We start from the raw sequence: 40,952 nt of genomic DNA on the forward strand, positions 1-40,952 counted from the left end.
TTGGTTAACTTGATAGCTGGTTTAACCGCCTACACCTATTTACCCAAAAAACCTGGTATTGACATTTCCCCGAAAGATTTACCTGCTCTACCTCCTGCGATTTTTTAGTTCCATCGAACTCACGTTAGGGATTAGGGATTGGGTGCCAAATCGAAAAATTATGGTGGGGGCTGTCTTGGAAAGTTCTGAGCTAAGGAAACCTTAGCTCAGAACTTTCCGCTTTTACCCACCACCAAATTTTAAAAAACTTTTTCCCAGTCCCCAGTACCCAGTACCCAGTACCGGAGCGGCTACCTGAACTCAAGAACAAAATCCATCCTGGTGAACCCTTAGATAAGAATATCTATGAACTCTCTCCAGAAGAACTGGCAAAGGTTCCTTCAACTCCAGGTTCTTTAGAACTGGCGTTGCAAGCACTAGAAAAAGATCACGCCTTCTTGACAGAATCAGGCGTATTCACGGAAGACTTTATCGAAAATTGGATTGATTACAAGCTAGGTAACGAAGTCAAGCAGTTGCAGCTGCGTCCTCATCCCTACGAGTTTTACCTCTATTACGATGCTTAATTAAGTACCGTATCTATCTAAATATATAAGTTTTGCCACCCTTTACTCTAGGGTGGCTTTTTTTTTCCAGAGTTGTCAGTTGAGACTTTCACTCAAAAAATCAACCTTAAAACTCTTGAAACTTAGCTCATGGAAGCATGGCTAGGCCCATAAATCATCCGAGTGTTGGCATCTACCTTCCCTTGAATCGGGTTCCAGTAGTGGGATGCTTCTTCAGGAAGACCAAGTTCTTGTGCAGCCCGCATCAGCATTGATTGTTGGCGATTCTTGACTTGCTGATGTTCACGCACCATTAATGCACGAGATTTATCTGCGATAGACATAACCATAGTCCTCTCTATTTTGTGAATATATAATTTATTTGTTCCTCACAAGACTAATATAGCAAAAATTCTGTAACATAAGCTACTTTTTACATAAATTTATATTTGCTTTTGCTGACAATATTAGGTATTTTTTCCCAAAGCTGGAAAAATCTTCCCTAATCCACCTTTGATGACTAAAATCATCTGGCTTCAGATTTGTCTGACCTGAAAAAACACACCTTTCCCAAGACAGAACATTTATTCGTTACTTTTATTTACAATTAAAAAGTCTGACACTTAAGTTCAACTTAAGTGATTAATTTTTGAAACTTTTACTCTTTTTTCGGTGACTTGGCACAAATACAGCAGTTGCAAAAAATTAAGTTACCATCAAATAAAGATTTACAAAAATTTACATAATCTATGACAGTTACCTACCCACGAAAATTTCAGAATGTTTTGGGTGCTAGAGAAATATTGAAACGGGTGGTATGCGATCGCGAAATCCATCTAATTACCCTCAACCGCTACCGTTACAGTGAACAACGCAGTTGCAAAGACCTGACTGACATAATTGAACAACTAAATGGACAGCCACGGGAACTGGTGCGGGATTTGTCTCATCACATCTCGGATGAAGCTCGTCATGCCATGTGGCTAACTGATTTGCTGATTGATCTGGGAAGCGATGTAGGAACTCCCCCTGGAACTTCCTATATCGATGAATTTGATCGGCTGCTCGACAAAGACACCTATGACCCAAAACGCAACCTAGAGGACGGTATAATAGCTGCCTTAGCAGCAATTAACATTACTGAAAAGCGAGGTTGTGAATATTTCTCTGCCCACATTCACGCCCTCAAACAAGCGCCGCAAACAGAAGAAAACATCAAAATTCGAGAAACCATTGAAAAAATTCTGCCAGAAGAAGCAGGGCATGTCCGTTGGGGTAACCGTTGGCTGGCACAAATAGCAGATAAGAGTCCAGAACATCGCCAAAAGGTAGAGCAAGCTAAACTCAAGTATGCTGCAATTGAACAGGCAGCATTTGAATCTGGGATGGATATCACCTTGGGTGCAGAACTGCGAGGAGTTGCCAACCTGGTGGAAGTGGCAAATACCATGCCGCTTTGGCAACGTCCCCAGTACCTGATGGAACGCTTACCCCAGACTTTGCTAGCGCCTGAGTTGCAATTTACTAGGATTCAGGCTGCACAAAAGGCTTGGCAGCGCGATCCACAGATGTTTATTGAGAAGTTTGTGCCGATGTTTCTCAACGGTATCCAGGGAAGAGAAAATAACGGCAAGAAAACAAAAGTGTAAAAGGTATTGGGTATTGGGCATTGGGCACTGGGCATTGGGGAAAAACTTACTGCAACTTCCCCTCTACTCCCCTGTTTCCTGATCTCCCTTGTTTCCCTTGTCCTTTTATTCCTCATGCCCCATTCCCTTTTCTTTAAGTAAACTTTATATAAAAAGGGCAAATGCAAAATTTTGCATCTGCCCTTGGGTGTAGAATAATTAAAATGACTAAGATGATCTAGCAGATCCTTCTTAATATTTATTTCATCGGGAGCCATCTGCGAGGAGAACAAACCAGGGTGCAAGAGTAGGTCAGGAATAGTAAGATTTTTGCCAAGTGCAATAAATCTATACTACTTGTGCGAATTTATGCCTTAGATAAGCTCAGATGAAATGAAAGGAATTTTATGCTTCGGCAAAGGACGCTAAACAGGCGTCGGAGCGAAGATCAATTACTTGCTAATGTAGATAACCAGCTACTCAATGTATGAGAAGAAAACCTATTTGGGAATAAAGCGAAGTTGCCTTAAGACTGTTTCCTCAACAAGCAAAATGTCTGAATTAGATGTGCTTTAGATTAACTGATAGGCTAAGTAACATCTATTTCTAGAGCAGTTGAGGATTGAGACGCAGAGCTTACCACCGAATATGAGCAACAGTTGTTTAGCTTTTGAGGAGTTGGTAATGCTGTTGATCAAGGCACTGAATTTGATTTGCGTTTTGATCGGCAGGATTGACACCAACTATATATACAAAGCTTGCAGTTGAAATACTAAGTGATCGCTGAAGATTTTCGTGTGTCAACTGTACATATATCTGCCAGAAAAGCTGTGTAAACGATGTTAGCACAACACTGTGTTTTCTGGTACTTTGTTTCCTTTGAAAAAAAGGTATTAACCTACGGTAGTTAAACCACAACATAGGTATTTCCGGATTTTTGCGTCACTTCTCTACGCCCACTACCGCGATGACGTGGCGCATCATCTGAAGCTTGTTCAGATGCCGCCGAGAGCCACTGTTCCGAAGCAGGCGTGGAAGGCAGCCCATAGGATAAGTGATTGACCATTGCTTGGCAGTTAGAAGCTAAGGGGCCGAACATCAGACTCGAGACTAAAAGAGAAATGGCAGCACGCATAGCAGATGTCTATTTTGGAACTCTCCACTTCACTGATACTTAGCTTTTTGATTAATATCCGGACAATTCATCAAAAAGTATTCTGTTTTACTGAAAATAAACTCTTCTTATCCTCCGTTTAAATGTTCAACTAGTAACCAATTACCAAAGTGGTTTTGATGACCCCACAATGTAATTAATTGTTCGTTAGGATAAGCGCGTAATAGTTCGTCGATATGCGATCGCAAAGTCACAAGCTGCCAATTTTGCCCTTGAGATGCAGCTGGTGCTGTGACAGTGAATCTGTACTCCTGCTGATCCAAGCGGTAAAAAATGCCTTGGAAACAGTTACTTTCCCGAATTAATCCCTTACCAAAAGTAGAGTCAGGGTACTGATTCCACGATGGGCAAGGGCAATCACCACTAGCTGGATAGGCTTGTGGGTTATTTAAGTAATACAGTTGCCAGTCCAGCCAATCCGAATGATTGGGTGGAAGATTAAATAAAGGAATAATTGCTGCTTTTGAGCGATTATCTTCCAATAAAGCCATTTGCAGCGCCCTAACAGGTAAATCCCTTGGCTGGCAGTTTAACTCAACACACATCGCTGCTGCCATCCCTGCTGCTTGACCAATGCCCATAACCACAGGTTGTAATCTGGTGGCCCCATTGGCAATGTGGGAGACAGAAATATTCTTTTCACAAACCAAGAAACCATCTGTTGTGGCTGGAATTAGGGAACTGTAGGGGATTGTAAAGGGCGTTCCAGTCCAGCGTCCTCCCCAACGGATAGATTTTGGTTGCAATGGGAATTGAACACCAGGATAATGATGGTCATTGGCGTAGTTACCAATTGCGATTGCTTCTCCTATCAGAGACGCTTCGCGAACGCAAACGCCAAAGGCGAACGCTTCTCCTATCGGAGACGCTTTGCAAAATCTCGCATCATTAGCATCATTATATATAGATGCAACTTTACCTCCAGCGATCGGCAAAATATCCTGTTCTCGGACAGTAGTTAGCCCCACTAGGCGACGGCTTTCCCGGTAATAGGGATGCAGTGCAAAAGCTGTAGGGGCGTGAGGAAATACTTTTTCTGCTAAACCATAGCGACGACCAAGCTGATTTTGGATAAAATGGGCAAAATTTTGGCTGTGCCAGCGAGATTCTTGGATGAATTCACCTCTGGATACATCTGACTCTATCAACCGCTCTACTCCTTCGCCGTAGTCATTGCCACAGATTGGCCAATTCATCATAAACAGGCCATTAGGCAAACGTCCATAATTCAAAAATGTCTCTGCGCCATAACCATCCCAAGCGCCTGTAAACTGGGATGGATTATAGTTAGGCGCAGCCGGAATTTCTGGTGCGGCAGCTACGCCCGTCGTAAACATCGCTTCACCAAAGTCTTGCATAATCACTACATAAGTGGGCGCTTGCACTGGATATCTCTTGGTGAAAGAGTTAAAAGCTACTGGAGCGCTGGGTTCTCCCCACTCCGATTGCAATTCCCAGCCCCAGCGATAGGGTATCTCAGCTAAAGCCAATAAATCTCCTAATTCTGTGCCGTCGAGAATAATTTTGGCTGTGACAGCAAAATCAGCAAAGCGCACACCAGTAATAGAATCACCTTGGCGAAACACTTCTATTGGCACTTGTCCAAAAATCCAGTGCAGATTTGGTAATTCTTGCACCCAATCTGCAAAAATCTCTGCCCCAATCCGAGGATCGTAGTTAAAAAAGCTTACCCAACTGTTATCTAATCCTCCGGGCTGTCGTTGTCGCAATTCCTGCAAAAACGCACCCCATAATCCTGTTTGAAAGGCTTCTAATTCGTTGCCATCGGGTGCGGATACTCCAGCCGAAGTCAGCATTCCCCCCAACCAAGGAAATTCACTCACTAGAATCGTTTTGGCTCCCCGTCGCGCCGCTTGGATAGCAGCAGCAGTGCCTCCGGTTCCTCCACCGACAACTAAGACATCAGCTGTATATATCAGATGAACCATCTCCTAACCTCTCTGAGTTTCCGACATATTTTCCTAAAAAAAGCGATCGCATTTCAGTTTTTATCTCAAACTGAGTGCGATCGCTCTTAGTTTCCTTAAATCACAAGGAATTATTCGGATTATTTCTTAATTGATACTTACTCAACTAAAAGTTAAGGGAGTGTTGCATTGTATTAACAGCCTACTTTTCTACTTTGTTAGACCATCAAATACACCTCTCAAAGCTGCAACAGCATCTTGAGTCCGCGCCCAAACACCTTGATCTGGGTCTTGACCTGTAAGTTCTCTTGTACCCAACACTTCTAGCACACCTTTCAATTGTTCTTGATGGGCACGATTCTCAAAGTTGACTTGATTGAGTGGCCCAATAGCTTCTTTCACGTCATCACCAACCACTTGGGCAGCCTTATGGATAATTAAACCAGTCATTACGGCTTGGTGCTTAATCCTTTCGTGAATAGAAGCCTTTTGGTACAGTGTCAGCTCATTCCCATCTATTATACGGTTTACTTGCTCAACGTACTGCCGTATGGTGTCTCTAGGCTGGGCTGAACCACCACCAAATTTAGAAATAACTTCCTCGATCACTGTGAGATTTTCTTGGTCATCTTTGAGAAAGTCGTTTAGGCGCTTGCTAATTTCTTGGTCGTTGCTTACCGCAGGTAGTACTTTTTGTTCATTAGCAATTAGCAACTCTTGTATAGCTTTCAAATCTGCTAGCTCTGTAGCGATCGCGCTACGCTTGGTATCATCTAAAGCTACAACCATTTGTTAGACTTTCCTGAAATAATTTAGGACACGATTAACCTCTCACAATTGTTTGACTCAACGCATCCTTCTTGAGATATATTATCATCTAATACTTAAAGTCGCAAACAGGCATACAGCGAATCTGACACATATATAAACTTCCAAAAGTCGAGTAGCTGTTCTCCTACAAGCTGATACTGGGAAAAGTGAAAAAAATGCCCTCCTTCTAAACAATACCAGAGGCGATCGCCCTCCTTCAAATGCGATCGCCATCCTTGCAGTGCCTCTGGTTGCACAACAATGTCGTTTAAGCTACTACAAACCATCAAAGGTACTGAAACTCTGTTTGCCTTTATACTCACTCTCTCAAACAGAGAATGAGGAGAGAGCGAACAATCTAAGTCTTGCTCCAGAAGATGTGTCAGACTCTTAAGAGTGCATTTATCTTGATAACCAAACAAGTTGTAAACCATATCAGTTAAAAGTTTTTGGCGACTTAAAAACTGACGGTGAATATAATAATGAGCTTGCCAATCAACCGCCGCATCAACACCCACGGCTAATAGCGTCAAAGACTTAACTGTTTCAGGATAGCGACGGCTATAGAGTAGCCCTAGTAATCCTCCTGTACTATGACCAATCAGGTGAACAGGCCGATTGTAAGATTTGAGATAGTCATGAAGCAGAACAACAGCAGCATCTAGTGAACTTACTTCATCTTGACTTTGGCAATATTTCCACTCTTGAATTGTCACTTGAGATGATAAATAACAAAGCAGCGGTTGAGCAAAGTATTGCAAACAAGGGCTTGTATTTAACCAAAGAACATCCGGCAGTTTAGACATCCTGATTTTCCTGTAAATAGAATAAACTCTCAATTCACTAATTAATAATTTTTGTAACTAATAATCACAAGTTGCTATATCTGAATTCCAGCTGATTTTTCCAGCCAGGCTTATCAGTGTGTCAAACCTCCTGTAAAAACTTATTGATAAAAATATTCAATATATTTGAGAAAAGCTTACAATATTAGAGAAATTATTGCAAATAATTATTGTTAGTGTTTCAGACCGTTTCTCTATGAAGTTATAGCAGGGGACTCTTAACAGGCTTAAAAGTCTCTTGGTATCCGGGTTTTATGTTCAGTTTATGTCCTAAACTACCAGGCGACAGCTATACACAAAATTTCCTTGTCTATCGGCATCTCCCTTTTGGTAAGGCTACGGTGTACACACAAGTCGAATTACCCCCCTTAATCCCACGCCAGATGCTTCAACCGCCCAAAGCACTGGCTCCCCGATGTATTGGGGGAAACAGGAAATCTAGTTCCCTCCCCAATACATCTCTTAGGGTTAGGGTGGGGTAAAACTGACACTCAAACCCAGATTCGTAAGCTATTTAAGACTTGTGTGTACACCGTAGCTTGGCAAGGGGGAGGGCGTAGTCGGGGGGTAAATATATGCAGCTTTACAAAGAAACGGTATTAGATTAGGACTTACGCAAAATATCTCTCAAACTCTCATTTCTCCGTGTCGCGCAGCGTCTCCCCTTGGGAGACGCTGCGCGTAACTTGCTTAAGAGGAGGGGTACAAGTCTCTTAACCGCAAGGGCGCACTGGCTTCTCTGCGCCTCTGCGGTTGGTTATTCCGTAACTCGTGCGTAAGTCCTATAGATAAATTTATCATGTCAGGAAAAATCAACTTTTTTATCTAAATATCTATATATCGCTTTTGTAAAATTGAGATAATTTCAATTTTTGTACTCAGCTAGCAGAAATATTTTAGCAAAGTTGTTACTTTTAATTTACGCATCATAAAATACAATATTGAATCCTTTAATACCAAGGCTTCAAAAAAATTTATTCTAGCTGGATATGCATGTAACAATGACTTGTATTATTTAGCCTGGCTGATGAGAACTTCTTTTAAGTGGATATAAATAAATCCAATTTGGATATACAGCTAAAGATAGAGGTTGTGAGTATATATTTTTATTTAAACTTAAGATAAATCTAAATTCTAGGAATTACTACTCTTAAATAAAATTCAAAATATTATGTTTATTAAGTGCTTTAAGAATAATGGGAATTTAACTATAAATAAGGATAAAAATGTCTCAAATGTTGAAATAGCACTTTTTATAGATCAAATCAAAAGTAATATCTGGCTATTTGGTATTCCATCTTGGCTTTTTGGAATAACCGATAGAAGCATAGCTGTATTTGCTGATGGTTATTTATCTCCTATAGAAATATTTCAGCTATTTACAACCTTTTTCTTTTTTGTAAGTTGGCTATACCTCAAGCCTGATGAAAGCTTTAACAGTAATGATTTAGGCCCCAGTCAATATCAAGAATATCTCGCTCGTACTCAAGCTAACAAGCTTCAAGTAAAAAAGCTCCACATGATTAGCCAGGAGTATATTTTACCGTTTCCTTATATTTGCCAAATTTATCATTTATTGAACTTAAAACATTTGGAAACAGTTCATAGCTTTAGCCTTAATAACCTGAAAATTTTTCAAATTAGCCACTTTCAGCCCACAAATACTGGTGGAATAATCAAATTCCAAACAATATTAGACTCGCCAGCGAATGCTTTGAGGATTTGGCGTCAACCGATTGTAGAGGTGGATTTAATATTACATACTCCCTATACTGTTGAACTGAGTATTCCAGTCTACAATAACAAAAGGATAATTGTTATATTTCATGCTTTCCCGTTAAATGACTTTGAGCATCAGTTCTTTATAGATATTTATAGTGATTTAGAATGGCCAAAGCCATTATTACAAATAATATTGCATTTTGCTTCTTGTTTGACGCTATTTGAAGATTTGCCGTATCTAAGAGCTTTAGCTGATAAAAATATAGGGCGTTTATTCAACTTAAGCAGGGCTTCAAATCACGAGACTGCATTGCTGTTTAAAAGATATGTTGAGTTATATGGTTCGACTGGAGAACCAACTAAATTACTTGAGGGGAAGGAAGAGAGTTAGAGACGCGATTAATCGCGTCTGTACAGGAGTGGGGAATTAGAGACGCGATTATCGCGGTGGGGAGTTAGAGACGCGATTAATCGCGGTGGGGAGTTAGAGACGCGATTAATCGCGTCTGTACAAGAGTTAGGAGTTTGTTTGGTTAAGCGCGTGCTAGTAAGGGGGCAGCAGCTAGTAAGGTTTTGGTATAAGGATGCTGAGGATTAGCAAAAATAGTTTTTGTCAGACCGAGTTCGACAATTTTACCGCCATTCATCACGGCAATACGATCGCACAAAAATCGAGCTAACCAAAGATCATGAGTGATGAACAGATAAGTTAACTCAAATTCTTCTTTCAATTGCAACATCAAATCCAGCACTTGCGACTGCACGCTAGCGTCTAACATACTTACGGGTTCATCGCAGATCAAAAGTTTAGGGTGAGTAATCAAAGCACGAGCGATCGCAACTCTTTGCTGTTGTCCCCCAGACAAATCTGATGGATAACGCTCATAATACACTTTTGGCGGTGTTAACCCAACTTTTTCTAGCATCCACAAAACCTGTTCTTTTGCCTTAACAGGATCGGCTAGATTGTGGATAAATAAAGGATCAGCGATACTTTGTCCCACTGTCATGGCTGGATTGAGACAAGCATGGGGATCTTGAAAAACCATTTGTATTTGTCGCCGTGAGGAGCGAATTTCTTGACGCGACAGTGTAGTTAAATCCTGTCCTAAAAACTCAACTTTGCCACTAGTGGGACGAATTAGTTGCAAAATTGTTCGTGATAGCGTACTTTTACCACAACCTGATTCCCCAACTAAACCAAGAATTTCTCCGGGATAAATATCCAGGTTGATACCATCTACTGCTTTAATTGTCTGCGCTTGTGTCTTAAACAGTCTTTCGATAAAGTTAGGTTCTATGGTGTAGTGTTGCTTGAGTTCACTGACACTCAAAATTGGGGATTTATCATTAATAATCGGTAATTGCTTTTCTGAGTCATTGGCAATTATCAATTCTCCGTTATCATTTACTGCTTGAATGTGTAAAGCTGCTTTTAATAGCGATCGCGTATATTCATGTTGAGGGTGTCTAAATACGGTTTCTGTAGAACCCATTTCGACCATCTTGCCGTTGTACATGACACCAATGCGATCGCAATACTCAGCCACCATTGCTAAATCGTGAGAAATCAGCAACAATCCCATGTTTTCTTCACCGCACAGGCGAGTTAATTCTTTCAATATCTGCGCGGAAACGGTAACATCTAAACTGGTGGTGGGTTCATCAGCAACAATTAACTTGGGGTTGAGGAGTAAAGCTAAAGCGATCGCTACCCGTTGGCGCATTCCACCGCTAAACTCGTGGGGATACTGATTCCAACGACTAGCTGGAATATTCACCTTTGCCAAGGTAGCAAGTGCTTTTTCTTTGGCTTCTGGCGTTGATAATTCTGGTGAGTGCGCCTGAAGGGTTTCAATACAATGCTTACCAATCGTCATTAACGGATCGAGGCGTGTCATGGGATCTTGAAAAATTAAGGCGATCGTTTCTCCCCGAAATTTCCGCAACTGGTTAGGCATCAAGTCAAACACCGATTGTCCTTGAAATGTCACCCGTCCCTCAATCCGACTAGAGGCTGGTAGTAAACGCATTACTGCTCGTCCTATAGTTGACTTACCACAACCCGACTCTCCCACCAATCCCATTCTTCCACCTGGTTGCAAGGTGAAAGATACATCATCAACCGCCCAGGTTGCTTCTTCTCCACTCCGCGCAGGATAGGCTACTCGCAAATTTTCGATACAGAATAAGGCTTCACTCATAGTTAGTTATCAGCCCTGAGCTACCAGCTTTTATAATTTCAAATTTAAGATAGTCTATCAGATTAGTATTAAACCTCCGTTGTACAAACATATTTATTGTATTAGCCTAAGCGTAGCCTCTCCAAGAGTTGGCAAGACTGAAGTATCTACTACAGCATTATCACTGAGCCGTATCGACACCATTCCTAAACTAATAATTTAGGTGATGCATTGCCAAGGGTGCGATCGCGTATCCGCCCAATCTAACAAAGCTATTTCATTCTCATCTAGCCCGCTTCAGAATGAATTCTGAGTCTAATAGCGAAAGTCGTCTAAGAGGATGTTTGAAAAGTCCTATTGTCGGTATCAAAAGTTTTAGATCCCCCTAAATCCCCCTTTTTAAGGGGGACTTTGATTCCGGTTCCCCCCTTTTTAAGGGGGGTTAGGGGGGATCTAAAAGTGCCTAAAGTCACAGCGAAACACTTTTCAAACAACCTCTAAAGACGACTGAGGAAAGGTATAGTCTGCGCTATCCGCAATTTCTGCTCAGTTTACCCAACTGAATTCTGACAACTGATGCCAATATTGCTGTTCGATAAAGCTTTAGCTGATTAATTCACCCATTTGTAGGAGGTAATTAGTAAGCTAATAAGTATACTTTACTTATAATCAGACCAACACAAGATGGTTTGAAACAGCATTCACGCAACGGATGTATCAATCATGTTAAACCTGATATTCACCGGATGTATAAAAATAAAACCCTTGGTGCTTTCAACAGCTTTTTTACTAGTTATACAAACTTCTGCCAATGCTGAACAACCCCTTCCTAGTTTGACTCCAGCACAAGCTCAACATTTATCCCGCGACTTAGTACCATATAACTCTCAAGACTTTTTTAGGCAAGGACAAAATTCGATTGAGAGAGAAATTCAAATTTTTAGGCAAAGGCAACTGCGCTCTATTAAACCAGTTCTTAAGATTAATTCACTACCGCAGATTAAAACACCACATACTCAGCAAAACCCTAATATCTTAACTAAGTAAGAATCATCATGCTTTTATGAAACCTTAGAAGCCCCAGGCATCACAATCACTATGCTCTGCTTCCTCTTTAGAGAGTTTTCGTGTTTCAATAAACTGTGCAACACAAATTTACAATATTAATCGTCTAACAAACCCATCAACGCTTGAACTTCAACGTCTTGCAGCTCTGATAATTGACCTTGTAACTTTAACAATTCATCTTGTAATGCTTCTGCTACATGGAGCATATTAGATTCTTGTGCAATTTTTAACTGATTTTCTTTAACCTTGATTTGTTTAAGCAAGTTATTTTCAACATGAATTGAATTGTAATGTTGAGCAATCATAGCTTTATATTTTTTATGAATCTACGGAATCTAATTAAACTTACCACCTATGTATTATTCCACATTTTTACCATTTTTTAAATATCTGGTGATTTAACAGTTATCAGTTATCAGTTGGCAGTCAGAGTCCCCCACGAATACAAGTGGTGTGTTTCAGTCGAGGTTCAATCCCCGACTGAAGCCGTGATAACTGATAACTGTTGACTGTTGACTGTTTTAATCTTCATTACTCGTAGTACAGCACGGCGTAAATAAACATACCATTTCAAATGGCGCAAGAAGCTCGGAATACAATTATGCGTGAATGCGTGACTTCCGCCTTGCGGTGGTGGTGTTTACGGGTATGGCAGGCTTAATACACCATACCCGTATTTTTAGAGGCTTTTACAAAAATGGAAATCATAATATAAGATTGGTTGACTTAGGGACTTCAAAGAAATAAATTATCCAAATAAACGTAGACGCAAAGCGGTGAGGGGGTCGCAGTCTTGGCGGTTCCCGTCGATTGCGTTAGCGCAGCGTTAGCGACGTTAGGAGCGTCACCCCCGAACCCGGAGGGCTTGCCGCAGGCTACCACTCCAGACACAGAGAACACAGAGGAATAAGGAGGAGAGAGTTTTTTCGCCAGTTTTTTGAGTATTTTTTTATTTGGAAGTCCCTTAAGAGGAATTGTAGATAACACATATAGGACTACACATGAGTACCGGAAAAACCTAGACTAAAGCAGTTTGCCACAGGCTACTACAGAGGCACAGAGAACACGGCGAATAGTTTGAGAGAGTTTTTTTGCGTAAGTACTCACACATTAACTTGTGTGTTGCTTCACCGAGTATTGCTGGATATTTTAAACAATTTTTTGTGAATTTTATGAACTTAAAACTTATAAAAAGAAACGTTTTTACTTTTGTAAAAATTATATCCACAATGCTTATAACAAGCGCAATTGGATTGGAATCATGGAATATTTATGCAGCAATAACTAATACTAATCTACCAAGCAGCCTTAATCCAATTTTTTGGATTGAACGTTTTGCTATGACTAGCCATTTTCTCGAGAGTATTATAGCAGCTTTTTATGCACCTTCAAGAAAAAAGATGCCAATAAAATATGCTACTTATACTTTTTTCGTAGGCACAATTGGGTTGTTAGAACTATTCTCTTCAGAGAATGACTCTTGACGGCTCTACCCCTTTTGGATTAGGTCGGTTGGTAGGGTGCATTAACGCACCCTATGTAAGAAAATTGTAGATTATTAAATCCACGCTACTAAGCAAAAGTTATGTGTGGGGGTTCACCAATGTAGGTGACTGGTGAATCTGACAGGCAGAAGGGAGTATAGTTTGTATAGTTAGCTTTTTGCTGAAATTTTAGTTTGACACTAAAGGATTAAAAAATGTCTACAGATACTCACATCGTTGCTTACGTTCAAGAAAGTGAATTTGATACTGTTTTAACTGGAAGTGAAGAGAAAGTTGTTGTTGTTGATTTTACTGCTACTTGGTGTGGCCCCTGTCGCCTGATCAGTCCGTTAATGGATCAACTTGCCGAGGAATACAAAGGTCGCGCCAAAGTCGTTAAGGTAGATGTTGACAGCAACAAGCCAATTTTCAAAAGATTCGGTCTTCGCAGTATTCCAGCAGTTTTAATGTTTAAAGATGGTGTTTTAGCAGAAACTATCGTAGGAGTTTCACCCTACGAGGACTTCAGCAACGCTGTTCAGAAGCTTCTTTAGCTAATTCGTAATTCGTAATGACGCTCGAGGACTCGCTAACGCTGCGCTAACGTAATTCGTAATTAAAAGGGGTTTGATATCAACTCTAGCTAATCACATATCATTAAAGTTTCCTCGCGTCAATCATAATGATAAGTGTTAAACTGAACATGATATGATTCCACTGCCTAATGATGGCAGTCACGTAATTATGAATTATGAATTTTTTCAACCTTCTGTTTTCGCCTATAATGTGCTTGAAGTAAGCCGGTAGAATATTGTTTTGAGCTAATCAGTTCCAATTCTTCTTCAGGGCTAGGCGGTGGGAAAAGCTGTATACCGCCACCTAAGATAATTGGAATAGTTGAAATAATATATTCGTCAATCAAGCTGTGCTGAAGAAACGAATTGATTAATGCTCCGCCACCAACTAACCAGATGTTTTCATAACCTTGAGCCTCTATATTTGCTAAGGCGGACTTCACTGTATCAGAAACAAATGTAACGTCCTCACGGTCAGATTGGAGAGGGCGCTGGGTGAAAACGAAGGATTTTTTTTCTGGATAAGGCCATTCATCAAAACCAAGCCCTACTTCATACGTCTTGCTACCTAACACAATCGCATCAATCGATTCGTAGAAATCTGTGTAACCGTAGTCTTCACCTTCTGTATGAAGGATTGATAGCCAATCAATTCCGCCATCACTGCGAGCGATATAGCCATCCAAACTAGCTGCAATGTAGAGTGTAACTTTCGTCATTGTGCTTCTGAATTTGGTAGTTTTCACCCAATTACTTACGTTTTTTGATTATGCGATTTAAACCGACCTGCAACAAATTCTCGCTTATACCAATTTTTTATGAAGCTGCATAGAATTCGATCCCCCCTAACCCCCCTTATTAAGGGGGGGAACCGGAAAAACATCTATCAAAGTCCCCCTTTTTAAGGGGGATTTAGGGGGATCGAGATATGTGCAACTTCACATTAAATTGGTATTAAATAAATGTTTTGTACCACGTTTGGTGACTCGCTCTCGCCACATCTGGAAACTAGATTCTTTCATTTCGCGCCTCATTAGAGCGATTACCTGTTTCTCCAGCAGCCCAAACTGAGCCTCAATAGCATCAAAAGATGTTCTATCTTCCCATGCTATTTCAATGATGCGATCAATGGTTTGTGAATCGAGGTCAGGTAGTTTCATTTCTTTGCTGGCATTGATAAATTAGAGCTATATATATTTTACTTTTCGTTTTGAAGAACCGTTGTGTCTGCTGCACCCAGTTGCAGGGCATAAAGGTTGGCATAGACACCTTGCTGATTGATGAGTTCGGCGTGAGTACCCTGCTCTACAATTTCTCCCTGCTGAATTACTAATACCTGATCTGCCTGAGTAACTGTACTGAGGCGGTGGGCAATTACGAAGCTGGTACGACCTTGCAACAAACGAGCGATCGCACTCTGTACTAGCGCTTCTGTACGCGTGTCAATGCTGCTGGTTGCTTCATCAAGAATCAAAATTCGGGGGTTAACCAACACAGCACGCGCAATACTGATTAGTTGTCGCTGTCCTTGGCTCAAGGGTGCGCCCCGTTCACCCAATTGAGTTGTATAGCCTTGTGGTAGTGAGGTAATGAACTCATGCACATTTGCCAACTGTGCAGCCGCTTCGATATCAGCTTGAGTGGCGTAAGGAGCGCCAAAAGCTATATTTTCGGCGACGGTGCCGCTAAACAAAATATTGTCTTGCAGAACGATGCCAATTTGTCGCCGCAGACTTGCTTGGGTAACGCTACGTACATCAATATCATCAATTTTCACTGCACCGCCAGACACATCATAAAAGCGCAAAATCAAGTTAATAATTGTAGTTTTTCCCGAACCGGTCGGCCCTACTAATGCAATCATCTGCCCTGGATAGGCGTGCAAATTCACCCCTTTGAGAACCAGCTGATCTGGGTTGTAGCCAAACTTGACATTATCAAATGTCACTTCACCCTGAATAGGCGGCATTTCTGTAGCATCGGGTGCGTCTTTGAGTTCTGACGGTTCATCTAGCAATAGAAAGATTCGCTCTAATCCGGCAAAGGCAGATTGAGCTTGGGTGTAAAACTGGCTGAGAATTTGAATCGGGCGGAAGAACTGCTGGACATAAAGTAAAAAGGCTGTCACCACACCCACTGTTGCAGATCCGGTGACCGCGAGATAACCACCATAAGCCAGCACGCCTGCGGTTGCTAGTGTGTTGAGAAAATCAATGGAGGGCAAAAAGGCGGAAGTAATTGCCACAGCTTCGACGTTGGCATCACGATTGGCGGCGTTAAGAATATCGAATTCTTTGATATTCATCTGTACACGATTAAATGCCTGTGCTTCTCGGACGCTAACAATATCTTCTTCCAACTTGGCGGAAAGCTCCCCAATGGTTTGTCGGGTGACGCGAAACCTGGCTCTTGCCCAACGTGCAAACAAGCTTGTGGTAAAAATCATCAGTGGCACAACCAGATTGCTCAACAAACCGAGTTTCAGGTTGATTGAGAGCATAGCAATGATTATGCCAACCAAACTCAAAGTGTTGCCCAGCATTTGAGCGATCGTCAGTCCAAATGCCTGATTCACGGTATTGACATCATTCAGCAAGCGGCTCATTAAATCGCCTGCTTCGCTGCGGTCAAAAAAACTGAGTGGCAGACTTTGGATTTTAATGAAAATGTCTTGTCTCAGTTGAGCCAGCAATCGCTGCATAATCCAGCCGATTCGAATAATTTGACCCCGGATTGCTAAAACACTAAGTCCATAGTTCAGCGCTAGTAGCCCTAGTAACAGCAGTAGTCCCTGCAAATTTCCTTGTTTAATCAGGTGATCAATCGACCAGCCGATGAAAAATGGCCCAATTGTCTGGGTTACGGCACCAATAAATACTAATGTCAGAGCAATGGGAATTTCTTTGCGATAAAGTAGCACGTATTGCAAAAAGCGCCGCAGGGTGGAAAGTTGCTGACTCGCGTTTTCCTCAGATGCAACAACGGGAACTGTGCCTCTCATAAAAATTTTGGATTTTAGATTTGGGATTTGAGATTAAAAGTCTTTATTAGAAAGCTGCGATCAAATTTTCCAGCTAGAGTAATTATGCTATGGCGCTTCTGGGTTGAGTGCAATACAGACCTAACAAGAACAGCCCCTTAAGAGCAAGGAAATGGGAGTGAGGTTTTCCTAGATCCCGTGAAAAGTCAGCATTGTCAGTCGAAACAATGGCATTGTCAGCCGAAACAATGGCATTGTCAGTCGAAACAGTGGCATTGTCAGTCGAAACAATGGCATTGTCAGCCGAAACAATGGCATTGTCAGCCGAAACAATGGCATTGTTAATCGAAACAAGGGACTTCCAAATAAAAAAATACTCAAAAAACTGGCGAAAAAACTCTCTCCTCCTTATTCCTCTGTGTTCTCTGTGTCTGGAGTGGTTCGTTTATTTGGATAATTTATTTCTTGGAAGTCCCCAATGCCATTGCTAACTCTAAAAGACTTGTGTGTACACCCTAGCCTTTTAGCAGAGAAGTCAAAGTGGATTGCGTCCAAACTAGAACCGCTATAATTGGAGATCAATTTTTCTCCTTCGGCTTTACCTGAGATTCCAAAATCACACCGTAGAGTGGACTGGTTTGCATCAATTCCTCGTGAGTGCCTTGTGCTACCAATCGTCCTTTATCCATGAGAAAAATCCGATCGGCATTCTTGACGGTGCTAATACGTTGAGCTACTACAAAAGTTGTACAAGCTTTTTGGCGCATTAAGTTATCTAGTTTGGCTTGAATCTGGGCAGCAGTTTTGGCATCTACAGCCGAGGTACTATCGTCCAAAATCAGAATGCTGTAATCGGTCAGTAAGGTACGAGCGATCGCAATTCGTTGTTTTTGTCCACCAGACAAGCCTACGCCCCGTTCACCCACAATCGTCTCGTAGCCATCGGGTAGACTACTGATAAAATCGTGCATTTGGGCAGTTTTGGCAACCTCAATCACCTCATTTAGGGTTGCATCGGGTTTTGCGTAGGCAATATTTTCGCGGATTGTACCAGAGAAGAGGGTGGTTTCCTGAAATACAATCCCAATACGCGATCTGAGGCTTTTGAGCGTGAAATCTGTTACATCTCGTCCGTCAATGCGAACTGCTCCCCCTGTGACATCGTAAAAGCGGGGAATCAGGTTCATAATTGTGCTTTTTCCAGAACCAGTCATCCCTAGAACGGCGATTAGTTCGTTGGGTTTCGTTTCAAAGGAAACTTCTTTGAGAGTTTCGGTTGTCGCTCCTGGATAGCGAAAGGAAACATTTTCAAAGGTGATTCTACCACCGCAGGTGTCAAATGGGACAGCACCGGGGCGATCGCGAATTTCTACCTCCGCATCGACAACTTCGTAAACTCGTTCGGCCGAAGCAGCTGATTGAGCGATCGTAGGTGCAGCAAATCCAATTAACACAATAGGTTGGAGAATCAACGCTAGGTAGGAGTTAAACGCCACCAGTTCGCCAATGGAGAACCTACGCCCAATCACCAGCGCTCCCCCATAGGCGAAAACTGCCAGTGTTACCAAATTACTCAGCAAAAAGATCAACGGGAAGGTATGACGGATGGCGCTAATGGTCTTCATGTTTGCCTTGACTAGACCATCATTCAGAGTTGTGTAACGCGACCTTTCGGTTGATTCCCGCACAAAGGCTTTCACCACCCGTATTCCTACCAAGTTCTCTTGCAATACAGCATTGAGGTTGCTCAGTTGCTCTTGTACTTGCCGAAAAAGTTTGTTATTTCGGGTGATAAATTGCGCCATCAACCATCCGGTTAGAGGTACTACTGTCAGCGTAATCAGCGCTAGTTTCCAGTTCATTAGCAGCAAAATCACCGAAATACTCACCAATGTCACAACTGAACCGATAACCTGAATCAAGCTAGTGCCAACAAAGGTACGGATCTGCTCAATGTCACTGGTGACACGGGTTAGTAGTTGGGAAGTCTGCGCCTGGTCATGATAGCTGAAACTGAGATTTTGAATTTTGCTGAAAATTTTGTTTCGCAGGTCATAGGCCACACCCTGAGACGCTGCTTCTGCTAGATAGCTTTGTCCAAAGTTAAATACACCACGAGCGATCGCGGCGAGTACCATCCAGGCGGCGCTATATAGCACAATTTGGAGGTTTTTTTCGGAGATGCCCTGATCAATTCCCCACCGAAATAGTTGTGGGGTAAGTGCGTTTGCGATCGTCAACAGCAACAGGCTGACCAATGCTCCTAGCGAAGTCCATCGGTAAGTGCTTAAACTTTTAAGCACGCGCTGGATTGACTGTATAGACGAAGTTTCCTGGAGTTCTGGTTGCTGAACCACTGGAATTCACCCCTGTATCTTTGGAAAATTATCTCGTATTTTGATGGTAAAAAACCAATTGACCAGTACGGAATGTGGGATCTATTTGGGGTGATCAGTCCAAATTTTGGTTCAAATTTTGGGACAACGGTATGAGAAAATACCTCTTTGGCAAGCATTGCGGCTAATCTTAAATATCGAAGAAAACCAAATAACAAGAATAATGGCTCAAAATTTTCATAGCAATTCCCAACTTCCCTCGGATATGTCAACTGCTATCAATCGCACAGCAAAGCCAAGTTCTGAGTTCTACTCTATTTTTTCTGAAGAAGAAGTTTTAGGGATAATTCATGCATTAGAAGTCAGACGAGAAATACCTCTCAAGTATTCTTATAAAGGGAGAGGCGCAAAAATCTGGGACGATTTTTATCTAAAATATGTTATCCCAACATGGTATCGAACATCGAATGTAGAAATTGACCTTTTAAAAGACAATTTTCAATACTTGAATGGCAATATTCAAAGTGGCAAAAAAGTTAACATTGTAGACGTTGGTGCAGGAAATTCCTATCCAGTTAAAAAATTTATTCAAAGACTTAATAAACTCGGAAAAATTAATAAATATATTGCTTTAGATATCAGCGAGGAATTGCTTCATTTATCCAAGAATAATTTTAGAAAATGGTTTCCTCTTGTCGAGTTTCTCAGTTCTCCAATTGACATAGAAAATAGTTGTGTACCCCAAAATTTATTCCAAAATAAAGCTACCCTTGAAATTGACGACACAGCGAAAATATTTTTCCACTTAGGTGTTACCATCGGTAATCATCAAAATAGAGATGAGGTACTAAAAAACTTTAGAGATAGCATGAGAAAAAATGATTTTCTGGTGTTTACTAATGAAACTGGTTCTAACTCTACATGGGATGGAAACGTCAGAGGTGGCTGCAAGTATCATGTAGAAGAAATATATGGATGGGTTAAAAGCAAGATTGGAATTAAATCTGAAGATTCTGAATTGGTGAGAAAGTATGATTTAAAAACAGATAGTATAGTTGCTAATATGAAATTTCACCATAATTACACTCTAAATTTTAGTCGAATAGGGATAGATAAGAAGATTGAAATATCTGAAGGTGAAGAAATTACTATTTGGCGACATCATAAGTATGAAATCCCTAAACTTTTGCAAGAGTTAGAACGTTCTGGGCTGGAACTTATTCACTATAGTATTGACAAATACAAATCACATATCATGGTGATTTGTAAAGTTGCCAGTAGCTAACCTTTTTGGCGCGGTGGGGTTCTCCGGGTTTAATAAATAATCAAGCGGACATAATAGACCTTTTGCATAAATCAAAAATAAAGAACCCCACCCCGCATTTGCTAAAGTTGCTCTGTTCGATCACTGGTAAGAGCGATCGCAAAGAACATTCAACTTCATCGGCGTAGTTTACCGCTGTAGGCATCGCTTCCATGACACTGCATCAAGGACGATCTCCTGATCCATCCCTATACTGTTCAATAGCTTTAAAAGCTGTAGTGCTTATGGAGCATAGCTTATAGCTTTTCAAGCGTGCCATTCGGCTATAAACGTAAAAATACACACTGGTAGTTGCTTTAATGTGTACTTTTGTAAAGATTTTAGAGGAATATCCGTAAAGCTATCAGCTTGATAATGATTAATTTATATATGTTTCCTTAAACATGAAATAACAGGACTAGGGGTATGAGTATCTTCAGAACAGAAAACCGGGTTAAGCTTAAAAGTTTTATTAGGTAAGGATTCTCCCGACAACGAAGGTCATTGACCGAAGATGGCTCAGGGGCACTTAGCTGGGAGCGGGGGGAGCAAGCCCTGCCCCTGAGCCGTGGAATGAATTCTGGAACATGGGTATCAAGCCCCGTCATAAAGGACGCCTGAAGGAAGGCGGAGTACAAGCTCCGTCTCAGTTTTCCCCCAGCAAAGCGCCCCCTGCTCCCTTGCCTCTTTTGACTTTTTAGCGATCATCGAGTCATTACTGAACGAGAAAATAAGGGTTTTAGCTTCTAAAAATGCTTGTTTTACTCATGTAATATCTCTTAACCCGGTTTTCTGCGCGAATGCTACTCATACCCCAAATTAAGTAAGGCTTTATGCACATAATCAAATTTCTGTTAGTGCGTAAATCCTAGACTCAACAACAGTACCAAACAAGGAAAGAAAACCATGTCTAACACAACAATCCATTTACCACCACAAATCTTTAAAACTTGGATTAATTCTCAAGAAGAAGATGAGCCGGATTTAATAGTTTATAGACCGGAAGGATTTCCATTTCCTCCTGCTAGATTTCGGGAAAAATTGAATTTCAAAGAAAATGGGGAATTCATTCTTACTGTTCCTGGTGACAATGATGTACCAAAAGGAATTCAGGGAACTTGGGAATCTAGCGTAAAAGATAAAATTCTCGTCCAATTTCCCAATTCGGAAATTGAAGGTTTTATCCTGCAAATTGTATTAATTGAAGAAGAAATTTTGAAAGTTCGCAGATTTCCTATTGAACCATAGGTCACAAGAGGCAGGGTAGCAGGGGGAAAGGGGGAGAGACTGGAACGGGGCTTGATACCCCGCCCCAGTCCAAGCAAGCGTCCTTTATGACGGGGCGGCTTGTAACCCATGTTCCGCTCTGCTCCACGCTCTTGAGAAGGTCTTGTTGCCGTTGGCATCATAAATATAGGTTTTTGCGTAATAAGGGACTTCCAAGAAATAAATTATCCAAATGAACGTAGACGCAAAGCGGTGAAGCAGCCGGTCTTGGGGGTTTCCCCCATGAGCGACTGCACCAAGCCGGAGGGCTTGCCGAAGGCTACCACTCCAGACGCAGAGAACACAGAGAGGGGAGAAATAGAGAAGATTTTTGCGTCAGTTTTGGGATATTTTTTTATTTGGAAGTCCCTAACCGTCGCTATAGTATGTCAATTCGCAATTTGCAATTACATTTTGTAACGGGGATTCTACCCCGATGGTTCCTGAGCCTGTCGTACCCCTATTTCTGATGATGCTAAAAAATCAGTTTTACTTGGCTTGTGCATCAATTAAATGTACATCAAACGTGGTCTAGGCTGAGGAACTGGACGCCCTAAATCTTTAGCCGTTTCTATCCATTCCTGCATCACTAATTCTACATTATGCAGAGCTTCTTGATAAGTATCACCGTCAGCAGCACAGCCTGGTAATTCTGGTATTTCAGCAATAAAGGCTTGATCTAATTCACTCCAGTAGAGAATAACTTCATAGCGAAACATCATTTTTACTTCCTAGCTTATACTTGACAATTACTGCACGAACTTGTTTAATTTGATAGCTTTTGGCTTTTCCTCTCTTATGTTGCAGGTTCAATATTTCCTCAACATCGGCTTTGATAAAAATACGATGATCGCCACGAATCCGTTCCTCAAAGCCTAGTCGATATAAAAGTTGCCACAGTTGGGCGAAAGGAATGTCTGCATCAGAAGTCCCAGAGAGGATCTTTTCTAAGAGTTTGTCTTGCTGACTCACGTTTTTATGGCTGTCTTAATGCTTCTATAGTCTCATATTTATTTAAAATCAGGGTAGATGTAAGTGTTTACTCAAATTTACAAGTGATATAGGCAACTACAGAGGGCAAACTGTTCAGATTGCTCATATCATAATGCTGAGGTATAAATCCGTCTCAGTTAATGTTAAATATTGAGTAAGAAATATTACACGAATATGAAGAACCAAATTCTAGCCATAGCTGCCTTTTTAACCACGATTAGTTTGGCAACAACCGTACAAGCAGCAAATTCTGAACACGTTAAACAGTTATTGGCAACCAAGCAATGTCAAAACTGCGATTTAACCAATGCAGGTTTAGTGATGGCTGACTTATCAGGTGCTAATTTGAGCGGTGCTAATCTCACAGGTGCTAACTTCAGTCGGGCAAACTTGAGCGGTGCAGATTTGCGGGGTGCAAACTTGAGTGGTGCGAGTTTATTTGGTGTCAACCTGAGCGAAGCTAAATTTAGTGGGGCAAATTTAGCGGGTGCTGATTTGAGAAATACTTATTTAGCAAATGCACAACTAACTGGTGCTTACTTGAATGGTGCTAACTTCCAAGGTGCAGTTGGTATACCATCACAAATTGCTTCACCAGAAGAATTTTATGCTTTGGGTGTAGCAGAAGGGCAAAAAGGCAACCAACAGCAAGCAATCAGTTATTTTAATCAAGCGATCGCTATTAAACCAGAATATGCGGATGCTTATTTAGCTCGTGGTGTCGCCCGTTACCAAATACTAAATAGAGAAGGTGCATTCCAAGATGCCCAAGTTGCTGAAAAATTGTTTACATCCCAAAACAACAGCACTGGAACGCTAACAGCTCAAGCTTTTATAAAAGAACTGCAAACACCGGTAAATGAGAAGGTAAGCGCTGGTAGCCCCAGTTTTGTTGACTTTTTGGGAAGTCTTGGCTCAGTCTTGCTCCAGTTCTTCCCTTTTTAAGAGTGATTGAAGCAACAGAAGGATAATAACAAATGACAAGTGACAAAGCGCAAAGTCTGAGCGGAGGTTTCCTCCGATCAGAACTTTGTAAGAGAGGACAAATGACTTTATCTCAGGAATTATGGGCAGCAAATCAAGACTTAGCCCAAGCTTGCCTAGAGCATCCTTTCGTTCAAGGCATTGGCGATGGTACTCTTGAGCAAGCTAAATTTGCTTACTACGTAGGGCAAGATGCTTTTTTTTTAGAAGCTTTTGCCCGTGCGTACAGTATCGCCGCAGCTAAAGCACCAGACTGGTTAGGTTTCACCACATTTCATAACTTAGCTAGTGGAGTTTTAGAAGAACTGCGGCTGCATAGTGGCTATGCTTCTGGGTGGGGAGTCAATTTGCATTCTGTAGAACCAGGAGCCGCTACCCGCCACTATACTGACTTTTTGTTAGCAACTGCTTGGGGTGGAGATGTGGGCTTAACTGCTGCGGCGATGTCTCCTTGTATGCGTTTGTATGCCTTTTTGGGAGAACAGTTAGCTCGTAATGGCATTCCTAATCATCAATATGCAGACTGGATTCGTACTTACAGCAGTGCAGACTTTCAACCATTAACACAACAATTAGAAAATTTGGTTGACAATTATGCCGCGAGCAATTCTGTTGTGCATTCAACTTATCGTTATGCGATGTTTTGCGAACGCGACTTTTTTCAGGCTGCGTGGATTTTGAAGTAGGGTAGCACAGCTGTGCTACCTTATGAACTTAACGAATAATAGCTGCCCAATTAAGTAAAATAAACTTAGACATTGCTTAAGGGACTTCCAAGAAATAAATTATCCAAATAAACGAACCACTCCAGACACAGAGAACACAGAGGAATAAGGAGGAGAGAGTTTTTTCGCCAGTTTTTTGAGTATTTTTTTATTTGGAAGTCCCTAAGCTGCCTTTGCCGTTAGTTGCAGTTTGGGTGGGTTGAATAGTGGGAACCGCAACAACTGAAGGAATTTGTGAAATAGATTTTTGACTATTAATCCCCTTTCGGCTAGAGCCGCCTGCCTTTGAATACTCCATGCTGTTTCTGCCGTAGACTGTCGCAACTCCAGTAAGCATCCTTTCAGACAGTTCCGAGAGTGTTTGCTCCATCTGAGTTATCGTCTTACGAGATTCCTCAAGATTAGACAAAAGCGTATTATGAGCTTCTAGCGTGGCACGAGTGTTATGGATAAGGCGGGTATAAGCTTCAACGCTTAATCCGTGCCCTAAATCCAGATTTTCATTGATGGATTTAAGCAGGGCGAGACGGCGTTGAGCTTTGTCTACAGCAGCAGAACCGCGAGTTTTTAAAGACATGGGAGATATTTCTGGAATACTTCTATTTCAACATACTGGGATGTGTTACTGCGTGATAAGAGTAATTATGTGGATTTAATTGAAACTCAGAAATTGATACTTACCCTGTGTTTATACTTATTGATTTGTCTCTATCTCTTGTTTCGGGATGAACGTAATTAGCAAATAATGTCGCTCAACAAGCAAATGCTCTCGCTCAACAAGCAAATGCTCTCGCTCAACAAGCAAATGCTCTCGCTTAACAAGCAAATGCTCTCGCTCAACAAGCAAATGCTCTCGCTCAACAAGCAAATGCTCTCGCTCAACAAGCAAATGCTCTCGCTCAACAAGCAAATGCTCTCGCTCAACAAGCAAATGCTCTCGCTCAACAAGCAAATGCTCTCGCTCAACAAGCAAATGCTCTCGCTCAACAAGCAAATGCTCTCGCTCAACAAGCAAATGCTCTCGCTCAACAAGCAAATGCTCTCGCTCAACAAGCAAATGCTCTCGCTTTTTATAAACATTCAATTCTCAATTTTGCAAAGCGTGGATGTGTAGCGGCTTTGCGTCTATGCTCGTTTGTAAAATAAAGAAATGCAGTTTGTCTGTGTATATTTGACTTAGAATCCTCAGAAGTGGAAGTGTAAATTTTATGTCTAATTATCAAGAAGTACTACTGCAAGCTCAAAGCCTAACTCCTGAAGAGCAAATACGCTTAATTGAAGACTTGTCAAGCTTAATTCGTCAACAGGTAACGATGACACCTAAGCCAAAGCGTAGTATCCTCGAATTACGTGGGTTAGGTAAAGCAATCTGGAATGGCGTTGATGCTCAAGAATACGTTAATCAGGAACGTGATATCATGTCCGCCAAGTTACCCATAATAAAAGAACCCCACCCCCAACCCCTCCCCGCAAGCAGGAGGGGAGCGAAAGCGTAGCTTTTGCGGGGTGGGGTTCTTCGGGTTTAATAAGCAATCAAGCGGACATGATATGATTCATGGAATGGCTAGTCCAGCTACAGGGGCAAATTGTGGGTTTGCATACTGCTTTACTGATTTACTTTATTGAAGAAAATCCTAATTATTTGGATGTTACAAATGCTTTTTTTAAAGCGATGTTTCGTGGTGAGTTTAGTGTTATAACATCAGTTTTGACTATCACGGAAGTGTTAGTCTATCCCTTGCGACAAGGAAACACAGCATTAGCTCAACAATATCGTGAAATTCTATTTAATTCCCAAGGTTTAACAGCTATCGAAGTTTTTCCCAACATCGCTAAAAATGCGGCACAATTAAGGGCAGATTATAACTTAAGAACCCCAGATGCTATTCAGATGGCTACTGCTATTCGTGGCGGTGCATCATTTTTCTTGACAAATGATGCGCGGTTGCCGTCTTTACCAGCGTTATCAGTGTTAGTGTTGGATACACTCATAGTTTGAGTCTTTTTGTATGTTGCGTAGGCGTAGCCCGCACTTCTCTATGAGACGCTGCGTGTAGCAAGATCCCCGAAGTGGTACGACAGAGCTATGTGACCATCGTAGACATCGCACTTCGTATTTTAATCAATTCACCAGATATTTTCAAGATTAAAGACAAATCCAGTCAGTACATCTTCTCCTGATAAACTAGCAGGAGATTGCAGCACTTCAACATCTCCAATAGAGCGATAAATTTCTACTTGCCGATTTTCTAAATCAATTAACCAACCTAATTTAGCACCGTTGTCTCGGTACTCTTGCATTTTATTTTGTAGCCTTGTTAAACAATCAGTATCAGAACGCAATTCCACTACAAAATCAGGACATACAGGCGGAAATCTCTCTTTTTGCTCCTGTGTGAGAGAATCCCATCTGTCACGTTTTAACCAAGATGCGTCAGGCGAACGCATTGCCCCATTTGCTAAAATAAACCCAACTGAAGAACCAAAAGCTATACCTAGTGACTCATCACGATTCCACACTCCAAGTTGAGCAGTTAAATCAGCATTGCGGTTGCTGGTTAAACCTCCGACTAGAGGCATTAGTAGCAATGTGCCATCAGCATTACGCTCAAATCTGATTAATTCATTTATCTGACATAACTGGAAGAATTGCTCATCTGTTATTTGAAGAACAGGAGCAAAGTTGATAGTTAACGCATCCATAGAAAATTAAACTTGAATATTACCATAAAATTTCAACTAATTCATTGCTGCCTTTTAATTGATGCTTTAATTTCCTCCCAAGTCAGCACATTATCTGGATTTGAATTATAGTCAGCAATTCGGCGTTCAAGCTCTTGCTTTTGTGCATCGGTTAAATCAGGGTAAACTTGCTTTGCCGCGATGGTATCCCAAATTGCCTGCACAAGACAGATTCTATCTTCAACACTCAGAGTTGCAATTTTGTTCAAAGTAGCTGTGATGTCCATGCTGATTAATGTGGAATGAGGAAGCGACTGGTACACCTTAAATATAGCGGACAAGATTTTGTCCATCAAATTGAACGCTGCATATACTTTGCTGCCCAACAATGCGATAACCTTACAGAAAACCTCAAAAATACAGCGATCACTTGTTGTGGAAGAGTGAGTACGTTAGCGCAGCTTACCGTAGGTATCGCTATTTATAAACATTCAATTCTCAATTTTGCGAGGCTGCCATAGGCTCCTATCACAACCCCAACCAACACCGCAAAGACTGCTCTAAAAGTTCAGTATCAGCATCAGCTAACTTGCCGATCACTTTCACAACTAAGCTTTTATGCACTGTATATAAACCTCTCTTGACTGCTGTAGCCACGTTTAGCCCTGCTGCTGACCATTCAGACAAGACAAACTCACCTTCTAGCAATGCTCCAGTTTTGCTCGTCAAGGGTGTAATTAGGATGTCTTGAGAAACGTGTGGCGCACTTACAACAACACCAGGTCTAACTTTTGAACTGGACAAATCTGAAAAGGGATACTGAACCAAAATGATGTCATTTTTAGAGTAGTTGGGCATAGACATCATCCTCAGCGTTATCCCAAACTGATGAGAGTGATGTTTGACTAGTTTGAAGCCAAAATTCAGTTTCATCATCAGGAAGTAGCGTCACTAGTACTCTTGTCCCTTCCGGTAATTCCTCTAACTCCAGCAATTCGATTTTTCCTTGCCGAACAGTAGCCCAAAGCGTTTTTAGCATATCTGTTTTATGAATAGTCATGCTTTAATTTTATGCTTCGATAGTTTATGAGGAGCCATGTCTACAACGGGCTATTCGGCGTCGCATTATTAGCTACTTAAATTGTCTCACCTGTAAGTCGCAGACGTGATTATTCTAGTTGTAGCTTGGGGTAAACGCAGTGAAACCCAACGAATAAACTATGATCAAGAAGCAGACTTGATTTACTAGAGTGCTTTGCATGGTTTCAGCAGAATTAATCTCCACTTTGCGAGAACTTAGTCGAGCAGATAAGTTTTATATTATGCAGGTTTTAATCTCAGAGTTAGCCCAACAGGAAACCGATCTGATTAAGCGCGATCAGTCTTATCCTGTGTGGTCGCCTTATGATGCAGTTGAAGCAGCAGATACTATGTTAAAAGTGCTAGAAGCTGCTAAAGCTCAAGACCATGCGTAACGCACAACGGTATTCCTTTATCCCGATTGATGTTGCATTGGGCGAAGCCAGTTTCCGCCCCTATCTACCCCTTACTTTGATCTACCAGCAAAGTTCTGTGATAACATCCGGTCTGTTGGATACTGGAGCAAGCGTGAATGTGCTTCCTTATTCAGTAGGAGTTGAGCTTGGTTATGTATGGGAGCAGCAGACAACTGCATTGAGTTTGACAGGTAATTTAGCTCAATACGAGGCGCGTGTCGTGGTTCTTCAAGCAGTAGTTGGGCAATTTGAACCTGTACAACTTGTATTTGCATGGACACAGGCTACAAATGTACCGCTAATTTTGGGGCAAGTTAACTTCTTTATGGAGTTTGATGTTTGTTTCTACCGTTCACATTTACAGTTTGAGATCAGCCCTAAATCGTTAGCCTCAGAGTAGATTTATTGCAGTTGCCAGCTACTTAACGCATCAATGTAGAGGACGGAAGCCATTGGTGAAGATAATTATAAAGAGCGATGTCTACGACGGGCTATTCGGCGTTGCCTTGCAGAAATCCTCAAAAACAAAGCGTAGATGCGTAGCAGCTTGTCGTTAGACATCGCTTGTTGTGGAAGAGTGAGTGCGTTAACGCAGCTTACCGTAGGTATCGCTATTTATAAACATTCAATTCTCAATTTTGCGAGGCTGCCATAGGCTCCTATCACAACCCCAACCAACACCGCAAAGACTGCTCTAAAAGTTCAGTATCAGCATCAGCTAACTTGCCGATCACTTTCACAACTAAGCTTTTATGCACTGTATATAAACCTCTCTTGACTGCTGTAGCCACGTTTAGCCCTGCTGCTGACTATTCAGACAAAACAAACTCACCTTCTAGCAATGCTCCAGTTTTGCTCGTCAAGGGTGTAATTAGGATGTCTTGAGAAACGTGTGGCGCACTTACAACAACACCAGGTCTAACTTTTGAACTGGACAAATCTGAAAAGGGATACTGAACCAAAATGATGTCATTTTTAGAGTAGTTGGGCATAGACATCATCCTCAGCGTTATCCCAAACTGATGAGAGTGATGTTTGACTGGTTTGAAGCCAAAATTCAGTTTCATCATCAGGAAGTAGCGTCACTAGTACTCTTGTCCCTTCCGGTAATTCCTCTAACTCCAGCAATTCGATTTTTCCGTGCCGAACAGTAGCCCAAAGCGTTTTTAGCATATCTGTTTTATGAATAGTCATGCTTTAATTTTATGCTTCGATAGTTTATGAGGAGCGATGTCTACGACGGGCTATTCGGCGTCGCTTTGCAGAAAACCTCGAAAAGATTGACCAAGTTCCTTTCCTGTCTCCTTTTAATTCATGCAAATCATAACTCGGTAATCTAATATCTTCTACAATTAACGCTGGAGCTTAACCCGACCTACTCGCTGTTGGGTGCATTGGGTTTATTAGATGTTTAGTTGTTTTCAAATGTAACATCATTACACTCTTAAAATGAAAATTGTAAGAATAGTACCAGCTACGGCAATTGATATGTGAAGCGCCACCCAAAGATGATTGGGATGAAATTTTGTCATTAACGGGTGACGTTTTTCGTGAAATTCTTTTGCTTTAATTCTGCGTTCTTCAATCTGTGCGTCAGGGTATAATTCATTCAGCCTGTCACGATAGAGTTTTACAATAGAAAGGCTATAGTGAATACGCTCTCGATATTTTCGAGAGCCTATAGCCCCATAGATGCCTAAGAAAATAAGAAGTAGAGATAACGGTAGATTATTTCTGTCAAGTCCTTTTTGAGTGAAAATTCCTACTATAGCTGAGGCAATCAAAAGAATTATATTACTGAGTGCTGACCTCTGATCCTCTGCTTGTTTGACCTCAGCCCATCTTTGCTCACAAAGTTTTAGCAAGACATCTGTTAAGTCTGCCATTTTGTTTTGTCCTATTAACGACAGCTATACTCTTGAAGATTTACATAAATGTGAAAGGCACGGTATTGCCGTGCCTCATATATTATTGGTTATGTATAAACCTACTCAATCCCTTCAATCCGGTCTTCAACTTCTTGGTACAACTCGCGCAGACGATCTAAATTCTCCTCGCTAGTCTCCCAATAACCGCGTCCATTCACTTCCAGCAAAGTTGATACAATCTTGCGGAAAGAATGAGGATTGAGGTTCAGCAAACGTTTCTGCATTTCTTCATCTTTGATGAAGGTTTCGTTAGTATCCTCATAAATCCAGTTATCCACAGCGCCAGCTGTCGCACTCCAACCTGTTGTATTCACTAACCGCTTGGAGAGTTCGCGCACACCTTCGTAACCGTGAGACAGCATTCCCTCGTACCACTTGGGATTTAACAATTTGGTACGCGCATCCAAACGCACGGTTTCTGATAATGTTCGCACTTGGGCGTTAGCTGTGGTTGTATCTGCAATATAAGATGCTGGTTTTTTACCATCACCGCGCAGACTTGCCACCAGCTTAGTAGGATCTGAATCGAAGTAGTGGGAAACGTCCGTTAAGCTAATCTCGGAAGAATCCAAATTTTGAAAAGTTGCATCAGCAGTTTTCAATGTGCTTTCAAAAATCTGCCGGGATTCGTCCATGATTCCGGGGTTATCGGAATTGAAGGAGAAGGATTTCCGGTTGAGATACATTTCCTGCAACTCGGCTTCGCTATCCCAAGTGCTGTTTTCTACCGCCAAGTTGATATTTGACGAGTAGGAACCAGAAGCGTTGGAGAAAACGCGCGTTGCTGCTTGACGCAGATTAATCCCCATTTCTTGGGCTTGCTGCAAAGCGTGTTTGCGAACAAAGTTCATTTCTAAAGGTTCATCTGCCTCAGCTGCCATTTTCACCCCTTGGTCTAGCAGGTTCATTTGGTTGATGAACAAGTCACGGAATACACCAGAACAGTTGATCACCACATCAATTCTGGGGCGTCCCAACTCTTCTAGAGATATCAATTCCAACTTGTTCACCCGTCCCAAGGCATCGGGAACCGGACGTACGCCCACCATCCACATAATTTGCGCTAGGGATTCGCCGTAAGTTTTGATGTTATCGGTTCCCCAAAGGACGCAGGCGATGGTTTCTGGCCATTTTCCTTCGTTTTCTGCCTTGTTACGTGCCAAAAGCCTGTCTACAACGATTTTGGCTGATTGTACTGCTGCTGTTGTTGGGATGGATTGCGGATCGAGTGCATGGATATTCTTACCCGTGGGCAATACATCCGGGTTGCGGATGGGATCGCCACCAGGGCCAGGTAAGATGTACTCACCTTCTAAGCCTCTGAGTAATGCCCCTAGTTCGTTATCGGCACAAACTTGTTGCAGGCAGAATTCCAAATACTCAAACAGGGGTTTTAGGGCGGCGCTATCGACTTTGGGATAACCTGCTTTATGCAATGATTCTACCCAAGGTTCTTTTTTGCCCATGTTAAAGAAATTCAACCGGGAAACTAGAGAAACTCGCCCTTCTGCGTCGGTTTGCTCTTGGACAAGGGCGCTAACTGCTGCACGGGTTGCTAAGGTGATGTCTTGCAATAACTGGACATCTTGTAAAATGCCCCGGTCATTATTTTGGTAAATATCGTCAATGTTACGCCCAATGCTATTGGCGATAATTCCCGGCAAGCCTTGAATTCCTTCTTCCTGACGATCTAGACTAGCAATGTTGACGAGAGTTGCGATCGCTTCTTCTGCACTTGGGGGTTTACCAATGACGTGCAAACCACAAGGCAACAACCGAGACTCGATTTCCATCAACTTGCGGTAGACGTTGCCAACAATATTATCGCGATCGTCGGTACTCATGTCTCTGGCATCGGTTTCTGGCAGGTTAATATCCTTATCCAGATTCACGATCCGGCATTTATCCATAATGCTGTTGACAATGGAAACACCGCGTCCACTATCTTTCAAGGTTTGGTAGGAAGCAATTAATTCGCTGAGTTCCTTCAAACCTTTATACAAACCAGCATTTTCTGCCGGCGGTGTCAAGTAAGAAATTGTTTCGGCATAACTCCGACGTTTGGCAATTGTCGCCTCACTCGGATTATTAGCTGCGTAGTAATACAGGTTAGGAATTGAGCCAATCAAGTTATCTGGATAACAATCACCAGACATCCCCATCTGTTTACCTGGCATGAATTCCAAGGAACCATGTGTACCAAAGTGCAGTACAGCATCAGCTTTCCAAACTTGCTCTAAGTAAGTGTAGTAAGCAGCAAAACCGTGGTGAGGACTAGCTGAACGGGAGAACAACAGCCGCATCGGGTCGCCTTCGTAACCAAATGTAGGTTGTACACCGATGAAGACGTTACCGAATTGCTTACCATAAATTAGCAGGTTTTGCCCATCGCTGTTGAGATGTCCCGGAGGTGGGCCCCAGTTTTCCTCTAAGCGTTGAGAGTAAGGGGTAAGTGCCTCATACTCAGGAACCGACATTTTGTAAGCAACGTTGAGTTCTGGGCTGTTGTACTGCGCCTGTGCATCATGGATGACTTCTTGCATCAACGCTTCGGCTGATTCTGGCAAATCTGGTAAGTCGTAGCCGTTATTTTTGAGAGCTTTCATCACCTCGTAGATGGAACCGAATACATCCAAATATGCGGCGGTTCCGACGTTGCCTTTATCTGGCGGGAAGCTAAAAACGGTGATAGCGACTTTTTTATCAAGCTTCGGTTTGCGGCGCAGATTTGCCCATTTTAAGGCGCGTTCGGCTACAGCTTCAACCCGATCGCGCAGTGCGATCGCTTTCCCTGTAGTCCCATCCCTACCTGATAAAATTATCGGCTCAATTGCCCCATCCAATTCAGGAATCGCAATTTGCAAAGCTACTTGAATCGGATGCAAGCCCAAATCGCTATCCATCCACTCTTCTGTAGTTTGGAAAACTAAAGGTAACGCCACCATGTAAGGACGGTTTAAGCGTTTAAGTGACTCAATTGCCTTGGGATGATCTTGTCTGGCTGGACCACCCACTAAAGCAAAACCAGTCAGCGAGATCACTGCATCTACTAACTGTGTGTTGGTATTTGGTTCGTAAAAGTAGGCATCCACAGGCTTGGAGAAATCCAAACCACCAGCAAAAACAGGTAATACCCGTGCGCCGAGTGCTTCCAACTCCTGCACCATTGCTACATAATGGGCATCATCCCCTGTAACTAGGTGAGTGCGTTGCAATACTAACCCAACACAAGGAGCTAGAGGATCTTTTAGATCACTAGAAATATCCTTACGAGCTGTATACCAATTGAGATACTCTCTGACATCCTCAAACATACTGCCAGCCAAAGGATGCCAAATCCCTAAATCGGGATAAACCACCGGCTGTTGATATGTAGAAGGTGCAAAATTTTGTTTCTCTAAACCTTTAAATACGTATTTATCAGCTAGCATTAGCAAGAAGTTTTCCAGATTTTCTGGAGAACCACCTAGCCAATACTGAAAACTGAGCATGAAATTTCGGGCGTCCTGTGCCTTATCCATTGGTAAAAACTTCAGCACTTGCGGCAGCGTTCGCAAAAGCTTCAGCATTCCATCTTGGAATCCCGCACCTGATTTTTCTTTGCGTTTCCGCATGAATTGCGCAATCGCACTTTTTGACTGACCCAACTGTGCCAAGGAAAAGCTGCCCATTTTACTCAGGCGCATTACTTCTGGCATCGAGGGAAAGACAACGGAAACATCCAGATGATCGCGGTGTGGTTCTACTGCTGCTACTACTTTCTGTGCTAAGTCTTCGATGAAAATGAGGGAAGCGATGAAGATATTCGCACTCTCAATTTCTCGTTTGAACTCTTCGTAGTTCTCTGGGTCGCGGAGTTCCTCAATCAAGTACCCGCTGATTTCAATCGCCAAGTTAGGATTGCTCGCGTTAATCGTGCGAACCGCTTGCGACAATGCACTCTGGTACTGGGACTCAAGCACGACATAGACCACCTTGATTAAATTACGTCCGCGTAAGTTATCAGGCGCAATGTGTCTAATGGTGGACTTGACGTGGGTGAACATGCTTCTTCGGCTCCTTTGATGCGTGTTCTCTACTGGAAGTTCCTAGCGGCATCAGCAGCCACAGGTAACTACTTATCTTCGGCAATATGTGTTTTTTATCAGAAAACGCTTGCCCAGTGGGCATTTTCTCGTATATCTGACACAAATCGATATAAAAAACGAAATATTTCTTTGTCATTGTTGACTTTATATAAAAGTATTAGCTCACATTCATGTAAATATTTTGTAATATTAACTTTAATCGTTAAATAGTTATTTAAAGATATTAGCCGATATACAAAACAAAACCCGCTTGTGCGGGTTGTAAAATTGGATATGTTTGGCGAAATGCGATCGCTTAATTTCTGTAAGAGGATGTTTGAAAAGTCATGATTGATGTATCAAATATTTTTTACCCCACCCTAACCCGGACCTTATAAAGGGGAGGGAACCGGATTTTCTTATTTCCCCCCAATATATCGGGGGGATTAAGGGGGGTAATAATTCGATTAAAATCACAACATACCAGTAGCGTTGTTGGCAATCTCCTGAGCTTTTTGTTCAAAACCCGCCCAGCCGACTGGCTCGACTTTCCGCGCTCATCCCTCACTAATTGATTCTGCATTCTTCTTCAACCTTCCCGCACCATCCAAACCAACATTCCCAATAATATTTCCACTGGCGGAACGGGATAATCATTCAAATCAATACTCAATGTTTGCCCTTCTAATTTCAAAAATCGCCAAGCGGTACCACTGCTGACGCTGCCATAAATTGTCTTAATCGGTATATTATTGATTTCATTGAATTTTTGTGCGGCAATCATTTCTGCTGCACATTGCCCTAAACCAAATTTTAAATCACCTTTTTTCGCTTCAAGAATCACGATGACAGGAGCTTCAATAAATATTTGTTCGGGTGAGCGGCTAATTAAAAAATCACATACTCCACTTAAGCCTAGCTCCGATGCGACGGTAAAATCTTCACCCGAAAAAAAGCTGACTTTGCGTTCGAGAATTTTCCGAACTTCTACGAGAATAGGACTAATAATTAACTCTGAGCGAGCTTTTTCTGAACCAGTTGCTGTTGCTAGCGGTAGTCCTTCGCTTAGTGCTTCTTTGAGGTAAAAACTAGGTTCTATGGACTGTGTTTCGGGTAAAAACCGTCCATTTTCAACCGTAGTTAAGTTAAAGTCGCGTTTGATCATCGGTTTGACTTAAAGCTGCAAACAGTAGCAAACCTGGAGAATTGAAAAATACTTCGGTTGGCTGTTCCCAAAGTCGAATTACTTCAAATCTGTGCAGGCTGTTTTCTAGAACAAATTCTGTTTGATAAACTAACTCAGAATCAGTTGGTTTTAGATAAATCACCACCTGACGCATTCGCTTATGGGGAAATTTCCGATACACTCGCAAACGATAATCACTCATCCGAAAGGGAATATCGGCTTTGGGTGCAGTTTGGAATTCCAGATGGAGGATAATTTCATCCGACTGCAACAAAATTAATGCATCGGCGCGGATGGGTTCGAGGGATAATTCAGAAGGACTCAGTTCGGTGAGAGTTATTGGTTCACCGAGTAGCCAAGTTGCAAAGTCGCTGGAAAATGACTCTGCGAGAAACTTGCAGACATTATCAAACATAAGTAAGTCGGCGCAAAAAAAGCTAACTGGTGAAGGCTGTCATTTGTCCTTTGTCCTTTGTCATTGATAAGGGTTTCAGGTGTATTTACTTTTCGTAATATAGTTCTGTTTTTTCCCACTGACTTACTTAGAGCAAATTATATCAGTTTAATTACAGACCAGAGGCCGATCGCTCGGTGTAAAGACAAAACCACTGGAATTACAATTGCGACGCACTACAACGATCGTAATTTTGCCATTGTGGTGATCGCCCCCTTGAAATTTAATAACTCCCGTTGCTCCTTTTACGGAAAAGCCAGGATTTGCAAGTGTTTTCTGAATGCCGATGCGAGTGGGATTTTCCCTCAAGGCTTTGCTTAATACCAATACTGCGTCATAGCTGGTGGCGGTTCGCCAGGTAATATCAGTTGGATCAATTTTCCAAAGGGTTTGAGCTTGGCGTACAAACAAGGAGTTAATATCATTTAAGTGATGCCATGCGATCGCGAATGCCGTGCGTTCGATTTTTTGTGGTGAAAGAACTTGATATGATTTGAGTAAGTCAGAAGTGTAGAGAGTATTACCCGCAACAATCCAAGATTGGTTGACATTCGACCGAATTACTTCTAAGGCATTGGGAATCGCATTATACAATCCTACTCCTGGATCTGGGATGAGGACAATCACCGTTGCACCTTGGGTTTTTGCTTGATTTAATGCCGCTTTCGCATCAAAGCTATCAGTGGCGAGATTGAAGGCTGGTTGGTGGTCAATAACATGACCCGGAAACGATTTAGCCGCTTCTCGAAACGCCCTAGAGAGAGATTCGGCATACTCGCTACCCTGACCCGGACTGTAAAAAATAGCAACTTGGCTCTGTTGTAGTTCGGAGAACACGTAGGTTGCCATTTTTTGGGCGGCGACGCGAGCGCTAGGGACAGTACGGAAGAAAAAAGGACTTTTGAGGTTATCTGAGATGCTGGTTGCAGAAATTAAAACTACCCCTGCTTGGGTATAAGTTTGTAGGGACTGTTTGGTGGCTTCGCTGCTATTATGACCCAAAACAGCCAGTAAATCTGGATATTTCACCAACTTTTCGGCAACTTTGAGGGCATTATTTTCAGCTTTCTTATCGTCACGATTATTATCATCAGCGATAATCATCCGTAAAGGCTGACCCTTCTTGAGTACCTCAGTTTGAGCTTGAGCAGCACCCCTGAGCATTTCTAGACCTACGGCGGTACGACGTCTTAGGGGAACTGCAACTGCGATCGTGCGAATCTTATTTGCTGGAAATTGCATTTGAATTTTGGCGTTGTTGAGGTAAATTAAAGTTTCTGGATCTGACTCCTGATTGAAAGCAGTTTCAAATAGATCCTTAGCTTCCAAAAAATTTCTGCTGCCATACTTTTCAATAGCTAATTGCTTTGATACTGGAGGCTGATGATCTCCCCAATAGCTTGCAGGAATTAGGCTTTCTTCACCACAACTGAGATGATCATCTGGAATATAATCGCAAGTCTGAGCCAGAGTTGTTGCCTCATACAGCCATTTTGCACCGACGAACAGCAAAACAGCACAAGTCGCACTCAGTAATAATTTTTGCCATTGCACCAATGAATACTTATCAATATTCTCAATCTTTTCTAGAATGGCTTGAGTTGTTGGCGGACGTTTCTGTGGATGAAAATTCGTCATCGCCTGAATCAAATCAATAAATTTTTTAGGGGTTTGTTTATCCTTAACGTACTTAAACCAATTGGGTAAATCTTGACGGCGATCGCCAGCTGGATCAATACCTGTCATTAAATAGATAAAAGTCCGACCAAGAGCGTAGAAATCCGACTGGAGAACAGCGTGTCCCTCAAGTTGTTCAGGAGCAGTATATCCAACAGAATGAATCACCGTGATCGATTTTCCATTGACAATAGTTTGCGACAAATTACGCGCCGTCCCAAAATCAATTAAAATTAATTTTCCATCGGGGCGGAGCATAATATTTGACGGCTTGATATCTCGATGAAAAAACCCATTGTCATGTACAAATTGCAGAATCTGCGTCAATTGTTTTAGCCAATCTAATGCTTTTGTATAAGATGTTAAGTAGTGATGCTGATCAAGCCAACGCTGTAAATCTTCACCCTCGACTTTCTCCATTACAAAACAGCGTAATTGGCGACCTGTATGCAAAACTAGAGGAAATAGCATTTCACCAGCAGGCAAACCAGGATGCTGCAAACTTGTTAAAATTGATGCTTCTTGCTCAAATAATCGCAGTAAATCAGGCGTAACTTCCTTGAGGGACTTGAGAACCTTGGGTTGAGCCTGATTAACTAAATCTTCGATTTCAAATACTTCTGTATAGCGATATCTATCAACTTGCAGAGGATGCTTAATTTGGTAACGATTTTGCAATATAAGTGGCGTTTTACAGTTTTCACATACCGCACACTTATCAGGATTTTCTCGTTCCGAACAATCTGGATTGATGCAGTATGCCATAAACTCAAGATGAACACCAAAAAAGCACTATACGTATGAATTTCACTGAAATAAGCTGGATTTAGATCCCCGACTTCTTGAAGAAGTCGGGGATCTGGGCAGGAACTTTTGCTTAAGTATGTGACATTCCACTATACGCATTGTAGAACTACGGACAATAAAAAAGTTCAACCCAAGAGTGGGTGGAGTTTTTGGGCATGGGGGATTGGTAATTATTCATGCTCTATGCCCTATGTCCTATGCCCCAAGCGGCGGGGCGGCTTTCCTTCTTCCCTACAAGGTTGTACTGGTTTCTCGCCGCTTTCAATAAAAAAGTTCAATTTCTGGTGTTCTGTTAGAGCGGGCATCAAATTTGTCAAGCTCAATTTTAGATCAGTTACATGGTGAGCCGAAACTTAACTAGATTACACAATCAAAAACAGCGAAATTACTAATATAACGCCGTGTGCAACTTTTACTCAAACCTAACCCCCCAACCCCCTTCCCACCTCTCCCCAACCCTCTCCTAAGAGGAGAGGGAAGCGGAAAAACTTTTGTTGCTGTCAGGGGGAAAATTCAAAGCCTCTCCAAGGGGAGAGGAATGGAAGTGAGGTTTTCTTTCTAAGAAGTGTTAACATCTCTACTATCTTGGCGATGCATACCATTAAGCAACGATTGGCACGCTGGTTTAGCGAAAATTTTGACATCTTTAGAGAAGGACAGTCTAGCTGGGTTATTCAACCCAAATCTTGTCAAGGCTGCCTTTTGTTTTTGCTGCTGTTTGTGCCGCTGGTGCTTATTTCTCTTGGGTACACAATTTTTCTGATTTTCAAAATTTATCCAATTGTGTTTTCAACCCTAATGACTCGGTTGGGCATTGCTTCATGGTTGGGTTTACCTCTCCTCATTGCAGCTTTTTTGGGGTATTTTATCAATTTGCCACTCTTCATCTTGACGGCGCGTCGTCAAGATGAACAGCGAGTAAATTTTGAAATCCTTCCGCTCTGGCTGTTAAAGTATTGGTGCTTACCTTCATACAAAATCCGATACCAAGCTTATAGTTACATTGCTATAAATGTATCAGGGGGTCTGATTCCCATTATTTTGGCACTTTACCAATTTCATCGCGCTCAACCCTTAGCGATTTTAATCGTGACAGCGCTCGTTGGGTTGATAAGTTACTTCCTGGTGACAGTCATACCAGGAAGAGCAATTGTTACCAGATGGTCGAGGTTTTGGCTAATCACAACCGTTGCTGCTTTGTCAGCAATGTCATTGGTTGCTGATGGAGTCAACCGCATTGATGTGTCAGTTGCTTTTGCGGGGGCAGTATTGGGAACAACGATCGGAGCTGATTTACTACATCTAAAGGATGTTCGTCCTGAAAATGCAGTAACTCCCCTTAGTATTGGAGGTGCAGGATTGGATGATGGGATCGCTCAATGCGGTTTGTGCGCTTTAATAATGGCTGAATGGCTTCCTGCTGCTATGGCTTTCCTATCTGCTTATTCGTAGTCCGGCGATTGACCTTGGGGCAGTGCCAGAGCGATCGCCAATCCGGGACAATAAGATGGATTTAACTACATTCAGCACTCGGTAGCACTTTGGAGTCGATAATGGGAGAAGCAAAACGCCGTCAGAAGTTAGATCCTAATTGGGGGCAATTGTCAGGATTCACTCAGCGCAACAAACCGAAAATTACCTACTTGACTGAATCACACCCCGACTATCAAAAAGCCAGTGAGTTAAAAAATAACTTCTACAAAGATAAAAATCGAGTTTACCTAGTCCGCCTCGACTACTCTGATGGCGATTACTTCGTGGGAGCAGTACACGCATTTTTGCTTGGATCGTCCATTGCAGTCAACGCTATGTGGTCTGCTAACCCCAACACTCAACGCACGGGTGTAGAGGTTTTACAAAGTATTCGTCGAGATATCGGTTTGAAGGCCAGAGACTCAATGAGTCAATCCTCTGTCGTAATTGTGGAATAATACCCCACTGTGTTCTATTGGACGCTCGCTGTGGAACATGGAAGGACATAACGGGACTTAAACAAAAGACAAGAGTAAAAAAGGGTATAATGCTATCTCAGCGTAGCTTTCACGTTGAAAAAGGTCATGAAAGAAACTACCCCCGCAGCCATGCCGCCATGCTTTGAAAGATGGT

The 40,952-nt window shown here is 42.0% G+C and carries 42 protein-coding genes and 3 pseudogenes; 19 read left to right on the forward strand and 26 right to left on the reverse strand.

Annotation, left to right across the window (positions count from 1 at the left end):
* Nucleotides 1-108, forward strand: a pseudogene (locus tag LC653_RS47990) (IS982 family transposase); the annotation flags it as partial.
* A 191-nt stretch (nt 109-299) separates the two neighbouring features.
* A pseudogene (locus LC653_RS31390) lies at nt 300-566 on the forward strand (type I glutamate--ammonia ligase); the annotation flags it as partial.
* A gap of 122 nt (nt 567-688) precedes the next feature.
* Here LC653_RS31390 and gifA read toward each other — a convergent pair.
* A complete protein-coding gene (gene gifA, locus LC653_RS31395; protein ID WP_100899525.1) occupies nt 689-889 on the reverse strand; it encodes a glutamine synthetase inactivation factor IF7A in 201 nt (66 codons plus the stop codon).
* Between the two features lie 405 nt (nt 890-1,294).
* Here gifA and LC653_RS31400 point away from each other — a divergent pair, with 405 nt between their 5' ends.
* Complete coding sequence (locus LC653_RS31400) at nt 1,295-2,194, forward strand: ferritin-like domain-containing protein (RefSeq protein ID WP_229498530.1); 900 nt, start codon at nt 1,295-1,297, stop codon at nt 2,192-2,194.
* A gap of 886 nt (nt 2,195-3,080) precedes the next feature.
* Here LC653_RS31400 and patX read toward each other — a convergent pair.
* The 4 genes from patX to LC653_RS31420 all read right to left on the reverse strand — a co-directional run bounded on the left by patX (nt 3,081) and on the right by LC653_RS31420 (nt 6,891).
* The gene (gene patX / locus LC653_RS31405) at nt 3,081-3,308 is read right to left on the reverse strand and encodes a heterocyst-inhibiting protein PatX (protein WP_372478252.1); all 228 of its coding nucleotides are present in this window, start codon (nt 3,306-3,308) and stop codon (nt 3,081-3,083) included.
* Between the two features lie 107 nt (nt 3,309-3,415).
* A complete protein-coding gene (locus tag LC653_RS31410; RefSeq protein WP_229498531.1) occupies nt 3,416-5,296 on the reverse strand; it encodes an FAD-dependent oxidoreductase in 1,881 nt (626 codons plus the stop codon).
* 189 nt (nt 5,297-5,485) lie between these two features.
* A complete protein-coding gene (locus LC653_RS31415) occupies nt 5,486-6,064 on the reverse strand; it encodes a hemerythrin HHE cation-binding protein (protein WP_229498532.1) in 579 nt (192 codons plus the stop codon).
* 95 nt (nt 6,065-6,159) lie between these two features.
* Nucleotides 6,160-6,891 (reverse strand): alpha/beta fold hydrolase, encoded by a 732-nt coding sequence (locus LC653_RS31420; protein WP_229498533.1) that lies wholly within the window; start codon nt 6,889-6,891, stop codon nt 6,160-6,162.
* Nucleotides 6,892-8,101: 1,210 nt separating this feature from the next.
* Here LC653_RS31420 and LC653_RS31425 point away from each other — a divergent pair.
* Nucleotides 8,102-9,043: a hypothetical protein gene (locus LC653_RS31425; protein ID WP_229498534.1), complete on the forward strand. Its 942-nt coding sequence runs from the start codon at nt 8,102-8,104 to the stop codon at nt 9,041-9,043.
* Nucleotides 9,044-9,185: 142 nt separating this feature from the next.
* Here LC653_RS31425 and LC653_RS31430 read toward each other — a convergent pair whose 3' ends face one another.
* Nucleotides 9,186-10,856 carry a dipeptide ABC transporter ATP-binding protein gene (locus tag LC653_RS31430; RefSeq protein ID WP_229498535.1) on the reverse strand — a complete coding sequence of 557 codons (1,671 nt, stop codon included), beginning with the start codon at nt 10,854-10,856 and terminating at the stop codon, nt 9,186-9,188.
* A gap of 702 nt (nt 10,857-11,558) precedes the next feature.
* Here LC653_RS31430 and LC653_RS31435 point away from each other — a divergent pair.
* Entirely contained in the window at nt 11,559-11,882 is a 324-nt protein-coding gene (locus LC653_RS31435; RefSeq protein WP_229498536.1) for a hypothetical protein, read from the forward strand.
* Between the two features lie 116 nt (nt 11,883-11,998).
* Here LC653_RS31435 and LC653_RS31440 read toward each other — a convergent pair whose 3' ends face one another.
* The gene (locus LC653_RS31440; RefSeq protein ID WP_229498537.1) at nt 11,999-12,208 is read right to left on the reverse strand and encodes a hypothetical protein; all 210 of its coding nucleotides are present in this window, start codon (nt 12,206-12,208) and stop codon (nt 11,999-12,001) included.
* Nucleotides 12,209-13,075: 867 nt separating this feature from the next.
* Here LC653_RS31440 and LC653_RS31445 point away from each other — a divergent pair.
* On the forward strand, nt 13,076-13,387 hold the full coding sequence (locus tag LC653_RS31445; protein ID WP_229498566.1) for a hypothetical protein: 312 nt from the start codon (nt 13,076-13,078) through the stop codon (nt 13,385-13,387).
* 215 nt (nt 13,388-13,602) lie between these two features.
* Nucleotides 13,603-13,941: a thioredoxin gene (gene trxA, locus LC653_RS31450; RefSeq protein WP_229498538.1), complete on the forward strand. Its 339-nt coding sequence runs from the start codon at nt 13,603-13,605 to the stop codon at nt 13,939-13,941.
* 188 nt (nt 13,942-14,129) lie between these two features.
* Here the strand turns inward: trxA and LC653_RS31455 are convergent, their stop codons facing one another.
* The 3 genes from LC653_RS31455 to LC653_RS31465 all read right to left on the reverse strand — a co-directional run bounded on the left by LC653_RS31455 (nt 14,130) and on the right by LC653_RS31465 (nt 16,963).
* Nucleotides 14,130-14,681: a dihydrofolate reductase family protein gene (locus LC653_RS31455; protein WP_229498539.1), complete on the reverse strand. Its 552-nt coding sequence runs from the start codon at nt 14,679-14,681 to the stop codon at nt 14,130-14,132.
* Nucleotides 14,682-14,900: 219 nt separating this feature from the next.
* Nucleotides 14,901-15,122, reverse strand: a complete 222-nt coding sequence (locus tag LC653_RS31460) for a TIGR03643 family protein (protein ID WP_229498540.1) — start codon at nt 15,120-15,122, stop codon at nt 14,901-14,903.
* A 38-nt stretch (nt 15,123-15,160) separates the two neighbouring features.
* Nucleotides 15,161-16,963 (reverse strand): ABC transporter ATP-binding protein, encoded by a 1,803-nt coding sequence (locus tag LC653_RS31465; RefSeq protein ID WP_229498541.1) that lies wholly within the window; start codon nt 16,961-16,963, stop codon nt 15,161-15,163.
* Nucleotides 16,964-17,154: 191 nt separating this feature from the next.
* Here LC653_RS31465 and LC653_RS31470 point away from each other — a divergent pair, with 191 nt between their 5' ends.
* On the forward strand, nt 17,155-17,433 hold the full coding sequence (locus tag LC653_RS31470; protein ID WP_229498542.1) for a hypothetical protein: 279 nt from the start codon (nt 17,155-17,157) through the stop codon (nt 17,431-17,433).
* 87 nt (nt 17,434-17,520) lie between these two features.
* Here LC653_RS31470 and LC653_RS31475 read toward each other — a convergent pair whose 3' ends face one another.
* A complete protein-coding gene (locus tag LC653_RS31475) occupies nt 17,521-19,299 on the reverse strand; it encodes an ABC transporter ATP-binding protein (protein ID WP_229498543.1) in 1,779 nt (592 codons plus the stop codon).
* Between the two features lie 202 nt (nt 19,300-19,501).
* Here LC653_RS31475 and LC653_RS31480 point away from each other — a divergent pair, with 202 nt between their 5' ends.
* A complete protein-coding gene (locus LC653_RS31480; RefSeq protein WP_229498567.1) occupies nt 19,502-20,563 on the forward strand; it encodes an L-histidine N(alpha)-methyltransferase in 1,062 nt (353 codons plus the stop codon).
* Nucleotides 20,564-21,487: 924 nt separating this feature from the next.
* Nucleotides 21,488-21,829 (forward strand): hypothetical protein, encoded by a 342-nt coding sequence (locus LC653_RS31485; RefSeq protein WP_229498544.1) that lies wholly within the window; start codon nt 21,488-21,490, stop codon nt 21,827-21,829.
* A 527-nt stretch (nt 21,830-22,356) separates the two neighbouring features.
* Here LC653_RS31485 and LC653_RS31490 read toward each other — a convergent pair.
* Complete coding sequence (locus tag LC653_RS31490; RefSeq protein WP_229498545.1) at nt 22,357-22,569, reverse strand: type II toxin-antitoxin system HicB family antitoxin; 213 nt, start codon at nt 22,567-22,569, stop codon at nt 22,357-22,359.
* Complete coding sequence (locus tag LC653_RS31495; protein WP_229498546.1) at nt 22,553-22,819, reverse strand: type II toxin-antitoxin system HicA family toxin; 267 nt, start codon at nt 22,817-22,819, stop codon at nt 22,553-22,555. The genes LC653_RS31490 and LC653_RS31495 overlap by 17 nt, the downstream gene beginning before the upstream one ends.
* A gap of 195 nt (nt 22,820-23,014) precedes the next feature.
* Between LC653_RS31495 and LC653_RS31500 the strand changes: the two genes are divergently transcribed.
* Entirely contained in the window at nt 23,015-23,785 is a 771-nt protein-coding gene (locus tag LC653_RS31500; RefSeq protein WP_229498547.1) for a pentapeptide repeat-containing protein, read from the forward strand.
* A 101-nt stretch (nt 23,786-23,886) separates the two neighbouring features.
* Complete coding sequence (locus tag LC653_RS31505) at nt 23,887-24,510, forward strand: TenA family protein (RefSeq protein WP_229498548.1); 624 nt, start codon at nt 23,887-23,889, stop codon at nt 24,508-24,510.
* A 187-nt stretch (nt 24,511-24,697) separates the two neighbouring features.
* On the opposite strand, the gene LC653_RS31510 is transcribed toward LC653_RS31505, so the two are convergent.
* Nucleotides 24,698-25,126, reverse strand: coding sequence for a hypothetical protein (locus LC653_RS31510; RefSeq protein WP_229498549.1), 429 nt, complete (start codon nt 25,124-25,126; stop codon nt 24,698-24,700).
* A 168-nt stretch (nt 25,127-25,294) separates the two neighbouring features.
* On the opposite strand from LC653_RS31510, the gene LC653_RS31515 reads away from it, so the two are divergent.
* The 3 genes from LC653_RS31515 to LC653_RS31525 all read left to right on the forward strand — a co-directional run bounded on the left by LC653_RS31515 (nt 25,295) and on the right by LC653_RS31525 (nt 26,548).
* Nucleotides 25,295-25,663 carry a coiled-coil domain-containing protein gene (locus tag LC653_RS31515; protein WP_229498550.1) on the forward strand — a complete coding sequence of 123 codons (369 nt, stop codon included), beginning with the start codon at nt 25,295-25,297 and terminating at the stop codon, nt 25,661-25,663.
* A 94-nt stretch (nt 25,664-25,757) separates the two neighbouring features.
* Nucleotides 25,758-26,045: a hypothetical protein gene (locus LC653_RS31520; protein ID WP_229498551.1), complete on the forward strand. Its 288-nt coding sequence runs from the start codon at nt 25,758-25,760 to the stop codon at nt 26,043-26,045.
* A 59-nt stretch (nt 26,046-26,104) separates the two neighbouring features.
* Nucleotides 26,105-26,548: a type II toxin-antitoxin system VapC family toxin gene (locus LC653_RS31525; RefSeq protein ID WP_229498552.1), complete on the forward strand. Its 444-nt coding sequence runs from the start codon at nt 26,105-26,107 to the stop codon at nt 26,546-26,548.
* Nucleotides 26,549-26,676: 128 nt separating this feature from the next.
* Here the strand turns inward: LC653_RS31525 and LC653_RS31530 are convergent, their stop codons facing one another.
* The 4 genes from LC653_RS31530 to LC653_RS31545 all read right to left on the reverse strand — a co-directional run bounded on the left by LC653_RS31530 (nt 26,677) and on the right by LC653_RS31545 (nt 28,291).
* The gene (locus tag LC653_RS31530; protein WP_229498553.1) at nt 26,677-27,252 is read right to left on the reverse strand and encodes a Uma2 family endonuclease; all 576 of its coding nucleotides are present in this window, start codon (nt 27,250-27,252) and stop codon (nt 26,677-26,679) included.
* A gap of 41 nt (nt 27,253-27,293) precedes the next feature.
* Nucleotides 27,294-27,572 carry an addiction module protein gene (locus tag LC653_RS31535; RefSeq protein WP_372478253.1) on the reverse strand — a complete coding sequence of 93 codons (279 nt, stop codon included), beginning with the start codon at nt 27,570-27,572 and terminating at the stop codon, nt 27,294-27,296.
* A 187-nt stretch (nt 27,573-27,759) separates the two neighbouring features.
* Nucleotides 27,760-28,089 carry a type II toxin-antitoxin system PemK/MazF family toxin gene (locus LC653_RS31540; RefSeq protein WP_229498554.1) on the reverse strand — a complete coding sequence of 110 codons (330 nt, stop codon included), beginning with the start codon at nt 28,087-28,089 and terminating at the stop codon, nt 27,760-27,762.
* Nucleotides 28,073-28,291, reverse strand: a complete 219-nt coding sequence (locus LC653_RS31545; protein WP_229498555.1) for a hypothetical protein — start codon at nt 28,289-28,291, stop codon at nt 28,073-28,075. The genes LC653_RS31540 and LC653_RS31545 overlap by 17 nt, the downstream gene beginning before the upstream one ends.
* Before the next feature lie 199 nt (nt 28,292-28,490).
* Here LC653_RS31545 and LC653_RS31550 point away from each other — a divergent pair, with 199 nt between their 5' ends.
* Nucleotides 28,491-28,706, forward strand: a complete 216-nt coding sequence (locus LC653_RS31550; protein ID WP_229498556.1) for a hypothetical protein — start codon at nt 28,491-28,493, stop codon at nt 28,704-28,706.
* Nucleotides 28,699-29,127: an aspartyl protease family protein gene (locus LC653_RS31555; RefSeq protein WP_229498557.1), complete on the forward strand. Its 429-nt coding sequence runs from the start codon at nt 28,699-28,701 to the stop codon at nt 29,125-29,127. The genes LC653_RS31550 and LC653_RS31555 overlap by 8 nt, the downstream gene beginning before the upstream one ends.
* A gap of 262 nt (nt 29,128-29,389) precedes the next feature.
* Here LC653_RS31555 and LC653_RS46465 read toward each other — a convergent pair whose 3' ends face one another.
* The 8 genes and pseudogenes from LC653_RS46465 to LC653_RS31590 form a co-directional block, all read right to left on the reverse strand.
* Nucleotides 29,390-29,518, reverse strand: coding sequence for a hypothetical protein (locus LC653_RS46465; RefSeq protein WP_267923249.1), 129 nt, complete (start codon nt 29,516-29,518; stop codon nt 29,390-29,392).
* Nucleotides 29,519-29,536: 18 nt separating this feature from the next.
* On the reverse strand, nt 29,537-29,719 hold the full coding sequence (locus LC653_RS31560) for a hypothetical protein (protein ID WP_229498558.1): 183 nt from the start codon (nt 29,717-29,719) through the stop codon (nt 29,537-29,539).
* A complete protein-coding gene (locus LC653_RS31565; RefSeq protein WP_229498559.1) occupies nt 29,703-29,921 on the reverse strand; it encodes a hypothetical protein in 219 nt (72 codons plus the stop codon). Before LC653_RS31565 ends, LC653_RS31560 begins: the two co-directional genes overlap by 17 nt.
* A 242-nt stretch (nt 29,922-30,163) precedes the next feature.
* Nucleotides 30,164-30,613, reverse strand: coding sequence for a hypothetical protein (locus tag LC653_RS31570; RefSeq protein ID WP_229498560.1), 450 nt, complete (start codon nt 30,611-30,613; stop codon nt 30,164-30,166).
* Nucleotides 30,614-30,714: 101 nt separating this feature from the next.
* Nucleotides 30,715-34,701: a magnesium chelatase subunit H gene (locus tag LC653_RS31575; protein ID WP_229498561.1), complete on the reverse strand. Its 3,987-nt coding sequence runs from the start codon at nt 34,699-34,701 to the stop codon at nt 30,715-30,717.
* 610 nt (nt 34,702-35,311) lie between these two features.
* Complete coding sequence (locus LC653_RS31580) at nt 35,312-35,887, reverse strand: hypothetical protein (RefSeq protein ID WP_229498562.1); 576 nt, start codon at nt 35,885-35,887, stop codon at nt 35,312-35,314.
* Nucleotides 35,874-36,323: pseudogene (locus tag LC653_RS31585) on the reverse strand (Rpn family recombination-promoting nuclease/putative transposase); the annotation flags it as partial. The gene LC653_RS31580 and the pseudogene LC653_RS31585, both read right to left, overlap by 14 nt.
* A gap of 147 nt (nt 36,324-36,470) precedes the next feature.
* Nucleotides 36,471-38,804 carry a bifunctional serine/threonine-protein kinase/ABC transporter substrate-binding protein gene (locus LC653_RS31590; protein ID WP_229498563.1) on the reverse strand — a complete coding sequence of 778 codons (2,334 nt, stop codon included), beginning with the start codon at nt 38,802-38,804 and terminating at the stop codon, nt 36,471-36,473.
* 633 nt (nt 38,805-39,437) lie between these two features.
* Between LC653_RS31590 and LC653_RS31595 the strand changes: the two genes are divergently transcribed.
* Nucleotides 39,438-40,298 (forward strand): DUF1614 domain-containing protein, encoded by an 861-nt coding sequence (locus LC653_RS31595; RefSeq protein WP_229498564.1) that lies wholly within the window; start codon nt 39,438-39,440, stop codon nt 40,296-40,298.
* 101 nt (nt 40,299-40,399) lie between these two features.
* The gene (locus tag LC653_RS31600; protein WP_229498565.1) at nt 40,400-40,777 is read left to right on the forward strand and encodes a hypothetical protein; all 378 of its coding nucleotides are present in this window, start codon (nt 40,400-40,402) and stop codon (nt 40,775-40,777) included.
* Nucleotides 40,778-40,952 lie beyond the last annotated feature (175 nt).

This window comes from Nostoc mirabile CHAB5784, assembly GCF_020829645.1.
GTDB lineage: Bacteria > Cyanobacteriota > Cyanobacteriia > Cyanobacteriales > Nostocaceae > Nostoc > Nostoc mirabile.

Excerpts from the sequence above, each read along its gene's own strand:
- gifA (WP_100899525.1), bottom strand. The coding sequence starts at position 889 with ATGTCTATCGCAGATAAATCTCGTGCATTAATGGTGCGTGAACATCAG.
- LC653_RS31400 (WP_229498530.1), top strand. The coding sequence starts at position 1,295 with ATGACAGTTACCTACCCACGAAAATTTCAGAATGTTTTGGGTGCTAGA.
- patX (WP_372478252.1), bottom strand. The coding sequence starts at position 3,308 with ATGCGTGCTGCCATTTCTCTTTTAGTCTCGAGTCTGATGTTCGGCCCC.
- LC653_RS31410 (WP_229498531.1), bottom strand. The coding sequence starts at position 5,296 with ATGGTTCATCTGATATATACAGCTGATGTCTTAGTTGTCGGTGGAGGA.
- LC653_RS31415 (WP_229498532.1), bottom strand. The coding sequence starts at position 6,064 with ATGGTTGTAGCTTTAGATGATACCAAGCGTAGCGCGATCGCTACAGAG.
- LC653_RS31420 (WP_229498533.1), bottom strand. The coding sequence starts at position 6,891 with ATGTCTAAACTGCCGGATGTTCTTTGGTTAAATACAAGCCCTTGTTTG.
- LC653_RS31425 (WP_229498534.1), top strand. The coding sequence starts at position 8,102 with ATGTTTATTAAGTGCTTTAAGAATAATGGGAATTTAACTATAAATAAG.
- LC653_RS31430 (WP_229498535.1), bottom strand. The coding sequence starts at position 10,856 with ATGAGTGAAGCCTTATTCTGTATCGAAAATTTGCGAGTAGCCTATCCT.
- LC653_RS31435 (WP_229498536.1), top strand. The coding sequence starts at position 11,559 with ATGTTAAACCTGATATTCACCGGATGTATAAAAATAAAACCCTTGGTG.
- LC653_RS31440 (WP_229498537.1), bottom strand. The coding sequence starts at position 12,208 with ATGATTGCTCAACATTACAATTCAATTCATGTTGAAAATAACTTGCTT.
- LC653_RS31445 (WP_229498566.1), top strand. The coding sequence starts at position 13,076 with ATGAACTTAAAACTTATAAAAAGAAACGTTTTTACTTTTGTAAAAATT.
- trxA (WP_229498538.1), top strand. The coding sequence starts at position 13,603 with ATGTCTACAGATACTCACATCGTTGCTTACGTTCAAGAAAGTGAATTT.
- LC653_RS31455 (WP_229498539.1), bottom strand. The coding sequence starts at position 14,681 with ATGACGAAAGTTACACTCTACATTGCAGCTAGTTTGGATGGCTATATC.
- LC653_RS31460 (WP_229498540.1), bottom strand. The coding sequence starts at position 15,122 with ATGAAACTACCTGACCTCGATTCACAAACCATTGATCGCATCATTGAA.
- LC653_RS31465 (WP_229498541.1), bottom strand. The coding sequence starts at position 16,963 with ATGAGAGGCACAGTTCCCGTTGTTGCATCTGAGGAAAACGCGAGTCAG.
- LC653_RS31480 (WP_229498567.1), top strand. The coding sequence starts at position 19,502 with ATGGCTCAAAATTTTCATAGCAATTCCCAACTTCCCTCGGATATGTCA.
- LC653_RS31485 (WP_229498544.1), top strand. The coding sequence starts at position 21,488 with ATGTCTAACACAACAATCCATTTACCACCACAAATCTTTAAAACTTGG.
- LC653_RS31490 (WP_229498545.1), bottom strand. The coding sequence starts at position 22,569 with ATGATGTTTCGCTATGAAGTTATTCTCTACTGGAGTGAATTAGATCAA.
- LC653_RS31500 (WP_229498547.1), top strand. The coding sequence starts at position 23,015 with ATGAAGAACCAAATTCTAGCCATAGCTGCCTTTTTAACCACGATTAGT.
- LC653_RS31505 (WP_229498548.1), top strand. The coding sequence starts at position 23,887 with ATGACTTTATCTCAGGAATTATGGGCAGCAAATCAAGACTTAGCCCAA.
- LC653_RS31510 (WP_229498549.1), bottom strand. The coding sequence starts at position 25,126 with ATGTCTTTAAAAACTCGCGGTTCTGCTGCTGTAGACAAAGCTCAACGC.
- LC653_RS31515 (WP_229498550.1), top strand. The coding sequence starts at position 25,295 with ATGTCGCTCAACAAGCAAATGCTCTCGCTCAACAAGCAAATGCTCTCG.
- LC653_RS31520 (WP_229498551.1), top strand. The coding sequence starts at position 25,758 with ATGTCTAATTATCAAGAAGTACTACTGCAAGCTCAAAGCCTAACTCCT.
- LC653_RS31525 (WP_229498552.1), top strand. The coding sequence starts at position 26,105 with ATGGAATGGCTAGTCCAGCTACAGGGGCAAATTGTGGGTTTGCATACT.
- LC653_RS31530 (WP_229498553.1), bottom strand. The coding sequence starts at position 27,252 with ATGGATGCGTTAACTATCAACTTTGCTCCTGTTCTTCAAATAACAGAT.
- LC653_RS31540 (WP_229498554.1), bottom strand. The coding sequence starts at position 28,089 with ATGCCCAACTACTCTAAAAATGACATCATTTTGGTTCAGTATCCCTTT.
- LC653_RS31545 (WP_229498555.1), bottom strand. The coding sequence starts at position 28,291 with ATGACTATTCATAAAACAGATATGCTAAAAACGCTTTGGGCTACTGTT.
- LC653_RS31550 (WP_229498556.1), top strand. The coding sequence starts at position 28,491 with ATGGTTTCAGCAGAATTAATCTCCACTTTGCGAGAACTTAGTCGAGCA.
- LC653_RS31555 (WP_229498557.1), top strand. The coding sequence starts at position 28,699 with ATGCGTAACGCACAACGGTATTCCTTTATCCCGATTGATGTTGCATTG.
- LC653_RS31560 (WP_229498558.1), bottom strand. The coding sequence starts at position 29,719 with ATGCCCAACTACTCTAAAAATGACATCATTTTGGTTCAGTATCCCTTT.
- LC653_RS31565 (WP_229498559.1), bottom strand. The coding sequence starts at position 29,921 with ATGACTATTCATAAAACAGATATGCTAAAAACGCTTTGGGCTACTGTT.
- LC653_RS31570 (WP_229498560.1), bottom strand. The coding sequence starts at position 30,613 with ATGGCAGACTTAACAGATGTCTTGCTAAAACTTTGTGAGCAAAGATGG.
- LC653_RS31575 (WP_229498561.1), bottom strand. The coding sequence starts at position 34,701 with ATGTTCACCCACGTCAAGTCCACCATTAGACACATTGCGCCTGATAAC.
- LC653_RS31580 (WP_229498562.1), bottom strand. The coding sequence starts at position 35,887 with ATGATCAAACGCGACTTTAACTTAACTACGGTTGAAAATGGACGGTTT.
- LC653_RS31590 (WP_229498563.1), bottom strand. The coding sequence starts at position 38,804 with ATGGCATACTGCATCAATCCAGATTGTTCGGAACGAGAAAATCCTGAT.
- LC653_RS31595 (WP_229498564.1), top strand. The coding sequence starts at position 39,438 with ATGCATACCATTAAGCAACGATTGGCACGCTGGTTTAGCGAAAATTTT.
- LC653_RS31600 (WP_229498565.1), top strand. The coding sequence starts at position 40,400 with ATGGGAGAAGCAAAACGCCGTCAGAAGTTAGATCCTAATTGGGGGCAA.